Annotated in this window: 55 protein-coding genes (2 of these 55 running past the window's edge); 52 read left to right on the forward strand and 3 right to left on the reverse strand. The window is 75.4% G+C overall.

The features are described 5' to 3' along the window. From alaS to HH311_RS07590, 10 genes are all read left to right on the forward strand, one after another. A protein-coding gene (alaS, locus tag HH311_RS07545) for an alanine--tRNA ligase (protein WP_169182997.1) crosses the window boundary here: on the forward strand, positions 1-949 show its end. 1748 nt of this gene lie to the left of the window's left edge; only the last 949 of its 2697 coding nucleotides appear in the window; the start codon falls outside the window, past its left edge; it ends in the stop codon at positions 947-949. Next, positions 946-1458 (forward strand): Holliday junction resolvase RuvX, encoded by a 513-nt coding sequence (gene ruvX, locus HH311_RS07550; RefSeq protein WP_169183117.1) that lies wholly within the window; start codon positions 946-948, stop codon positions 1456-1458. The genes alaS and ruvX overlap by 4 nt, the downstream gene beginning before the upstream one ends. Continuing rightward, positions 1455-3254, forward strand: a complete 1800-nt coding sequence (locus HH311_RS30900; RefSeq protein WP_211189774.1) for an endolytic transglycosylase MltG — start codon at positions 1455-1457, stop codon at positions 3252-3254. Before ruvX ends, HH311_RS30900 begins: the two co-directional genes overlap by 4 nt. Continuing rightward, positions 3255-4139, forward strand: coding sequence for a shikimate dehydrogenase (locus tag HH311_RS07560; protein WP_169182998.1), 885 nt, complete (start codon positions 3255-3257; stop codon positions 4137-4139). It abuts the gene before it with no gap. A 95-nt stretch (positions 4140-4234) separates the two neighbouring features. Beyond that, positions 4235-4849: a prepilin peptidase gene (locus HH311_RS07565; protein WP_169182999.1), complete on the forward strand. Its 615-nt coding sequence runs from the start codon at positions 4235-4237 to the stop codon at positions 4847-4849. Between the two features lie 45 nt (positions 4850-4894). Continuing rightward, positions 4895-6091: a chorismate synthase gene (gene aroC / locus HH311_RS07570; RefSeq protein WP_312029990.1), complete on the forward strand. Its 1197-nt coding sequence runs from the start codon at positions 4895-4897 to the stop codon at positions 6089-6091. Beyond that, on the forward strand, positions 6088-6627 hold the full coding sequence (locus HH311_RS07575) for a shikimate kinase (protein WP_169183000.1): 540 nt from the start codon (positions 6088-6090) through the stop codon (positions 6625-6627). Before aroC ends, HH311_RS07575 begins: the two co-directional genes overlap by 4 nt. Then, on the forward strand, positions 6620-7714 hold the full coding sequence (aroB, locus tag HH311_RS07580; protein WP_169183001.1) for a 3-dehydroquinate synthase: 1095 nt from the start codon (positions 6620-6622) through the stop codon (positions 7712-7714). The genes HH311_RS07575 and aroB overlap by 8 nt, the downstream gene beginning before the upstream one ends. Positions 7715-7770: 56 nt before the next feature. After that, entirely contained in the window at positions 7771-8490 is a 720-nt protein-coding gene (locus HH311_RS07585; protein ID WP_169183002.1) for a DUF2267 domain-containing protein, read from the forward strand. 29 nt (positions 8491-8519) lie between these two features. Next, entirely contained in the window at positions 8520-8873 is a 354-nt protein-coding gene (locus tag HH311_RS07590) for a VOC family protein (RefSeq protein ID WP_169183003.1), read from the forward strand. Positions 8874-8965: 92 nt separating this feature from the next. Here the strand turns inward: HH311_RS07590 and HH311_RS07595 are convergent, their stop codons facing one another. Next, the gene (locus HH311_RS07595; RefSeq protein WP_169183004.1) at positions 8966-9874 is read right to left on the reverse strand and encodes a DMT family transporter; all 909 of its coding nucleotides are present in this window, start codon (positions 9872-9874) and stop codon (positions 8966-8968) included. Between the two features lie 65 nt (positions 9875-9939). Here HH311_RS07595 and HH311_RS07600 point away from each other — a divergent pair, with 65 nt between their 5' ends. Further along, a complete protein-coding gene (locus HH311_RS07600) occupies positions 9940-10857 on the forward strand; it encodes a LysR family transcriptional regulator (RefSeq protein WP_211189775.1) in 918 nt (305 codons plus the stop codon). 3 nt (positions 10858-10860) lie between these two features. Here the strand turns inward: HH311_RS07600 and HH311_RS07605 are convergent, their stop codons facing one another. Then, positions 10861-11769: a hypothetical protein gene (locus HH311_RS07605; protein WP_169183005.1), complete on the reverse strand. Its 909-nt coding sequence runs from the start codon at positions 11767-11769 to the stop codon at positions 10861-10863. Between the two features lie 63 nt (positions 11770-11832). Here HH311_RS07605 and HH311_RS07610 point away from each other — a divergent pair, with 63 nt between their 5' ends. The 3 genes from HH311_RS07610 to nusB are packed head-to-tail and all read left to right on the forward strand — an operon-like array spanning position 11833 to position 14160. Beyond that, positions 11833-12966 carry an aminopeptidase P family protein gene (locus tag HH311_RS07610; protein WP_169183006.1) on the forward strand — a complete coding sequence of 378 codons (1134 nt, stop codon included), beginning with the start codon at positions 11833-11835 and terminating at the stop codon, positions 12964-12966. Between the two features lie 55 nt (positions 12967-13021). Then, positions 13022-13585: an elongation factor P gene (gene efp / locus HH311_RS07615; RefSeq protein WP_169183007.1), complete on the forward strand. Its 564-nt coding sequence runs from the start codon at positions 13022-13024 to the stop codon at positions 13583-13585. After that, positions 13585-14160 (forward strand): transcription antitermination factor NusB, encoded by a 576-nt coding sequence (gene nusB / locus HH311_RS07620; protein WP_169183008.1) that lies wholly within the window; start codon positions 13585-13587, stop codon positions 14158-14160. Before efp ends, nusB begins: the two co-directional genes overlap by 1 nt. 104 nt (positions 14161-14264) lie before the next feature. Here the strand turns inward: nusB and HH311_RS07625 are convergent, their stop codons facing one another. Further along, complete coding sequence (locus HH311_RS07625; protein WP_169183009.1) at positions 14265-14753, reverse strand: transcriptional regulator; 489 nt, start codon at positions 14751-14753, stop codon at positions 14265-14267. A 344-nt stretch (positions 14754-15097) separates the two neighbouring features. Here HH311_RS07625 and pyrR point away from each other — a divergent pair, with 344 nt between their 5' ends. The 38 genes from pyrR to HH311_RS07815 form a co-directional block, all read left to right on the forward strand. Next, on the forward strand, positions 15098-15697 hold the full coding sequence (pyrR, locus tag HH311_RS07630; RefSeq protein ID WP_169183010.1) for a bifunctional pyr operon transcriptional regulator/uracil phosphoribosyltransferase PyrR: 600 nt from the start codon (positions 15098-15100) through the stop codon (positions 15695-15697). A gap of 47 nt (positions 15698-15744) precedes the next feature. Next, entirely contained in the window at positions 15745-16701 is a 957-nt protein-coding gene (locus HH311_RS07635) for an aspartate carbamoyltransferase catalytic subunit (protein ID WP_169183121.1), read from the forward strand. Next, entirely contained in the window at positions 16698-18062 is a 1365-nt protein-coding gene (locus HH311_RS07640) for a dihydroorotase (protein WP_169183011.1), read from the forward strand. The genes HH311_RS07635 and HH311_RS07640 overlap by 4 nt, the downstream gene beginning before the upstream one ends. Positions 18063-18118: 56 nt before the next feature. After that, complete coding sequence (carA, locus tag HH311_RS07645; protein WP_312030003.1) at positions 18119-19228, forward strand: glutamine-hydrolyzing carbamoyl-phosphate synthase small subunit; 1110 nt, start codon at positions 18119-18121, stop codon at positions 19226-19228. Positions 19229-19232: 4 nt separating this feature from the next. Continuing rightward, positions 19233-22637, forward strand: a complete 3405-nt coding sequence (gene carB / locus HH311_RS07650; protein ID WP_169183013.1) for a carbamoyl-phosphate synthase large subunit — start codon at positions 19233-19235, stop codon at positions 22635-22637. Beyond that, a complete protein-coding gene (gene pyrF / locus HH311_RS07655) occupies positions 22634-23551 on the forward strand; it encodes an orotidine-5'-phosphate decarboxylase (protein WP_169183014.1) in 918 nt (305 codons plus the stop codon). The genes carB and pyrF overlap by 4 nt, the downstream gene beginning before the upstream one ends. A 276-nt stretch (positions 23552-23827) precedes the next feature. After that, on the forward strand, positions 23828-24145 hold the full coding sequence (mihF, locus tag HH311_RS07660; protein WP_169183015.1) for an integration host factor, actinobacterial type: 318 nt from the start codon (positions 23828-23830) through the stop codon (positions 24143-24145). 4 nt (positions 24146-24149) lie between these two features. Beyond that, on the forward strand, positions 24150-24809 hold the full coding sequence (gene gmk / locus HH311_RS07665; protein ID WP_169183016.1) for a guanylate kinase: 660 nt from the start codon (positions 24150-24152) through the stop codon (positions 24807-24809). Beyond that, positions 24806-25090: a DNA-directed RNA polymerase subunit omega gene (gene rpoZ, locus HH311_RS07670; protein ID WP_169183017.1), complete on the forward strand. Its 285-nt coding sequence runs from the start codon at positions 24806-24808 to the stop codon at positions 25088-25090. Before gmk ends, rpoZ begins: the two co-directional genes overlap by 4 nt. Positions 25091-25095: 5 nt before the next feature. Further along, positions 25096-26343 carry a bifunctional phosphopantothenoylcysteine decarboxylase/phosphopantothenate--cysteine ligase CoaBC gene (gene coaBC / locus HH311_RS07675; RefSeq protein WP_169183018.1) on the forward strand — a complete coding sequence of 416 codons (1248 nt, stop codon included), beginning with the start codon at positions 25096-25098 and terminating at the stop codon, positions 26341-26343. Between the two features lie 196 nt (positions 26344-26539). Further along, positions 26540-27718, forward strand: a complete 1179-nt coding sequence (metK, locus tag HH311_RS07680; RefSeq protein WP_211189776.1) for a methionine adenosyltransferase — start codon at positions 26540-26542, stop codon at positions 27716-27718. Positions 27719-28221: 503 nt separating this feature from the next. Further along, on the forward strand, positions 28222-30426 hold the full coding sequence (locus HH311_RS07685; RefSeq protein WP_169183123.1) for a primosomal protein N': 2205 nt from the start codon (positions 28222-28224) through the stop codon (positions 30424-30426). A gap of 61 nt (positions 30427-30487) precedes the next feature. After that, the gene (def, locus tag HH311_RS07690) at positions 30488-31063 is read left to right on the forward strand and encodes a peptide deformylase (RefSeq protein WP_169183019.1); all 576 of its coding nucleotides are present in this window, start codon (positions 30488-30490) and stop codon (positions 31061-31063) included. Positions 31064-31065: 2 nt separating this feature from the next. Continuing rightward, positions 31066-31992 carry a methionyl-tRNA formyltransferase gene (gene fmt, locus HH311_RS07695; protein WP_169183020.1) on the forward strand — a complete coding sequence of 309 codons (927 nt, stop codon included), beginning with the start codon at positions 31066-31068 and terminating at the stop codon, positions 31990-31992. A gap of 28 nt (positions 31993-32020) precedes the next feature. Beyond that, positions 32021-33508, forward strand: coding sequence for an RsmB/NOP family class I SAM-dependent RNA methyltransferase (locus tag HH311_RS07700; RefSeq protein WP_169183021.1), 1488 nt, complete (start codon positions 32021-32023; stop codon positions 33506-33508). A gap of 29 nt (positions 33509-33537) precedes the next feature. Beyond that, positions 33538-34236, forward strand: coding sequence for a ribulose-phosphate 3-epimerase (rpe, locus tag HH311_RS07705; RefSeq protein ID WP_169183022.1), 699 nt, complete (start codon positions 33538-33540; stop codon positions 34234-34236). Between the two features lie 112 nt (positions 34237-34348). Continuing rightward, the gene (locus tag HH311_RS07710) at positions 34349-34996 is read left to right on the forward strand and encodes a riboflavin synthase (RefSeq protein ID WP_312029991.1); all 648 of its coding nucleotides are present in this window, start codon (positions 34349-34351) and stop codon (positions 34994-34996) included. Beyond that, positions 34993-36267: a bifunctional 3,4-dihydroxy-2-butanone-4-phosphate synthase/GTP cyclohydrolase II gene (locus tag HH311_RS07715; RefSeq protein WP_312029992.1), complete on the forward strand. Its 1275-nt coding sequence runs from the start codon at positions 34993-34995 to the stop codon at positions 36265-36267. The genes HH311_RS07710 and HH311_RS07715 overlap by 4 nt, the downstream gene beginning before the upstream one ends. After that, a complete protein-coding gene (gene ribH / locus HH311_RS07720) occupies positions 36264-36770 on the forward strand; it encodes a 6,7-dimethyl-8-ribityllumazine synthase (RefSeq protein ID WP_169183023.1) in 507 nt (168 codons plus the stop codon). Before HH311_RS07715 ends, ribH begins: the two co-directional genes overlap by 4 nt. Beyond that, complete coding sequence (locus tag HH311_RS07725) at positions 36767-37273, forward strand: PH domain-containing protein (protein ID WP_312029993.1); 507 nt, start codon at positions 36767-36769, stop codon at positions 37271-37273. The genes ribH and HH311_RS07725 overlap by 4 nt, the downstream gene beginning before the upstream one ends. Positions 37274-37286: 13 nt before the next feature. Next, a complete protein-coding gene (locus HH311_RS07730; protein ID WP_169183024.1) occupies positions 37287-38303 on the forward strand; it encodes a quinone-dependent dihydroorotate dehydrogenase in 1017 nt (338 codons plus the stop codon). A 105-nt stretch (positions 38304-38408) separates the two neighbouring features. Beyond that, the gene (locus HH311_RS07735; RefSeq protein WP_169183025.1) at positions 38409-39101 is read left to right on the forward strand and encodes an HAD family hydrolase; all 693 of its coding nucleotides are present in this window, start codon (positions 38409-38411) and stop codon (positions 39099-39101) included. A 99-nt stretch (positions 39102-39200) separates the two neighbouring features. Continuing rightward, the gene (locus tag HH311_RS07740) at positions 39201-39656 is read left to right on the forward strand and encodes a Rieske (2Fe-2S) protein (RefSeq protein WP_169183026.1); all 456 of its coding nucleotides are present in this window, start codon (positions 39201-39203) and stop codon (positions 39654-39656) included. Between the two features lie 2 nt (positions 39657-39658). Next, entirely contained in the window at positions 39659-42841 is a 3183-nt protein-coding gene (locus HH311_RS07745) for a DEAD/DEAH box helicase (protein WP_169183027.1), read from the forward strand. Further along, positions 42831-43712 (forward strand): SWIM zinc finger family protein, encoded by an 882-nt coding sequence (locus tag HH311_RS07750; RefSeq protein ID WP_169183028.1) that lies wholly within the window; start codon positions 42831-42833, stop codon positions 43710-43712. Before HH311_RS07745 ends, HH311_RS07750 begins: the two co-directional genes overlap by 11 nt. Positions 43713-43722: 10 nt before the next feature. Next, the gene (locus HH311_RS07755) at positions 43723-44448 is read left to right on the forward strand and encodes a PIG-L deacetylase family protein (protein WP_312029994.1); all 726 of its coding nucleotides are present in this window, start codon (positions 43723-43725) and stop codon (positions 44446-44448) included. Between the two features lie 1466 nt (positions 44449-45914). After that, positions 45915-46460 (forward strand): MarR family winged helix-turn-helix transcriptional regulator, encoded by a 546-nt coding sequence (locus HH311_RS33175; protein WP_169183029.1) that lies wholly within the window; start codon positions 45915-45917, stop codon positions 46458-46460. Between the two features lie 124 nt (positions 46461-46584). Then, positions 46585-48618: an excinuclease ABC subunit UvrC gene (uvrC, locus tag HH311_RS07765; protein WP_169183030.1), complete on the forward strand. Its 2034-nt coding sequence runs from the start codon at positions 46585-46587 to the stop codon at positions 48616-48618. Positions 48619-48643: 25 nt separating this feature from the next. Continuing rightward, entirely contained in the window at positions 48644-49543 is a 900-nt protein-coding gene (gene rapZ / locus HH311_RS07770) for an RNase adapter RapZ (protein WP_169183031.1), read from the forward strand. Beyond that, positions 49540-50832, forward strand: a complete 1293-nt coding sequence (yvcK, locus tag HH311_RS07775) for a uridine diphosphate-N-acetylglucosamine-binding protein YvcK (protein WP_312029995.1) — start codon at positions 49540-49542, stop codon at positions 50830-50832. The genes rapZ and yvcK overlap by 4 nt, the downstream gene beginning before the upstream one ends. Continuing rightward, entirely contained in the window at positions 50823-51827 is a 1005-nt protein-coding gene (gene whiA / locus HH311_RS07780) for a DNA-binding protein WhiA (protein ID WP_169183032.1), read from the forward strand. Before yvcK ends, whiA begins: the two co-directional genes overlap by 10 nt. A gap of 174 nt (positions 51828-52001) precedes the next feature. Beyond that, positions 52002-53021, forward strand: coding sequence for a type I glyceraldehyde-3-phosphate dehydrogenase (gap, locus tag HH311_RS07785; protein ID WP_169183033.1), 1020 nt, complete (start codon positions 52002-52004; stop codon positions 53019-53021). Then, positions 53018-54238: a phosphoglycerate kinase gene (locus HH311_RS07790; RefSeq protein WP_169183034.1), complete on the forward strand. Its 1221-nt coding sequence runs from the start codon at positions 53018-53020 to the stop codon at positions 54236-54238. The genes gap and HH311_RS07790 overlap by 4 nt, the downstream gene beginning before the upstream one ends. Continuing rightward, positions 54238-55020, forward strand: a complete 783-nt coding sequence (gene tpiA, locus HH311_RS07795; protein WP_169183035.1) for a triose-phosphate isomerase — start codon at positions 54238-54240, stop codon at positions 55018-55020. Before HH311_RS07790 ends, tpiA begins: the two co-directional genes overlap by 1 nt. Before the next feature lie 362 nt (positions 55021-55382). Next, positions 55383-55619: a preprotein translocase subunit SecG gene (secG, locus tag HH311_RS07800; protein WP_169183036.1), complete on the forward strand. Its 237-nt coding sequence runs from the start codon at positions 55383-55385 to the stop codon at positions 55617-55619. 52 nt (positions 55620-55671) lie between these two features. After that, positions 55672-56016, forward strand: a complete 345-nt coding sequence (locus HH311_RS07805) for an RNA polymerase-binding protein RbpA (protein WP_169183037.1) — start codon at positions 55672-55674, stop codon at positions 56014-56016. A gap of 38 nt (positions 56017-56054) precedes the next feature. Next, positions 56055-57344 (forward strand): TrpB-like pyridoxal phosphate-dependent enzyme, encoded by a 1290-nt coding sequence (locus HH311_RS07810; RefSeq protein ID WP_169183038.1) that lies wholly within the window; start codon positions 56055-56057, stop codon positions 57342-57344. A gap of 152 nt (positions 57345-57496) precedes the next feature. Then, a protein-coding gene (locus HH311_RS07815; protein WP_169183039.1) for an acyl-CoA thioesterase/BAAT N-terminal domain-containing protein crosses the window boundary here: on the forward strand, positions 57497-57671 show its 5' end (the start). The gene runs 1799 nt beyond the window's last position; 175 of the gene's 1974 nt are visible here — the first part of the coding sequence; it begins with the start codon at positions 57497-57499; its stop codon lies off the right edge, out of view.

Consider the following 57671-nt stretch of genomic DNA (forward strand, 5'->3'; position numbering starts at 1 on the left):
GCGCAAGGCCCTGGGCGATTCCGCCGCCCAGGCCGGGTCGCTCAACGCCCCGGGGCGGCTGCGGTTCGACTTCACCTCGCCCGAGGGCGCCGTCCCCACGACGGTGCTCGCGGACGTCGAGGACGAGGTCAACGCGGTGCTCCTCGGCGACGACGAGGTCCGCGCCTTCGTCACGAGCATGGACGAGGCCCGCAAGCTCGGCGCCATCGCGCTGTTCGGCGAGAAGTACGGCGACGCGGTGCGCATCGTCGAGGTCGGCGACTACTCCCGCGAGCTCTGCGGCGGCACCCACGTGGGCCGGGCCGGGCAGCTCGGGCTGGTGAAGCTCCTCTCCGAGGGCTCCATCGGGTCGGGGGTGCGGCGCGTCGAGGCGCTCGTCGGGATGGACGCCTTCCGGTTCCTGGCCCGCGAGCACGTGCTGGTCAACCAGCTCGCCGAGCAGTTCCGCGCCCAGCCCGAGGAGCTGCCCGAGCGCATCGCCGGGGTCGTGGACCGGCTGCGCGCCGCGGAGAAGGAGCTCGAGAACGTGCGGGCCCGCGAGGTGCTCGCCTCGGCCGGGGCGCTCGCCGAGGGCGCCGACGACGTCGCCGGGATCGCCCTGGTGGCCTCCCGCACCCCTGACGGCGTCGGCGGCGGCGACCTGCGCACGCTCGCCTCCGACGTCCGCGGCCGGCTCGGTGACCGGCCGGGTGTGGTCGCGCTGTTCGCCCCGGACGGCGACAAGCTCTCGTTCGTCGTCGCGACCACCGCCGCGGCCCGCGACCGGGGCCTCGCCGCCGGCGACCTCGTCAAGGCCTTCGCGCCGGCCGTGGGCGGCCGGGGCGGCGGCAAGGCCGACCTCGCGCAGGGCGGCGGCTCGCCCGCGGGTGGGCCGGCCGGGATGGACGTCGGGATCGGTGCCGCCATCGACGCCCTGCGCGCGCAGGTCGCCGGGACGGCGGGCGCCTGACCGTGGGGTCCGGCCCGGAGGCCGGCCGGGCCCCGTCGGGCCGGGTCCTGGGGGTCGACGTCGGCGCGGTGCGCGTCGGCGTCGCCCTCTCCGATCCCGCGGGGACCCTCGCGACCCCCCTCGTTACCCTCGATCGCGACGAGACGACGTGGTCCGACCTGGACCGGCTGGTGGAGCTCGTCACCGAGCACGAGGTGGTCGAGGTGGTCGTGGGACTACCCCGCACCCTCGCCGGGCGCGAGGGGCCGGCGGCCCAGGCGGCGCGGGCCTACGTCGAGGACCTGCGCGAGGTGCTCGCCGAGCACTCCGAGCCCTCGCTGGCCGCCCTGCCGGTCACCCTGGCCGACGAGCGGCTCTCCACCGTCACCGCCACCCGCATGCTCTCCGACCGCGGGGTGAAGGGCCGGGCGCAGCGCCGCGTCATCGACCAGGCCGCCGCCGTCGAGATCCTCCAGACGTGGCTCGACGCCCGCCGCGGCCCTGCCCCCGACCCCCTGGCGGGCCCGTGACGGGGACCGACCGCCGCGACGGCGGCAGGCGCCTCGTGCCGATGGCGACGGTCGCGGTGCGCAAGGGGTCCGGTGGGGCCGCCCAGCGCTCGGGGGACCAGCACCCGGGGGCCCAGCACCCGGCCGAGGGCGAGCGGTCCGCCGCCGTCCCCCGCCGGACCCGGGGCCTGCGGCGCCCGCCCGGCGACGGGGACCGCCCGACGACGACCGCGGGCGGCCGGGGACGGACCGGCGTCGCCGGGCACGAGGACGCGGTCACCGACACCCTGCACCGCGGCGACGCCGTCACCGACACGATGCACCGCGACGCCGCGGTCACCGGCCTGCCCACCACGCCGTCCCGCATCCCCCTGCCCGAGCCCGCGGCGCGCTCGGCGTCCCGCCCCGGCGACGGCGCACGGCCGGAGTCCAGGCCGGTGGCGAGGCCGGAGTCGAGGCCGGAGTCGAGGCCGGAGTCGAGGCCGGACGCGGGGCCGCCGCCCCCGCGCCGTCCCGACCCGCAGCCCGCCCCGCCGACCACCCCCACCTCGGCCGCGCGGACGGCTGCGGAGCCGGCGCGCCCGCCGTCGTCGGGACCCGCACCGGAGGAACCGGAGGACCCCGACGACGGGGCGCTCGGTGGGCTCCTGCCCGTCGGGTCGGGCGAGCCGGCGGCCGCCGGGGAGGACACCCGCCGCCGTCGCCGCCTGGTGTGGCCCGTCGTGGCCGGCGTGCTGGTGCTCGCCCTGGCCGGCGGGGCGTTCTTCGCCCGCGACCTCTGGGGCGTGTTCTTCCCGCCGGACTTCGCGGGGCCGGCCTCCGGTCACGTCGTCGTCCAGGTCGCCGACGGCGACTCGACCCGCGACATCGGCGAGACGCTGGCCGCCGACGGCGTGGTCGCCTCGGCGCGCGGGTTCGGCGACGCGGCCGAGGACGACCCGCGCGGCCGCGGCATCCAGCCGGGCTTCTACGACATGCAGCGCGGGATGCCGGCGGCCGACGCGGTGACCCGGATGCTCGACCCGGCGAACCGTCTCGGGCGCCTCGACGTCCGCGGCGGCACCCAGCTCGACGACACCGCGGGCGCCGGCACGGCCCGCGTCCCCGGTGTGCTCAGCCTCGTCGCGCAGGCCACCTGCGTGGTGGGGGACTCCGGGCAGCGACGGTGCATCTCGGTCGACGACCTGCGCCGCACCATGGCGACGACCGACCCGGCCCAGCTCGGCGTCCCCGACTGGGCGCTCGCCGACGTCCGCAAGGCCGCGCCCGAGCGGCGGCTCGAGGGCCTGATCGCCCCCGGCACCTACGACATCACCCCCGGCACCGACGCCCGGACGGCGCTGGCCACCGTGGTGCGGACCTCGACGGGGCGGCTGGAGGCGACCGGGCTGGTCAGCGGCGCCGCGGCGAACAACGTGAGCCCGTACCAGGCGCTCGTCGTGGGGTCGCTGGCCGAGCGGGAGGGCGTCGAGCAGGACTTCGGGAAGATCGCGCGGGTCGTCTACAACCGGCTCCCGATCCCGATGCGCCTCCAGCTCGACTCGACGATCAACTACCCGCTCGACCGGCAGACGCTGCTCACCACGCCCGCCGACCGCGCGGCACCCGGGCCGTACAACACCTACCTCGACTTCGGGCTGCCGCCGACGCCGATCGGCGCGGTGTCGACGCCGGCGCTGCAGGCCGCGCTGTCGCCGACGCCCGGGGGCTGGGTCTACTTCGTCAAGTGCGAGCCGGACGGCGCCTCGTGCTTCGCGGTGACCCCCGAGGAGCACGACGCGAACCGGCGGCTCGCCCAGCAGCGCGGGGTCTACTGAGTGGGCGGTGACGGGGCGGGCGGTGACGGGCCACGCCGGGCCGCCGTGCTCGGGTCGCCGGTCGCCCACTCGCTCTCGCCGGTGCTGCACGGCGCGGCGTACGCCGCGCTCGGGCTCGACGGCTGGACCTACGAGCGGGTGGAGTGCGACGCCGACGCGCTGCCCGGGCTCGTCGGGGGCCTCGGCGAGGAGTGGGTCGGGCTGTCGGTGACGATGCCGGGGAAGCGCGCGGCGCTGGCGGTGGCGTCGTCGGCCTCGGAGCGGGCGCGGCGCCTCGGCGTGGCGAACACGCTGGTCCGGGCCGGCGGCGGGTGGCGCGCCGACTGCACCGACGTCGACGGCGTCGCGGGGGCCCTGCGAGCGGCGGGGGTGCGGTCGGTCCCGGGCGGGACGGCCGACGCCGTCCTGCTCGGCGCGGGCGGTACCGCCTCGGCGGCCGTGGGGGCGCTCCACGACCTCGGCAGCGAGGCGGTGACCGTGGTCGTCCGGGACCCGGCCCGGGCCGCGGCCACGCTCGAGGTGGCCGGGTCGTACGGGATGGCGCATCGGGCGGTCCGTTTCGACGAGGTGCGCGAGGAGGACCTCGCGCGAGCGGGTGCGCTGGTGAACACCACCCCCTCGGGGTCGGTGGACGGGGAGCTCGCGGCGCGCCTGGTCGGGGCGCTGCCGCCGTGGGCGGTGGTGCTGGACGCGGTTTACCACCCGTGGCCGACACCGTTGGCCGCCGCGGCAGCGGAGCGGGTCCTCGCCGTCGCGACCGGGCTGGACATGCTGCTCCACCAGGCGTTCGGGCAGGTCGAACAGTTCACCGGCCGGTCGGCCCCGCGGGCGGCGATGCACGCGGCGCTGGTCCGCGCGACCGGGTTCGAGGTCCGTTCGCCGTAGCGCCCTGTCCACACCGGCAGCGCGGCACCGGGTCGTCCCCAGGGCCGCGACGTGGTCGGTGACGGGGTGGGGGCGGGCCGCGCAGGCTCGGCGTCGTGACCGGAGACCTCCCGCTCGGTGTCCTGCTGGGCGTCCTGCTGCCGCTGGCCGGCGGAGCCCTGCTCGGGGCGGGCGTGCGGGCCGGGCTCGCCCGGGGGCGGCGCCCGGTGCTCCTCCCGTGGGCCTGGTGCGTGGTGGGGACCGCCTGCGGGTGCGGCATGGTGGCGACGGCGGCCGTGGTCGGCGGGGCGGCGGCGTCCCGGGTGCCGGTGCTGCTGGTGGTCACGGTGCTCGCGGTGGCGGGGTCGGCCACCGACGCCGTGGCGGGCCGGCTGCCCGACGTCCTCACCGTCCCGGCGCTCGTGCTCGGCCTGGCGGCGCTGGTGCCGTCGGGGGCCCTGCCCGCGGGGCTGGCGGGGGCGGTGGTGCTCGGCGGGCTGCACGCGGGGGTGGCGTTCGCCGCGCCGGCGGCCCTCGGCGGCGGGGACGTCAAGCTCGCCGCGGCGCTCGGTGGGCCGCTCGCCGCGGCCGGGTGGTGGGCCCTGGCGGCGGCGCCCGCCCTGGCCGCGGCGGTGCTGGTGGCCGTGGCGTGGCGGCTGCGGCGGCGGGCCGTGCCGCTGGGTCCGGCGCTGCTGGGGGTGACCTGGATCCTGCTGCTGGTGCCGACCTGAGCCGTCTGCACGAGGGCCGCGCGGGCGACGTGGAACGATGGCGGGGTGCTGCGGTGGTTGACGGCGGGTGAGTCGCACGGTCCGGCCCTGATGGCGGTGCTCGAGGGCATGGTCGCGGGGGTGTCGGTGTCCTCGAAGGAGGTCTCCGCCGAGCTCGCGCGCCGGCGCCTCGGGTACGGGCGCGGTGCCCGCATGAGCTTCGAGGCGGACGAGCTCGAGATCCTCGGCGGTGTCCGGCACGGCCTGACCCAGGGCGGGCCGGTGGCGATGCGCATCGGCAACTCCGAGTGGCCGAAGTGGGAGACCGTGATGGCCGCGGACCCCGTCGACCCGGAGCTGATCGAGGGGCGCGCCCGCAACGCCCCGCTGACCCGGCCCCGGCCCGGGCACGCCGACCTGGCGGGGATGACGAAGTACGGGTTCGAGGAGTCCCGGCCCGTGCTCGAGCGGGCGTCGGCCCGCGAGACCGCCGCCAAGGTGGCCCTCGGCGCGGTCGCGAAGGCGTTCCTGGCGCAGGCCCTGGGGGTGGAGGTGCTCTCCCACGTGGTCTCGCTGGGCACCGCGGACGCCACCGAGGGCGCGATCCCGCTGCCGGGCGACGGCGAGCGCATCGACGCCTCCCCGGTGCGCGCGGTCGATGAGGCCTCGACCGCGGCGATGGTCGCCGAGGTCGACGCCGCCAAGGACGACGGCGACACCCTCGGCGGGGTGGTGGAGGTCGTGGCCCACGGCCTCCCGGTCGGGCTCGGCTCCTACGTGCAGGCCGACCGGCGCCTCGACGCCCGCCTCGCCGGGGCGCTCATGGGCATCCAGGCGATGAAGGGCGTCGAGATCGGCGACGGCTTCACGACCGCCCGCCGCCGCGGGTCGGCCGCGCACGACGAGATCGACCCGGGCGACCCCACCGGCATCGAGCGGGCGTCCAACCGCGCCGGCGGCATCGAGGGCGGCATGACCAACGGCGAGCCGCTGCGGGCCCGGGTGGCCATGAAGCCGATCTCGACGGTGCCGAAGGCGCTGCGCACCGTCGACCTCGCGACCGGCGAGGCCGCGACCGCCCACCACCAGCGCTCCGACGTCTGCGCGGTCCCCGCGGCCGGGGTCGTGGCCGAGGCGCTGGTCGCGCTCGTGCTCGCGGACGCCGCACTGGAGAAGTTCGGCGGGGACTCGCTCGCCGAGACCCGCCGCAACGCCGACGCCTACCGCGCCGCGATCGACCCGTTGCGGACGGTGGACCGGTGAGCCCCGCCGCCGTGCTGATCGGCCCGCCGGGGGCGGGCAAGACGACCGTCGGGACGCTGCTCGCGGCGCGGCTCGGGGTGGACTTCGCCGACACCGACGACCTCGTGGAGGCCCGCGCGGGCCGGGTGATCGCCGACATCTTCACCAGCGACGGCGAGCCCGCGTTCCGGGCCCTCGAGCGCGCCGCGGTGGCGGAGGCGCTCGGGTCGCACACCGGGGTGCTGGCCCTCGGTGGGGGCGCGGTGCTGGCCGAGGAGACCCAGGCGGTCCTGCGGGGCCACCCGGTCGTGCTCCTGACCGTGGGGCTCGCCGCGGGCGTCCGGCGCACCGGGCTGTCGACGGCGCGGCCGCTGCTGGCCGGGGTCAACCCGCGGGCGACGTTCGCCGCGCTGCTCGCCGAGCGGCTCCCGATCTACCGCGCGGTCGCCGTGCACGAGGTCGCGACGGACGACCGCACCGCCGAGGAGGTCACCGACGCGGTGCACGCCGCCCTGACCGCCGACGTCCCCGCCGGCTCGGCAGGCCGGCGTGGCTGAGACGACCACGGTCCGCGTCGCCTCGGGGAGCCCCTACGACGTCGTCGTCGGGCGCGGCATCACCGGCGCGGTCGCGGCGTCGCTGGGCGACGGCGGGGCGCTCGCGGGGGCGTCCCGGGTCGCGGTGCTGCACCAGCCGGCCGTGGAGCCGGTCGCCCGCGCGGTCACCGAGGGCCTCCAGGCCGCCGGCACCGACGTGCACCGGGTGGAGCTGCCCGACGGCGAGGACGGCAAGAACCTCGCCACCGCCGGGTTCTGCTGGGAGGTGCTCGGGCGGATCGGGCTCACCCGCTCCGACGCGGTCGTCGCGGTCGGCGGGGGAGCGGCCACCGACCTCGGCGGGTTCGTCGCGGCCGGCTGGATGCGCGGCGTCCGCGTGGTCCACGTCCCGACGACGCTGCTCGCGATGGTGGACGCCGCGGTCGGCGGCAAGACCGGGATCAACACGGGGGCAGGCAAGAACCTCGTCGGCGCCTTCCACGAGCCGGCCGCGGTGATCGCCGACCTCGACAGCCTCACCACGGTCGGCGGCGAGGAGATCGCCGCGGGCATGGCCGAGGTCGTCAAGACCGGCTTCATCGCCGACCCCGAGATCCTCACACTCGTCGAGGCCGACCCGAAGGCGGCGCTCGACCCGTCCGGGCCGGTGCTCGCCGAGCTCGTGGTCCGCTCCGTGCGGGTCAAGGCCGAGGTCGTGGCCGCCGACCTCCGTGAATCGCACCTCCGGGAGATCCTCAACTACGGGCACACCCTCGGCCACGCCGTGGAGCGCCGGGAGGACTACCGGTGGCGCCACGGCGAGGCGGTCGCCGTCGGGCTGGTCTTCGCGGCCGAGCTGGCCCGCCGCGCCGGGCGGCTGGACGACGCCACCGCCGACCGGCACCGCGACGTCCTCGCCGCGGTCGGGCTGCCGACCCGCTACGAGCCCGGCGTCCTGCCCGAGCTGGTCGAGTACATGAAGGTCGACAAGAAGAGCCGGGGGGCGCTGCTGCGGTTCGTCGTCCTCGACGGGCTCGCGCGGCCGGGCCGGCTCGAGGGGCCGAGCGGGGACGACCTCGCCGCGGCCTACGCCGCCCTCTCCGGCTGAGGCTGTAGGCCGACGGGACGCGTGGCGGCGGCCGATGATCGGGTAGGCCGTCGACCATGCGACACCAGGAGTTCCTCCGCGGGGTGGCCACCCGCGCCGGCCTCGAGCACACCGACGACGCCCGGCTCGGCGCCACCGCCGCGCTGGCGGCCCTCGCCGAGCACCTGCCCGCCGACGACCGCGAGGCCCTCGCCGCGGCGCTCCCCACCCTGCTCGAGCACGAGTCGGGACTCGACGGCGGCTCCGGCGGGACCTCGGCCGCGGCCGGTCCGGGCGGGCTCATCGACGGTGTCGTCCGCCGCACCGGGTGGGCCCCGGAGCGCGCCCGCTACGTGCTCGCCGCGGTCGCGAACCAGCTCGCGGCCGAGGACGAGGACCTGGCCCGCCGCATCCGCGCCGCCCTGCCGTCCGACGTCGCCGTGAGCGGCGGGCCCGCCCTGCCGCCCGACGCCGCCTCGGAGGGGGCCCAGGGCCGCCCGCAACCGCTGGGGGCCGAGGGTGTCGACCGCGCCCTGTCGCGCCTCACCGACTGGAGCGGCGACGTCACCGGCATCGAGCGCACGATCGCCCTCCCGCCCGAACGGATCGACCTCGTGCTCGACCGGGTGCACGGCGCCGAGCGCGAGCTCGCCCACCGGGTGCACGTCGTCGACCGCACGCCCACCTCGCTGACGGTGCGCGCCCGCACCGAGAGCCTCCAGGTGGTCACCGAGCTCGACATCGCGCTCGCCGAGCGGTTCGACGACGCCGTCGCCGCGGTGGGCGCCGGCGGCTGAGCCCCGCCGGTCGGTGCGATGCTGACCGGATGCGGGTCTCGGTGGTGTCCGTGCCGGTGAGCGACCAGGAACGCGCCCGGGCGTTCTACGTCGACGTGCTCGGGTTCGAGACCGTCGCCGACGCGACCTTCGGGCCGGGTATGCGGTGGGTGCAGGTCGCACCGCCCGGGTCGACGACGACGTTCGCGCTGGTCACGTGGTTCGAGGAGATGCCCGCGGGCAGCCTGCGCGGCCTGGTCCTCGACACCGACGACCTCGACGCCACCCGCCGCGCCCTCCTCGCCCGCGGCGCCGAGGTCTCCGAGCCGTCCGACCAGCCGGGCGGCCGCTTCTGCTTCCTCGCCGACCCGGACGGCAACGTCGTCTCGCTGCACCAGGCATAGGACGGCCGGACCGGCCCCGCGGTGATCACGGGCACAGAGCGCACTGCCATGGGCTCGATGGGCTGCCTGCTGTGCCCGTCGCGGGACGCCGGTCAGGACGATGCCCGGCCCGCCCCGGCCGCGACCCCGGCATCCAGCGGCGCGTCCGGCGTCTCCTCGCGACCACCGGTCCGGGCCGCGCCGATGCCCGCCGTCACCACCAGCACGATCCCGACGATGCCGAGGACCTTCGGCAGCTGGCCGAGCACCACGGCGCCGACGATCAGCGCGATGGCCGGCTCGAGCGCCATCAGCGTGCCGAACGCACCGGTGTTCAACCGCCGCAGCGCCAGCATCTCCAGGGCGAAGGGCACCACCGGCAGCAGCAGCCCGAGCCCGAGCCCCGCGAGCAGCACCGTCGGGGTCAGCGCCGGCACCAGACCGGGCACCGTCACGCCCGCCACCAGCGCGCTGACCAGCCCCGCCACCGGCATCGACACTGCGAGCCCCTGCAGGCCGGTGACCTGGTCGCCGACCCGCTGGGTCAGCAGGATGTAGCCCGCCCAGCACCCGGCCGCGGCGAGCGCGAAGCCCAGCCCGAGCGGGTCCACCCCGGCCTGCCACGGTTCGGTCAGCAGCACCACCCCGCCTGCCGCGAGGACCGGCCACACCAGGCCCCGGCCCCGCCCGCGGACCACGGCCACCCCCAACGGACCCAGGAACTCGACCGCGCTCGCCGTGCCCAGCGGGATCCGGGCTACGGCGGCCATGAACAGCATCGTCAGGCCCGCGGTCACCACGCCGAGCACCGCGGCGGCGCCGAGGCTCGACCGCGTGAACGACGACGGCCGGGGTCGGACGATCACCAGCAGGATCAGGCCCGCCCACACCAGCCGCAGGGCCGCCACGCCCTCGGCCGGGAGGCGGGTGAACAGGTCGACCGACGCGGCGAGACCGAGCTGGACGCAGGACATGGACCCGAGGGCGAGCGCCGCACCGGTGCGGGCACGAGGGATGGACACGCCCGGCAGTCAACGCCGCCGGACCGTCCGCGTCCACGTGTGAATCATGGACACACCGTCCACGGATGCCGGACGATGCCGAGGTGGACACCCGCCGCCTGCTCTACCTCGTCGAGCTCGCGCGGCTGGGCTCGATGCGGGCGGTCGCCGACCGCCTGCACACCTCGACGTCGTCGGTGTCCCAGCAGATCGCGACGCTGGCCCGCGAGGCCGGGGCCCCGCTCGTCGAGCCCGACGGCCGGCGGGTCCGCCTGACCCCGGCCGGCCGGCGCCTCGCCGAGCACGCCCAGGAGATCCTCGCGGCCGTCGACGCGGCGCGGCACGACCTCGACCCCCACGGCGAGCCGGCGGGCACGGTCCGGGTCGCGGGCTTCGCGACGGCCGTGCGGCGCTCGCTCATGCCGGTCGTCGCGGCCTTCGCCGACGAGCACCCCCACGTCCGGCTCACCATCCGCGAGCACGAGCCGACCGAGGCGCTGGGCCTGCTCGCCGACGACGCCGTCGACCTCGCGCTGGTCTACGACTACGACCTCGCGCCGGCAGCGATCCCGGTGCCCGCGGTCGCCCTCACCGAGGCCCCGCTGTGGGAGGCGCGCTGGGGTCTCGGGGTGCCCGACGACGACCGCGCGCGGGCGGTCGCGGACGCGGCGGGCCCGGCGGCCGCCGTCGTCGGCGCCTACGCCGGGGCCGACTGGATCGGGAACTCGCGCAACCGTGCCGACGAGGACGTGGTGCGCCTGCTCGCGTCGACCGCGGGCTTCGGCCCGCGGATGACCCACGAGGCCGACAGCCTCGACCTGGTCGAGGACCTGGTGGTCGGCGGCCTCGGGGTCGGGCTGCTGCCCGTCGAACGCGCGCTGCGCGCGGGGGTCCGCCTGCTGGAGCTGCGCGATCCGCAGGTCCGGCTGCGGTGCCGGTGGGTCGCGCGCCGCGGGCGGACCTCGTGGCCGCCGCTCGCGCTGGTGCTCGGCGTGCTGCGCTGATTCTCAGCGCTCGGCGTCGGACTCCCCGGAGGCGTCGGGCCCGGGGGAGGGGCGGCGGAGGCCGAACCGCCGCCTGCTCCCGCGGTGGTGGTCGTCGGCCTCGGCGTCGTCGGCGCCGGAGCCGGTCGCCTGCTCGCCCGGGGTGGGGAGCGGCGCCACGGGCGGCAGCACGGCGACGACGGGGGAGGCGTACCCGGAGCCGGTGGCGGGTGCGGCCGGGGTGGGCGAAGACGGCGGGTCGCCGAAGGGGCCGCCGCCGAACGGGACCCGGACCGGGTCGTCGTCGGGGGAGGCGGATCGGGCCGCCGGGGCCGGTGACGGGGACGGCGCGTGGCCCGACTCGCGGGCCTCGCGCTCGGAGAGGCGCCGGGCGCGCCGCGCGGCCACCCGCTCGGCCGTCGAGGCCGGGAGCACCGGGGCCTCCGCGGGCTCGCCGGCCCGCGTCGTCGGGAGGGCCAGCGCGTCCTCGCCCGGGGCGTCGACGTCGGCGCCCGGGTCGCGCTCGGCCCGCGGGTCGCCCGAGCGGCGCAGGGAGAGCCACCCGAACCACGAGCCCAGCGACACCGACGTGAGCACGAGCAGCACCGTGAACGCCGCCCGCCCCACGAGCGCGGAGCCGAGGTCCTCGACGCCGACCGAGTCCACGAAAACGGTCAGCAGGATCCAGTTGAGCAGGCCGGCGGCCGGTCCGGTGGTGAGCGAGGCCTTGACCCAGGTCCACTCGGGCGGGACCCGGTCGGCGATCACCTCGGCACCGCCCCAGACGAGACCGACGAGCAGCAGGAGGCCGAGCAGCAGGACCGTCCACCACAGGGTCTGGTCGACGAACCGCGACGAGAGCGCGACGAACGCCGTCTGCCCCACCCCGTAGAGCAGCGTCATGACCAGAGCCCGCAGCACCCAGGGACGCACGGCGCCCACCGTACGGTGCGCCTCGTCACCACCCGTCGGCACCGTCGGTCCTAGGCTCGCCGGGTGACCCCGCGCAGCTCCCTCACCCCCACCGCGCACCCGGCCGGGGCCCGCCGTCGGGAAGCGCTGCGGGCGGCCCTGCGCGCGGCCGACCTCGACGCGCTCCTGGTCACCGACCTGGTGAACGTGCGCTACCTGGCGGGGTTCACCGGGTCGAACGCGGCGCTGCTCGTGGACGCCGCCGACGCGCCGGGCGACGAGGGCCGCACGGTGCTCGCCACCGACGGCCGCTACACCACCCAGGCGTCCGCCGAGACCCCCGAGCTGCCGCTGCTCGTGGAGCGCGAGTGCGGGCCGGCCCTGCTGCACGCGCTCGCGTCGGGGGTGGTCGGGTTCGACAGCGCGCAGGTCACCGTCGACGCCCTGGACACCCTCACCGCGGCCACCGGGGCGGAGCTGCGGCGGGCCCCCGGGCTCGTGGAGCGGCTGCGTGCGGTCAAGGACGACGACGAGGTCGACGCGCTGCGCCTGGCCTGCGCGGCCGCCGACGCGGCGCTGGCGGGGGCGATCGCCGCCGGGGTGCTCGCGCCCGGGCGGACCGAACGGGACGTGGCGCGCGAGCTGGAGGAGCGCATGGTCGCCCACGGCGCGTCCGGACCGAGCTTCGAGACGATCGTGGCCGCGGGCGGCAACTCGGCCATCCCGCACCACCGGCCCTCCGACGCGCCGCTCGCGGCCGGCGACCTGGTCACCATGGACTTCGGCGCGCTCGTCGACGGCTACCACTCGGACATGACGCGCACCGTGCTCCTCGGGCCGGCGGGCGCCGTCGCCGACTGGCAGCGCGAGATCTACGCCCTGGTCGACGCGGCGGCGGCGGCCGGGCGGGCGGCCCTGCGGCCCGGCGTCGCGACCAGCGAGGTCGACGGCGCGGCTCGCGAGGTCATCACCGCCGCGGGGTACGGCGAGCAGTTCGTGCACCCGGTCGGGCACGGCGTCGGGCTCGTCATCCACGAGGCTCCGGCGATGGGCGCGACGGCGACCGCTACCCTGGAGGCGGGCATGACGGTCACCGTCGAGCCGGGCGTGTACCTCCCCGGTCGCGGCGGCGTGCGGATCGAGGACACCCTGGTCGTGACCGGGTCCGGGGCCGAACCGCTGACCGCGTCGCCGCGGGATCTGCTGGTCCTGGGCTGACACGGGGACCGACCGGCATCCGGCGACGACATCGAGCACAGGAGACGACGCGGCAGTGGCGACGACGAACGACCTGAAGAACGGCATGGTGCTGCGGATCGACGGCAACCTCTGGTCCGTCACCGAGTTCCAGCACGTCAAGCCGGGCAAGGGCGGCGCCTTCGTCCGGACGACGCTGAAGAACGTGATGACCGGCAAGGTCGTCGACAAGACCTTCAACGCGGGCACGAAGGTGGAGACGGCCAACGTCGACCGCCGGGACATGACCTACCTGTACCGCGACGGCGACGACTTCGTGTTCATGGACGCGAACGACTACGAGCAGATCCCGGTGCCGGGGGCGACCGTGGGCGACACGGCGCGCTTCCTCCTGGAGAACCAGGAGGTGCAGGTGTCCTTCAACGACGGCGTGCCGCTGTTCGTCGAGATGCCGGCCTCGGTCGAGCTGGAGATCACCCACACCGACCCGGGCGTGCAGGGCGACCGGTCGACCGGCGGCACCAAGCCGGCGACGGTGTCGACGGGCGCGGAGATCCAGGTCCCGCTGTTCCTGGAGACCGGCACCAAGGTCAAGGTCGACACCCGGGACGGCCGCTACCTCGGCCGCGTCTCCTCCTAGTGGGAGACGCAGCGCAGCGGAGCTCGACCCGTCCGGGGAAGCCGTCGAGGGAGGCTCCGGTCCGGAAGGGCTCGCGGTCGAAGGCCCGCAAGCGCGCGCTGGACATCCTCTTCGAGTCCGAGGCCCGCGGCGAGGACCCCCTCGACGTGCTGCGGCGACGGATCGCGGGGGCGGACGCGCCGCCGGTCTCGGACTTCGCGCAGACCCTGGTCGAGGGCGTCGTCGCCCACCGCGACCACATCGATGCCTCGCTGGGCGAGATGGCCCGCGGGTGGTCGGTGGAGCGGATGGCGGCCGTCGACCGCGCGATCCTGCGGATCGGGGCGTTCGAGGTGCTCTTCACCGACGACGTCGACGACGCGGTCGCCATCGACGAGGCGATCCTGCTGGCGCGCGAGCTCTCGACCGACGACTCGCCGCGCTTCGTCAACGGGGTGCTGGCCGGCCTGGCCTCGGGGCGGCGCGAACCGGTGACCGCCCCCGAGCGGGAGCGCGTGGAGGTGCCGGCGGACGCGGAGCTCGCTGCGCCCTCGGCGGCCGATGAACCGGCGCCAGGGGACCCCTCGGCCGACTAGAACGACGCGATCCTCCCCTCGCGGGCCGACCCGTCGGGGCGTGAGGGGAGGATCCGGTCGCTCTACCCGCACGGGGGTTCCCCTCGCGCGGGTGGGACGACGGGTCAGTCCTCGCGGACGACCCGCGCCTCGGGCGGCAGCACGCCCCACTCGACGAGCTGCTCGGACAGGTCGCCCGGCGTCATGTCGTAGATGATCGCGAGCGAGCGCAGGTCCTCGTTGCGGATCGAGAGGACCTTGCCGTTGTAGTCGCCGCGCTGGCTCTGGATGGCGGCGGCGTAGCGGGCGAGCGGGCCCGCCTTGTCGGCCGGCAGCGCCTGCAGGCGCTCCAGGTTGATGACGATCTTGGCGGCCGGCTCGGAGCCCGAGGGGATGCGGCCCTCCGGGAGCAGCTCGGCCACCGGGACCCCGTAGAAGTCCGCGAGCTCGGCGAGCTTCTGGACGGTCACGGCGCGGTCACCACGTTCGTAGGACCCGACGACGACGGCCTTCCAGCGTCCGCCCGACTTCTGCTCGACCCCGTGCAGCGAGAGCCCCTGCTGCTGCCGGATCCCCCGAAGCTTGGCGCCCAGCGCCTTCGCGTAGTCGCCCATGTGACGGCACCCCGTTCCCGACGCGTCGGTCGGACGACCGACCGACGCTCCCTGCTGAAGTCGATACGGAGAGTGATGATGACCCTCCGCGATCACGAGGTCAAGCCGGGGTCCGAACGCTGGTCGTCCGGTGTGTCGCGCGGCACGCCGATCCGGTCGGGTGGTCCGCGTCTCCGTTGCTCCGACGCCCACCGTGATCGTCCGCCTGCGGAGCGCCCGCCGTCCGGGGTCGGCGGTGGCGCGGGCGGCTCGGACGATCGCGTTCCGTGGCTGATAACCTCGACATCGAACCCCACCGACGTCCTTTAAGAGCCGTCCCGCGAGGCGGAGAAGGAGGTCCCCGAGTGCCCACGCGGCGCCGGGGTGGTCCCGAACCGGGTGGAGCGACGAACGCCGAGGGTGAGCGCGAGCTGCTCTCCTCGGCGGACCTCGCCCGCACGGTGGCCCGGATCGCCCACGAGATCCTCGAGAAGACCGCGGACTCCGGAGCACGGGTCGTGCTCCTCGGACTCCCCACCCGCGGTGTCCACCTCGCGAACCGCCTCGCAGAACGGATCCGCGCGATCGGCGGAGCCGGCGACGGCGGGTCGACCACGGTCGACGTCGGGACCCTGGATCCCACGCTCTACCGCGACGACCTGCGCCGCCAGCCGACGCGGCCGCTCGCCGAGACCGACATCCCCGCCGCCGGGATCGACGACGTCACCGTGGTGCTCGTCGACGACGTGCTGATGTCGGGCCGCACCGTGCGGGCGGCCCTCGACGCGCTGCGCGACCACGGCCGGCCCCGCGCGGTGCAGCTCGCCGTCCTCGTCGACCGCGGGCACCGCGAGCTGCCGATCCGCGCCGACTACGTCGGGAAGAACGTCCCGACCAACCGCGGGGAGGACGTGGCGGTGTCGCTGGTCGAGTCCGACGGCCACGACGGGGTGACGCTGCGGTGAGCGCCCCCCACGACGACGGGCAGGGCCCCGACGGGTCCCCGATCGGCCTGCGCCACCTGCTCTCCACCGAGCACCTGCGCCGCGACCAGGCGGACGCCCTGCTCGCGACGGCGGCGAACATGGAGCAGGCCCTCACCGGGCGGGCGGTGCGCAAGCTCCCGACGCTGCGCGGGCGGACCGTCGTGACCCTGTTCTACGAGAACTCGACGCGCACGCGGGTGTCGTTCGAGGTCGCCGGCAAGTGGATGAGCGCGGACACCATCAACGTCAGCGCCTCCGGCTCGAGCGTCGGCAAGGGCGAGTCGCTGCGGGACACCGCCGCGACCCTCGCCGCCGCCGGCGCCGACGCGATCGTCGTCCGGCACCCGGCCTCCGGGGCGCCGCACCGGATCGCGGGGTGGCTCGACGAGGTGGGCCACTCCCACACCGACGGGCACGTCGCGGTGGTCAACGCGGGCGACGGCACCCACGAGCACCCCACCCAGGCCCTGCTCGACGCCGCGACCCTGCGCCGGCGCCTCGGCCCGGACCTCGACGGGCGCCGGGTCGCGATCGTCGGGGACGTCCTGCACAGCCGGGTGGCGCGCTCCAACGCCCACCTGCTCGCGACCCTCGGTGCCGAGGTGACGCTGGTGTCCCCGCCGACGCTGCTGCCCCCGGGCGTCGAGGCCTGGCCGGTGTCGATCACCCACGACCTCGACGCCCACCTCGCCACGGGGCCCGACGCGGTGATGATGCTGCGGGTCCAGGCCGAGCGGATGCACGGCGCCTTCTTCCCGTCGGCCCGCGAGTACGCGGTGCGCTTCGGGCTCTCGCAGCGCCGCGCCGACACGCTGCCCGACCACACCGTCGTCCTGCACCCCGGCCCGGCGGTGCGCGGCATGGAGATCGCCAGCTCGGTGGCCGACTCCGACCGCGCCGCGATCGCCGAGCAGGTCACCGCCGGGGTGCACGTGCGGATGGCGGTCCTGTACCACCTGCTCGCGGGGGAGGACGTGGCATGACGGGAGACGCAGCGCAGCGGAGCTCGACCCGGGGACGCAGCACGCTGATCAGGAACGTCCGGCCCTACGGCGAGGACCCGACGGACCTCCACGTCGCCGACGGCCGGCTCGTCGATCACCTCGACGACCCCGACGAGACCGTCGACGCCGACGGCCTGATCGCCCTCCCGGGCCTGGTCGACCTCCACACCCACCTGCGCGAACCCGGTGGGGAGGAGGCCGAGACGATCGCCACGGGCTCGGCCGCGGCCGCGCTCGGCGGCTACACCGCGGTGTTCGCGATGCCGAACACCGACCCCACCCAGGACTCGCCCGTCGTCGTCGAGCACGTGTGGCGCCGCGGCCGCGAGGTCGGGCTGGTCGACGTCCACCCGGTCGGCGCGGTCACCGTCGGGCTCGGCGGGGAGCGCCTCGCCGAGATGGGGATGATGGCCGCCTCGGCCGCCGGGGTGCGGGTGTTCTCCGACGACGGCCGGTGCGTGAACGACCCGCTGGTCATGCGGCGGGCGCTCGAGTACGCCCGCTCGCTGGACGCCGTGGTCGCCCAGCACGCCGAGGACCACCGGCTGACCGTCGGCGCGCAGGCCCACGAGGGCCCGGTCGCCGCCCGGCTGGGCCTGACCGGCTGGCCCGCGACCGCGGAGGAGTCGATCGTCGCCCGCGACGCGATGCTCGCCGCCGCGGCGGGCGCGCGCCTGCACGTCTGCCACCTCTCGACGGCGGGCTCGGTGGAGGTCCTGCGGTGGGCGCGGGCGAGTCTCGGTGCGCGGGCGGGAGACGGAGCGGAGCGGAGCTCGACCCAGCGACGCGGCTTCGTGCTCTCCGCCGAGGTGACGCCGCACCACCTGCTGCTCACCGACACCGCGGCCGAGGACTACGACCCGGTGCACAAGGTCAACCCGCCGCTGCGCCCGGAGGCCGACACCCGGGCGCTGCGCCGGGCGCTGGCCGAGGGCGTCGTGGACTGCGTCGCCACCGACCACGCCCCCCACGCCGTCGAGGCCAAGGACTGCGAGTGGTCGAACGCACGCCCCGGGATGCTCGGTCTGCAGACCGCGTTGTCGGTCGTCGGGGCCACCATGGTCGAGGGGGGTCTCCTGGACTGGCGCGGGGTCGCGCGCGTGTGCAGCGAGGCGCCCGCACGGATCGCGGGCCTGCCCGACCAGGGCCGGCCGATCGCGCCCGGGGAGCCGGCGAACCTGGTGCTCGTCGACCCCGCGGCGCGGTGGACGGTGCGCGGCGCGGGGCTCGCGAGCATCGCGGACAACACCCCGTACGAGGGCATGGAGCTGCCGGTGTCGGTGGTCCACACCATGCTGCGGGGACGATGGACGGTTCGAGACGGGAAGGTCGGGCAGTGAACGGGCGCGACACGAAGCATCCAGGGGCGCACGCCGACAGCGGAGCGGGCGCCGGGGTGGGCGAGGCGTTGCTGGTGCTGGAGGACGGGACGGTCCACCGCGGCGAGCCGTTCGGGGCGCGCGGGCGCACGCTCGGGGAGGCCGTGTTCACCACCGGGATGACCGGTTATCAGGAGACCCTCACCGACCCGAGCTACCACCGCCAGATCGTCGTCTCCACCGCGCCGCACATCGGCAACACCGGCTGGAACGACGAGGACGACGAGTCCGCGCGCATCCAGGTCGCCGGGTACGTGGTGCGCGACCCGGCGCGGCTGCCCTCCAACTGGCGCTCCCGCCGCGGTCTGGGCGAGGAGCTCGAGCGCCAGGGCGTCGTCGGGGTGTCCGGCGTCGACACCCGCGCGATCACCCGGCGGCTGCGCGAGTCGGGCTCGATGCGCGCGGGCCTTTTCTCCGGCGACGCGCTGGGCACCGCGGCCGAGATGCTCGACGCGGTCCGCGCCAGCCCGCCGATGACGGGGGCCGACCTCGCCGGGGCCGTCACCACCCGCGAGCCCTACGTGGTGCCCGCCGACGGGGAGCGGCGCTTCTCGGTCGCCGCGCTGGACCTCGGGATCAAGGCGAACACGCCCCGGATGCTCGCCGCCCGCGGCATCGAGACCCGGGTGCTGCCCAGCACCGCGACGATCGACGAACTGCTCGACGGCTCGCCCGACGGGGTGTTCCTCTCCAACGGCCCCGGGGACCCGGCCACCGCCGAGCACGCGGTGGCGCTGACCGCCGAGGTCCTGCGCCGCGGCGTGCCGCTGTTCGGCATCTGCTTCGGCAACCAGATCCTCGGCCGTGCCCTCGGGCTCGGCACCTTCAAGCTGCGCTACGGGCACCGGGGCCTCAACGTCCCGGTCGTCGACCACACCACGGGCACGGTGGCGATCACGAGCCAGAACCACGGGTTCGCGGTCGCGGGGACGCCGGGCGAGCACGTCGACTCCCCGCACGGCGACGTCCACCTCTCGCACGGCTGCCCCAACGACGACGTCGTCGAGGGCCTGACCTGCAGCGACGTCCCGGCGTTCTCCGTGCAGTACCACCCCGAGGCGGCCGCCGGACCCCACGACGCCGCCGACCTGTTCGACCGCTTCGCCACCCTGATGGGAGGGCGCTGAGCAGATGCCGCGCCGCGACGACATCCACCACGTCCTGGTCATCGGCTCCGGCCCGATCGTCATCGGGCAGGCCGCGGAGTTCGACTACTCCGGCACCCAGGCCTGCCGGGTGCTGCGCGAGGAGGGCCTGCGGGTCAGCCTCGTCAATTCCAACCCGGCGACGATCATGACCGACCCGGAGTACGCCGACGCGACCTACGTCGAGCCGATCACCGTCGAGCACGTCACGAAGGTCATCGAGGCCGAGCGCCCGGACGCGCTGCTCGCCACCCTCGGCGGCCAGACCGCGCTGAACACCGCGATCGCGCTGCACGACGCGGGTGTCCTCGAGCGCTACGGCGTCGAGCTGATCGGCGCCGACGTCGACGCCATCCAGCGCGGCGAGGACCGGTTGAAGTTCAAGGAGATCGTCCGCTCGCTCGGCGGCGACGTCCCCCGCTCCGAGGTCTGCCACTCGATGGCCGAGGTGAAGGCCACGGTCGCCGAGGTCGGGCTGCCCGTCGTCATCCGGCCGAGCTTCACCATGGGCGGCCTGGGCTCCGGACTGGCCTACACCGACGAGGAGCTCGAGCGCCTCGCCGGCACCGGGCTCGCCGCCAGCCCCGTGCACGAGGTGCTCATCGAGGAGTCGGTGCTCGGCTGGAAGGAGTACGAGCTCGAGCTGATGCGCGACGGCAAGGACAACGTCGTCGTGGTCTGCTCGATCGAGAACGTCGACCCGATGGGCGTCCACACCGGCGACTCGGTGACCGTCGCCCCGGCGATGACGCTGACCGACCGCGAGTACCAGGTCATGCGCGACACCGGCATCGCCGTGCTGCGCGAGGTCGGCGTCGAGACCGGCGGCTGCAACATCCAGTTCGCGGTGCACCCGGAGAGCGGCCGCCTGGTCGTCATCGAGATGAACCCGCGGGTCTCCCGGTCGAGCGCGCTGGCCTCGAAGGCCACCGGTTTCCCGATCGCGAAGATCGCCGCCCGGCTCGCCGTCGGCTACACCCTCGACGAGATCTCCAACGACATCACCGGCGAGACCCCGGCGAGCTTCGAGCCGACGCTGGACTACGTCGTGGTCAAGGTCCCGCGGTTCGCGTTCGAGAAGTTCCCGGGCGCCGACCCCACGCTGACGACGACGATGAAGTCGGTCGGCGAGGCGATGGCGCTCGGCCGCTCGTTCCCGGAGGCGCTGAACAAGGCGCTGCGCTCCACCGAGACGGCGGACGCGTCCTTCGGCACCCGGCCGGACCCGGAGGGCCTGACGGCGGCCGACGCGCTGCACCTCGCGTCGCTACCGCGCGACGGCCGGCTGTACGCCGTCGAGCGGGCGCTGCGGTGCGGCAACACTGTCGCCCAGGTCAGCGAGGCCTCGGGGATCGACCCCTGGTTCGTCGAGCAGATCGAAGGCCTCGTCGAGCTGCGCCGCGAGATCGCCGACGCGCCGGTGCTCGACGCGCTGCTGCTGCGCCGGGCCAAGCGGGCCGGCCTCTCGGACCTCCAGATCGCCGGCGTCCGCCCGGAGCTCGCCGGTGAGGCGGGGGTGCGCGCGCTGCGCCACCGCCTCGGCGTCCGGCCGGTCTACAAGACCGTCGACACCTGCGCCGCCGAGTTCGAGGCGCGCACGCCCTACCACTACTCGGCCTACGAGTCGGACCCCGCGGCGGAGTCCGAGATCGCCCCGCAGACCGAGCGGCCCAAGGTCATCATCCTGGGCTCCGGGCCGAACCGGATCGGGCAGGGCATCGAGTTCGACTACTCCTGCGTCCACGCGGCCCGGAGCCTGCGCGCCGCCGGGTTCGAGTCCGTGATGCTCAACTGCAACCCCGAGACGGTGTCCACCGACTACGACACCGCCGACCGGCTGTACTTCGAGCCGCTCACCGAGGAGGACGTGCTCGAGGTGGTCCACGCGGAGCGGCTGTCCGGGGGAGGCGACAGCGTCCGGCACCCGGACGGCACCCGCACCGCGGGCCTCGCGGGCGTGGTGGTCCAGCTCGGCGGCCAGACCCCGCTCAAGCTCGCCGCCGCGCTCGAGGCCGCCGGGGTCCCCATCGTCGGCACCCCGCCCGCCGCGATCGACCTCGCCGAGGAGCGGGGCGCCTTCGGGCAGGTCCTGGCCGACGCCGGGCTGCCCGCGCCGCCCTACGGCACGGCCACCAGCTTCGACGGGGCCCGCGAGATCGCCGCGACGGTCGGCTACCCGGTGCTCGTCCGGCCCTCCTACGTGCTCGGCGGGCGCGGCATGGAGATCGTCTACGACGACGAGACGCTCGCGGACTACATCGCGCGCGCCACCGAGGTCACCCCGGACCACCCGGTCCTCGTCGACCGCTTCCTCGACGACGCGATCGAGATCGACGTCGACGCGCTGTGCGACGCCACCGGCGAGGTCTACCTCGGCGGGATCATGGAGCACATCGAGGAGGCCGGCGTCCACTCCGGCGACTCGTCGTGCACGCTGCCGCCGATCACCCTCGGGCTCTCCGAGATCGAGACGGTGCGCGCGTCGACCGTGGCGCTGGCCCGCCGCCTCGGGGTGCTGGGGCTGATGAACGTGCAGTACGCGCTCAAGGACGACGTGCTCTACGTCCTCGAGGCCAACCCGCGCGCCAGCCGCACCGTCCCGTTCGTCGCGAAGGCCACCGGGGTCCCGTTGGCCTCCGCGGCCGCCCGCGTGATGCTCGGCGCGACGATCTCCGGCCTGCGTCGCGAGGGCATCCTGCCGGCGGCGGGCGACGGCGGGCACCTGCCCGCCGAGCACCCCGTGGCGGTCAAGGAGGCCGTGCTGCCCTTCCACCGGTTCCGCCGGCCGGACGGGCGCGGGGTGGACTCGCTGCTCGGCCCGGAGATGAAGTCCACCGGCGAGGTCATGGGCATCGACGTGGCTTTCTCGACGGCGTTCGCGAAGGCCCAGGCGGCCGCGTCCGGCCCGCTGCCGACCTCGGGCAAGGTGTTCGTGTCGGTGGCCAACCGGGACAAGCGGTCGCTGATCTTCCCGGTGAAGCGGCTCGCCGACCTCGGGTTCGAGATCCTCGCGACGGCCGGCACCGCGAGCGTCCTCGAGCGCAACGGCATCCCCTGTCGCGTGGTCCGCAAGCACTTCGAGGGCCCCGACAACATCGTCGACGCGATCCAGGCCGGCGGGGTCGACCTCATCGTCAACACCCCGGTCGGCCACGCCGGTCCCCGCGTCGACGGCTACGAGATCCGGGCGGCGGCGCTCAACGTCGGCGTCCCGTGCGTGACGACGGTGCAGGGCGCGGCCGCGGCCGTGCAGGCGATCGAGTCGGTGATCGGCGGGCACGTCGCGGTCACCCCGCTGCAGGTGCTGCACGAGCGCCTGGCCAAGGCCCGCGCCGAGACGGCGGGGGCGGAGACGTCGGGCGTCGAGCCGGCGGGAGCGGTCCCGGCGTGAGCGGGGTCCAGGCCCGGGCGCCCTTCCGTGACCGCCTCACCGCGGCCGTCGCCGACCACGGCCCGCTGTGCGTGGGCATCGACCCGCACCCGGGGCTGCTGGCGCGGTGGGGGCACGAGGACGACGCCGCGGGCGTGGAGCGCTTCGGGCGCGACGCGGTCGCGGCGCTCGCCGGCCACGTCGCGGTGGTCAAGCCCCAGGTGGCGCTCTTCGAGGTCCACGGCAGCGGCGGGGTGCGGGCGCTCGAGCGGGTGCTCGCCGACGCCCGGGCCGCGGGCCTGCTCACGATCGCCGACGCGAAGCGGGGCGACATCGGCTCGACGATGACCGCCTACGCGTCGGCCTGGCTCGCGGACACCTCCCCGCTCGCCGCGGACGCGGTGACGCTCTCGCCCTACCTCGGGGTCGGCTCGCTCACCCCGGCGATCGACCTCGCCGCGGCCACCGGGCGCGGGGTGTTCGTCCTGGCCCGCACCTCGAACCCCGAGGCCCCGGCCGTGCAGTCCGCCCAGGCCTGGACCCTCGACCCGTCGGCGCTCGCGGACGGCGGGGGGTACCGCGGGATGCGGGAGGTCGCCCAGAGCGTCGTCGACTCCTGCGCCGCGGTGAACGCCCGGCACCCGGGCGTGGCGGGCGTCGTCGTTGGGGCCACCGCCGGGACCACCGGGCGGGCGCACGGGCTCGACCTGTCCCGGCTCGACGGCGCCGTGCTCGTGCCGGGCCTCGGGGCCCAGGGCGCCACCCCGGCCGATCTCGCGGAGGCCTTCGCGAGCGGTGCCGGGCCGGTGATCCCGTCGAGCTCCCGCGAGGTCCTCGCCGCGGGCCCCGACCCGGATGCGCTGCACGAGGCCTGTGCGGCGCTGAACGGCTCGCTGCGGGATCTGCACCTGCCGGCCGGACCGGTCGGCGCATGACATGCGACGCGGGGCGCATCGGCCCGCCGGGCGCCGCGCATCCGGGCCGACGAGGTGGGCCGTCCGCGCGACGGACGCCGGCCTCGTCGTCGACCCGGCGCCGGACGACCGCCCGCCCGGGCGACGGCGTTCACACGCCGGACACCCGCGGACTGTGTCCCGGCCCCGCAGACGGTACGTTCGCCTGCGACGAGGTCCGCCCGACCAGCTCCCCGTGGGCCGGTCGAGGACGGCTCGGCGAGACCTCACCACCGACCGCGTGAACCGGAGGAGATCGTGGCACTTCCCGAGCTGACCGAGGAGCAGCGGGCGGCCGCGCTGGAGAAGGCAGCCGCCGCCCGTCGCGCCCGGGCCGAGCTCAAGGAGCGGCTCAAGCGGGGCGGCACCACCCTCGGTGACGTCCTCGACCAGGCCGATTCCGACGAGGTGCTGGGCAAGATGAAGGTCTCGGCGCTGCTCGAGGCACTGCCCGGCGTCGGCAAGGTCCGGGCCCAGCAGATCATGGAGCGGCTGGAGATCGCCCCCAGCCGCCGCCTGCGCGGCCTGGGGGAGCGCCAGCGCAAGGCCCTGCTCGCGGAGTTCGACGGCGAGTGATGGTGTGAGCCCCGAGCCCGCCTCTCGCCGCGGTCGGCTGATCGTCCTCGCCGGGCCCTCCGGGGTGGGGAAGAGCACCGTCGTGGCCGAGCTGCGGCGCACGGACGCCCCGCTCTGGTTCAGCGTCTCGGCGACCACCCGGGCCGCCCGCCCGGGCGAGGTCGACGGCCGCGAGTACCGCTTCGTCTCCGACGAGGAGTTCGACCGCATGGTGGCGGCGGGGGACATGCTCGAGTGGGCCTCGATCCATCGGGGCCTGCACCGCTCGGGCACCCCGGCCGCCCCCGTCGAGGACCACCTCGCGGCGGGTGAGCCGGTCCTGCTGGAGCTCGACCTCGCGGGGGCCCGGGCGGTGCGCGAGCGCCGGCCGGACGCGCTGCTGGTCTTCCTGGAGCCGCCGTCGTGGGAGGAGCTGGTCTCCCGGCTGACCGGACGGGGCACCGAGCCGGCGGAGGTCGTCGAGCGCCGGCTGGCCACGGCCCGCGTCGAACTGGCGGCCCGCCGCGAGTTCGACGTGGCGCTGGTGAACCACGACGTCCGGGAGACCGCGCGGCGATTGGTAGACTTGGCCCATCCCTCCGACGCCTCTGCCTGCGGTGATGCACACGCCGGCGCCGTCGGACCCAGAGGCGCCGGTTCCCCAGGAAGAGGAATAGCTGAATGAGCATCTCCACCAGTCGCGTCACCGGTGGCTTCCACGACGTGCCCGAGGGCATCACCAACCCGCCGATCGACGAGCTGCTGGAGACCGTCAGCTCGAAGTACGCGCTGGTGATCTACGCGGCCAAGCGGGCGCGGCAGATCAACGACTACTACGCGCAGCTCGGTGAGGGCCTGCTCGAGTACGTCGGCCCGCTCGTCGAGCCCGGTCCGCGCGAGAAGCCGCTCTCGATCGCCATGCGCGAGATCCACGGCCGGATGCTCGAGCACACCGAGGGCGAATAGCCCCCGTGTCCGAGGGTGGCCCTGCGGCCCCGAAGGAGATCGTCCTCGGGGTCTCCGGCGGCATCGCCGCCTACAAGGCCTGCGAGCTGCTGCGGCGGCTGCGCGAGGCCGGCAACCACGTCCAGGTGGTGGCCACCCCCAACGCGCTGACCTTCGTCGGCGCTGCGACCTTCGAGGCGCTCTCCGGGCGTGAGGTGCTGTCCGGCGTGTTCGAGCACGTCCCCGACGTCACCCACGTCGCGCTCGGCCGCCGGGCCGACCTCGTCGTCTGCGCCCCGGCGACGGCGGACCTGCTCGCGCGGATGGCCGCCGGCCGGGCCGACGACCTGCTCACCTCGACGCTGCTCACGGCGCGATGTCCGGTGCTCGTCGTCCCCGCGATGCACACCGAGATGTGGGACCACCCGGCCACCCGGGACAACGTCGCCACCCTGCGCCGCCGCGGCACCGTCGTCCTCGAGCCCGCCTCCGGGCGCCTGACCGGCGCCGACTCCGGGCCCGGCCGCCTCCCCGAGCCCGTCGAGATCGCCGAGTTCGCCCGCCTGCTGCTCGAGGACACGAGCGCGCTGCCCCGCGACCTCGAGGGCCGCCACGTCGTCGTCTCCGCCGGGGGCACCGCCGAGCCGCTGGACCCCGTGCGCACCCTCGGCAACCGCTCGTCCGGGCGGCAGGGCTTCGCGCTCGCCCGGGTCGCCGTGCAGCGCGGCGCGCACGTCACCCTCGTCGCCGGCACCACCGCCGACCTCGAGCCGCCCGCGGCCGTGGAGGTCGTGCACGTGCGGACCACGGAGGAGATGCGCCGGGCCGTCGTCGACGCCGGCAAGGACGCCGACGCGGTCGTCATGGCCGCCGCCGTCGCCGACTTCCGGCCCGCCGCCGTGTCCGGTTTCAAGATCAAGAAGGGCGATACGGAGCCGAACGCGATCCCTCTCACACGCAACCCCGACATCCTCGCCGAGCTCGTGGCCGAGCAGGTCCCCGGACGCCTCGTCGTGGGCTTCGCCGCGGAGACCGGGGACGAGACGCACGACGTGCTCTCGTTCGGCCGGGAGAAGCTCGCCCGCAAGGGGTGCGACATGCTTGTCGTCAACGCCGTCGGTGCAGGCGGGAGCGGGGGCCACTCCGCGTTCGAGGGGGCGGACAACGAGGGCTGGCTGCTCGGCTCCGACGGGTCCTCGGTGCAGCTGCCGATGGGGTCGAAGGCCGCGCTCGCGGCCCGCGTCTGGGACGCGATCGCCGCCCGGCTCTCCTGAACGCAGCGTGGTCGTGCGGCCACGGACCGTGGTCGGGCGCCGTCGAAACGCCCTTCCCACACGACGTCGCCGAGCGCAACAGCCATGTGACCGGCTGCGCAAAAGGGCCGGTCAGGGCCCTGCCAGGGGCGCCGGGAGCCGTTAGGGTTGCCAGGTCCCACTGTCGAGGCAGGGAGAGATTGTGCCCGCTAGGCGTTTGTTCACCTCCGAGTCCGTCACCGAGGGCCACCCGGACAAGATCTGTGACGCCATCTCCGACGGGATTCTGGACGCCCTGCTGGCGCAGGACCCGAAGAGCCGCGTCGCCGTCGAGTCGATGGTGACCACCGGACAGGTGCACGTGGCCGGCGAGGTGACCACCAACGCGTGGGTCAACTACGTCGACGTCGTCCGCAAGACCATCCTGGACATCGGCTACGACTCGTCCGCCAAGGGCTTCGACGGCGAGAGCTGCGGCGTCTCGATCTCCATCGGCGCGCAGTCCAAGGACATCGCGCAGGGTGTCGACACCGCCCACGAGGCACGCGTCGAGGGCTCCGAGGACGAGATCGCGAAGCAGGGCGCCGGCGACCAGGGCCTCATGTTCGGCTACGCCGACGCCGACACCCCCGAGCTCATGCCGCTGCCGATCGGCCTCGCGCACCGCCTGGCCCGCAAGCTGACCGCGGTCCGCCGCGACGGCACGCTGCCCTACCTGCGCCCGGACGGGAAGACGCAGGTCACCATCGCGTACGAGGACGACAAGCCGGTCGCGGTCGACACCGTGGTCCTGTCCACCCAGCACGCGGCGGACATCGACCTGGACAACATGCTGGCCCCCGACATCCGGTCGAAGGTCATCGAGCCCACGCTCGAGGGCATCGACCTGGACTCGTCGAACACCCGCGTCCTGGTCAACCCGACCGGCCGCTTCGTCACCGGCGGCCCCATGGGCGACGCCGGCCTGACCGGCCGCAAGATCATCGTCGACACCTACGGCGGCTACGCCCGCCACGGCGGCGGCGCCTTCTCGGGCAAGGACCCGTCGAAGGTCGACCGCTCGGCCGCCTACGCCGGCCGCTGGGTGGCGAAGAACGTCGTCGCCGCCGGGCTCGCCAAGCGCGCCGAGGTCCAGCTCGCCTACGCGATCGGCAAGGCCGAGCCCGTGGGTGTCTTCCTGGAGACCTTCGGCACCGCCAACGTCGACCCGGCCAAGATCGAGAAGGCCATGCGCGAGGTGTTCGACCTGCGCCCCGGCGCGATCGTGCGCGACCTCGAGCTGCTGCGCCCGATCTACCAGCCGACGGCCGCCTACGGCCACTTCGGCCGGGACGACCTCGACCTGCCCTGGGAGCGCACCAACCGCGCCGACCAGCTGAAGTCGATCGCCAGCTGACGCTCCCCGGCGTCCCTCGACCGCGGCCCGGCCGCCTCCGGTGTGGAGGTGGTCGGGCCGTCGTCGTCCCCGGCGTTGGGTGCAAGCGAAGCGTCGTTGCTGGCGTCCAGTGGCAGAAAAGCCCCGTCGTGAGGTCAGCCGTGGTCCCCTATCGGCGTGCTCGATCGGATGCTCACACCTGACGTCAGGGTGGCGCCGTCCTGACATCCCGGCGGCCCGCCCGCCCGACGACGGCGAGGGGCACGTCCGGCAGGTCCGTCCGGCCCGCGGCGTGGCTGGTGTGCTCGTGATCATGTGGCCGGGGTGGGCCGCCGGTGCCGCGCCCGGCGAGGGGCACGTCCGGCAGGTCCCGGTGCCGATTCGGCTGCCGGGTGTGCTCGTGATCATGACGGGCCGCGGGTGATCCCCGGACCGCGCCCGGGGTGTCCGCGCCCTCTGGTAGACCGGCGACCGTGACGGGGAGGGCCGGGACCGGCGGGCACGAGGCGCTCGCACTGCCCGGCATGCCCGAGGACCCGCCCCCCGCGAAGGCCCCACCCGCACCGAAGAGGCCCAAGCACAACGAGCGGCTGCCCGCGCCGAGCCGATCGGTCGCGAAGGTCGCCGTCGACGTCTCGCTGCCCCACCTCGACCGGACCTTCGACTACCGGGTGCCGGTCCAGCTCGACGAGAGCGCGGTCGTCGGGGCCCGGGTCCGGGTGCGGTTCGCCGGGCGCACCGTCGACGGCTTCGTCCTGGAGCGCGCCGACACCTCCGACCACGACGGCCGCCTCGGCTGGCTGGACAAGGTCGTCTCACCCGAGCCGGTGCTCTCCCCGGAGCTCGCGGCGCTCTGCCGGACGGTGGCCGACCGCTACGCCGGCACGCTCGCCGACGTGCTCCGGCTGGCCGTCCCGCCGCGGCACGCGCGGGTCGAGCAGGAGACCCCGCCAGGCCGCCCCGACCAGCCCGCGCCCGACGAGGCCGCTCCCGACGAGGCCGCGCCCCCCGCCGAGCCCGCTCCCGACGACGAGGCCGTTCCCGACGAGGCCGTTCCCGACGAGGCCGTTCCCGACGAGGCCGCTCCTGCCGGCGGGACCCGGGACGACGACCCCGGCTGGTCGGTCTACCCCCGCGGGCCCGCCTTCCTCGACGCCCTCGCCCGCCGCCAGGGGGCCCACGCGGTGTGGCAGGCCCTGCCGGGGGAGGACTGGGCCCGCCGCCTGGCCGAGGCCGCCCGTGCCGCGATCGGCGCCGGCCACGGGGCGGTGATCGTCGTCCCCGACCGGCGCGACCTCGACCGGCTCCACGCGGCCTGCGTCGACGTCCTCGGCGAGCACGAGGTGGCCGCGCTCGCCGCCGACCTCGGCCCCGCCGAGCGCTACCGGCGCTGGCTGGCCGTCGCCCGCGGCCACAAGCGCCTCGCGATCGGCACCCGCGCGGCCGCGTTCGCCCCGGTCCACGACCCCGGGCTGCTCGCGATCTGGGACGACGGCGACGACAGCCACGCCGAGCCCCGCGCGCCCTACCCGCACGCCCGCGACGTCCTGCTCGACCGCGCCCACGCCACCGGCGCCGCGCTCCTCGTCGCCGGCACCACCCGCACGGCCGAGGCCGAGGTGCTCGTCCGGACCCGGTGGGCCCACCCGGTCGTCGCCGAACGGGCCACCGTCCGGGCGCGGGCCCCGCGGGTCACCGCCATCGGCGAGGACGACCGCCAGCTCCTGCGCGACCCGACCGCCCGCGCGGCCCGCGTCCCCGGCGTCGCGTTCGAGGCCGCCCGCCAGGCGCTCGCGGCCCACCGGCCCGTGCTCGTGCAGGTCCCGCGTCGCGGCTACCTGCCCGCCGTCGCCTGCGCCCGGTGCCGCGAGCCGGCCCGCTGCCGGCACTGCCACGGCCCCCTCGGCATCCCGGCCGGCACCGAGGACACCCCCAGCCCGCCCACCTGCCGCTGGTGCGGGCGCCCCGACCCCACCTACCGGTGCCCGGCGTGCGCGTCGCCGCGGCTGCGGGCCACCGTCGTCGGCAGCGGCCGGACCTCCGAGGAGCTCGGACGCGCCTTCCCGCAGACGGTCGTGCGCACCTCCGGCGGCGGCGCCCCGATCCTCGACGACGTCCCGGCGGCGCCGGCCCTCGTCGTCGCCACCCCGGGGGCCGAGCCGGTCGCCGAGGGCGGCTACGGCGCGGCGCTGCTCCTCGACGGCGCCGCGCTGCTCGCCCGCCCCGAGCTGCGCGCCGCGGAGGAGACGGTCCGGCGGTGGTTCGCGGCGGCGGCGCTGGTGCGCCCGGCTCCCGACGGCGGGCGGGTCGTCGTGGTCGCGGAGTCCGGCGTCCCGGCGGTGCAGGCGCTGGTGCGCTGGGACCCCGCCGCCCACGCCGGCGCCGAGCTCGACGCCCGCACCGAGCTGGGCCTGCCGCCCGCGGTGCGGATGGCCGCCCTCGACGGCGACCCGGACGCGCTGCACGGGCTGCTCGACGTCCTGCACCTGCCCGACACCGGCGAGGGCGAGCCGGACGCCGAGGTGCTCGGGCCGGTCGAGCTCCCGCCCGGCACGCGGCTGCCGGGCGGCGACGAGCGCACCGAGCGCGCGGAACGCTGCCTCGTTCGGGTGCCCCGCCGGGCCGGCCGGGCGCTCGCCGCCGCCCTCGCGGCCGCCGTCGCCACCCGCTCCGCGCGGCGCGACACCGACCCGGTGCGGGTGGTGCTCGACCCCGCGGACCCGCTGTGACGCCTCACCGGATCCCCACGGTCGAGCTCCGCTCCGCTCCGTCTCCGTAGACTCGACGATCGTGACCGTCCAGCCCGTCCGCTTCTTCGGAGATCCCGTCCTGCGCGAGCGCGCCACCGAGGTGACGACGTTCGACAAGGAGCTGCGCACCCTGGTCGACGACCTGCACGAGACGATGCTCGAGCAGGGCGGCGCCGGGCTCGCCGCACCCCAGATCGGTGTCGGGCTGCGCGTGTTCGTCTTCCGCGCCGACGGCGTCGAGGGCCACCTGGTCAACCCGGAGTGGACGGTGCTCGACGAGACCGAGCAGGTCGGGCCCGAGGGCTGCCTGTCGATCCCCGGGTTCCGCTGGGACTGCCGCCGCTGGGACCACGTGGTGGCGCGCGGGTGGGACCTGCACGGCGAGCCGCAGGAGATCGAGGGCACCGCGATGCTCGCGCGCGCCATCCAGCACGAGACCGACCACCTCGACGGCGTGCTCTTCCTCGACAAGCTCGATCCGGCCACCCGCAAGCAGGCGATGGCCGAGATCCGGCAGGCCGAGTGGTTCGACCCGGCCGCGCCCCCGCGGGTCAAGGTGAGCCCGCACGCCCCCACCCACGGCCCGGTCAACCCGCTCTTCGGGGGAGTCCGCTAGCGATGCGGCTGGTCTTCGCCGGTACCCCCGAGCCCGCCGTCGTGTCGCTGCGGCGGCTCCTCGAGGCGGACGCGCACGAGGTGGTCGCCGTCGTGACCCGCCCCGACGCACCCGCCGGACGCCGCCGCACGCTGCAGCGCTCGCCGGTCGGGGCGCTCGCCGACGAGGCCGGGATCGAGGTGCTCACCCCGGCGAAGGCGTCCGACCCGGAGTTCCTCGACCGGCTGCGCGCGATCGGCCCGGACTGCTGCCCCGTCGTCGCCTACGGCAACCTGCTGCGCCCGGCCGCCCTCGCGATCCCCGAGCACGGCTGGGTCAACCTGCACTTCTCGCTGCTGCCGGCCTGGCGGGGCGCCGCGCCGGTGCAGGCCGCGATCCGCGCCGGCGACGAGATCACCGGGGCCACCACGTTCCGGCTCGAGGAAGGCATGGACACCGGGCCGGTGTTCGGCACCGTCACCGAGAAGATCGCCGACGACGACACGGCGGGCTCGCTGCTCGAGCGGCTCGCCACGTCGGGCGCGGGCCTGCTCGCGGCGACCCTCGACGGCATCGCCGACGGGACCCTCGGTGCGGTGCCGCAGCCGTCCGAGGGCGTCTCGATCGCCCCGAAGGTGACCGTGGACGACGCCCGGGTCCGGTGGACCGACCCGGCCCTCGCGGTCGACCGGCTGGTCCGGTCGGTGACCCCCGCGCCGGGGGCCTGGACCGAGTTCCGCGGGCAACGCGTGAAGATCGGGCCCGTGACGACGACCGGGTTCGACGACCTGCCACCCGGGGAGCTGCGCGTCGAGAAGCGTCGGGTGCTGGTGGGGACCGCGGGCGCGCCGGTCGCGCTCGGCACCGTCCAGCCCGCGGGCAAGCCGGCGATGCCCGCCGTCGACTGGACCCGCGGCGCCCAGCCCAAGCCGGGGGAGCGGTTCGCGTGACCGGGGCGAGCGGAGCGACGGGGGCCGCATGACCGACAGCTCCGTCCCGCCCGGCGGCCACCGCTCGGGGCGCGGCCCGCGCCGCCGCCCGGGCCGCCCGCACCGCACCGGCCCGCCCCGCGGCCGCTCCGGGCCCGACCGGCCGCCGCAGGGCGACCCGGCCCGCGAGGCCGCGCTCGACACCCTGCGGGCGGTCCGCGAGGACGACGCCTACGCCAACCTGACGCTGCCGCGCCTCCTGCGCGAACGCCGCATCTCCGGCCGCGACGCCGCCCTGGCCACCGACCTCGCCTACGGCGCCTGCCGCGCCCAGGGCCTGCTCGACGCCGTGCTCGGCGCCTGCGTCGACCGCCCCCTCGACCGGCTCGACGGGGTCGTGCTCGACGCGCTGCGGCTGGGGACCCAGCAGCTGCTGCGCACCCGCATCCCGGCCCACGCCGCCGTCGGGGCCACCGTCGAGCTCGTCCGCTCCCGCGCCGGGTCGAAGCCGACCGGCTTCGTCAACGCCGTCCTGCGCCGGGTGGGCGAGCGCGACGAGGCCGCCTGGGTGGCCGAGCTCGCCCCCGACGCCGCGCAGGACCCGCTCGGGCACCTCGCCTTCGTCCACGCCCACCCCCGGTGGATCGCCGAGGTGTTCCGCGACGCCCTGGGCCCGGCGGCCGAGGCCGAGCTCGACGCCGCCCTCGCCGCCGACGACGCCCGGCCGGCGGTCCACCTGGCCGCCCGCCCCGGCGAGATCAGCGCCGAGGAGCTCGCCGCGGTCACCGGCGGCGACGAGGCACCGTGGTCGCCCTACGGGGTGCACCTCACCGAGGGCGGCGACCCCGGCGAGCTGGAGCCGGTCCGCGAGGGACTGGCCGTCGTGCAGGACGAGGGCAGCCAGCTCGTCGCCCTCGCCGCGTCGCGCGCGGAGCTGCGCGGCGACGACGGGCCCGGCCGCGACGAGCTCTGGCTCGACCTGTGCGCCGGCCCCGGCGGGAAGGCCGTGATGCTCGGCGCCCTCGCGGCGATCGAGGGCGCCACGCTCGACGCCGTCGACCGCGCCCCGCACCGCGCGGCCCTCGTCGAGAAGGCCGTCGAGGGCCTGCCGGTGCGGGTCCACACCGGTGACGCCCGCGAGGTGGCGCTCCCGGAGGCCGCGTACGACCGGGTGCTCGTCGACGCCCCCTGCACCGGGCTGGGCGCGCTGCGACGCCGCCCCGAAGCCCGCTGGCGGCGCCGCGCCGAGGACGTCGAGGAGCTCACCGAGCTGCAGCGCAGCCTGCTGCTCAACGGGCTCGAGCGGGTGCGCCCGGGCGGCGTCGTCACCTACGCGACCTGCTCGCCGCACCCCGCCGAGACGGTGGAGGTGGTGCGGGCGGTCGTCGAGAAGACCGGCGCGGAGCTGCTGGACACCGCGGCGCTGCTGCCGGGCCTGCCCGACGCCGCCGTCCCGGACGGGCCCGGCGTCCAGCTCTGGCCGCACCGCCACGGCACCGACGCCATGTACTGCGCGACGCTGCGCCGGGTGCGCTAGGCGACGCACCCCGGAGGCCGTGCGCCACAATGGCCGGCGTGCCCGCCCCGCTGATCGCGCCCAGCATCCTCTCGGCCGACTTCTCCCGGCTGGCCGACGAGGCGGCGGCCGTCGAGGGTTCGGACTGGTTGCACGTCGACGTCATGGACGCCCACTTCGTGCCCAACCTGACGATCGGGCTCCCCGTCGTCGAGAGCCTCCTGCAGGCCACCGACATCCCCCTCGACTGCCACCTGATGATCGAGGACCCGGACCGGTGGGCCCCGCCCTACGCCGAGGCCGGCGCCCACAACGTCACCGTCCACGCGGAGGCCGCGCGCGACCCGCGCCGGATCGCGAAGGACCTGCGGGCCGCCGGCGCGCGGGCGGGGCTGTCGGTGAAGCCGAACACGCCGCTCGAGGACTGGCTCGAGGTCCTGCGGGACTACGACACGCTGCTCGTCATGAGCGTCGAGCCGGGCTTCGGCGGGCAGAGCTTCATGCCCGAGGTGCTCGACAAGGTCCGCACCGCCCGCCGGCTCGTCGACACCGGGCACCTCACCGTGCTCGTGGAGATCGACGGCGGGATCGGGACCGACACCGTCGAGCAGGCCGCCGAGGCGGGCGTGGACTGCTTCGTCGCGGGCAGCGCGGTCTACGGCGCCGAGGACCCCGGCCGGGCCGTCGAGGCGCTGCGCGGGCAGGCCGCCCACGCGTCGCCCCACCGCCGGGAGACGACGAGGGAGTAGTGGCCGGTCTCACCGCGCGTGCCGCCCGGGGCAGCGGCACGGGTGGGGGAGGTCGAGGATGATGCAGGCATCGACCGTCGTTGTGCGTGGTAGTCGATCAGGCAGGAGCGCCGTGTTCACCGGGATCGTGGAAGAGGTCGGCGAGATCGTCGACGTCACCCCGCAGGAGGACGCCGCACGCCTGCGCATCCGCGGTCCGCTGGTGACCTCCGACGCCCGCCCCGGCGACTCGATCGCCGTCAACGGCGTCTGCCTCACGGTGGTCGACCCGTCCGACGGCAGCTTCGGCGTCGACGTCATGGGGGAGACGCTGCGGCGCTCCAGCCTCGCCGGCGCGTCACCCGGCACGACGGTGAACCTGGAGCGCGCCCTGTCCGCGTCCGCCCGGCTGGGCGGGCACATCGTGCAGGGCCACGTCGACGGGACCGCCACGCTCGCCGGGCTCGAGCCCTCGGAGCACTGGACGGCGGTGCGGTTCAGCACGCCGCGGGAGCCCGACGGCGGCGTCGGGCTGGCCCGCTACATCGTGGAGAAGGGGTCGATCGCGGTCGACGGCGTGAGCCTCACCGTCACCGGGGTCGACGACGACGGATTCTCGGTCGGGCTCATCCCGACCACGCTGGCGGAGACCACACTGGGGTCCCGGCAGGTCGGGGCGACGGTGAACCTCGAGGTGGACGTCCTGGCGAAGTACGTCGAGCGCCTCCTCAGCGCGAACGCCGCGGGAGCGGGAGCAGGCATGGAGGGGTCGGGAGCGTGAAGCACGTGGACGGCTTCGAGCACATCGAACGTGCGGTCGCGGACATCGCGGCGGGCAAGGCCGTCGTCGTCGTCGACGACGAGGACCGCGAGAACGAGGGCGACCTGGTCTTCGCCGCCGAGAAGGCGACGCCGGAGCTCGTCTCCTTCATGGTCCGGTACACGTCCGGATACATCTGTGTGCCGCTGACCGGCGAGTCCTGCGACCGGCTGGACCTGCCCCCGGCGCACTCGATCAACCAGGACCGCCACGGCACCGCCTACACGGTCTCGGTCGACGCCCGCGAGGGCATCGGCACCGGGATCTCGGGCACCGACCGGGCGCGCACCATCCGCGTGCTCTCGGACCCGGCCTCGACCGCCACCGACCTGTCGCGCCCCGGCCACGTCGTGCCCCTGCGGGCCCGCGAGGGTGGCGTGCTGCGCCGGCCCGGCCACACCGAGGCGGCGGTCGACCTGGCCCGCCTCGCCGGGCTGTCCCCGGCCGGCGCGATCTGCGAGATCGTCTCGCAGAAGGACGACGGCGACATGGCCCGCTACGACGAGCTCGCCGTCTTCGCCGACGAGCACGACCTCGCGATCATCACCATCAAGGACCTCATCGCGTACCGGCGCCGCTCGGAGAAGCAGGTCGCCCAGGTCGCCCACGCCCGGATCCCCACCGACCACGGCGTGTTCACCGCCTACGGCTACGACTCGCTCCTCGACGGCATCGAGCACATCGCGCTCGTGTACGGCGACCTCGGCGACGGCGACGACGTCCTGGTCCGCGTGCACTCCGAGTGCCTCACCGGCGACGTGCTCCGGTCCCGCCGCTGCGACTGCGGGCCGCAGCTCGACGCCGCCATGGCCGCGGTCGCCGAGGAGGGCCGCGGCGTGGTGCTCTACGTGCGCGGGCACGAGGGCCGAGGGATCGGGCTGATCCACAAGCTGCAGGCCTACCAGCTGCAGGACGCGGGGGCGGACACCGTCGACGCCAACCTCGCGCTCGGCATGCCCGCCGACGCGCGCGACTACGGCACCGGTGCCCAGATCCTCGCCGACCTCGGCATCCGCTCGATGCGCCTGCTCACCAACAACCCGGAGAAGCGCGCCGGGCTCGAGGGCTACGGTCTGGAGATCCTAGGCCGGGTGGCGCTGCCGGCCCGGGCCACGCCCGAGAACCTGCGCTACCTGCGCACCAAGCGCGACCGCATGGGCCACGATCTCGAGGGCCTCGACGCCTACGAGGACGGGCTGGTCAACAGCGAGGGGACGAGGTCGGGCGCATGAGCACCCAGGGACGGCCCGAGATCGAGACACCCGACGCCACCGGCCTGCGCCTCGGCATCGCCGCCACGCGGTGGAACGCCGACATCGTCGACACCCTCCTCGAGCGCGCCCGGCTCGCCGCCGACCGCGCCGGGGTCGTGGAGCCGACGGTCGTCCGCGTGGCCGGCGCGATGGAGCTCCCGGTCGTCTGCCAGGGCCTCGCGGCGGGGCACGACGCGGTGGTCGGGCTCGGCGTCGTGATCCGGGGCGCCACCCCGCACTTCGACTACGTCTGCGACGCGGTCACCGCCGGGCTGCTGCGCGTCGGGCTCGACGAGCGCACCCCGGTCGGCAACGGCGTGCTCACCGTCGAGACCGTCGAGCAGGCCTGGGAGCGCGCCGGCACCCCGGAGTCGAGCGAGGACAAGGGCTTCGAGGCCGTCGTCGCGGCCCTCGACTCCGCGCTCACCCTCGGGGTGCTCCGGGACGGCGCCCGCCGCACGCCGGTGGGGTTCGCGCGGTGAGCACGCCCGGGGGCGAGGCGCTGCGCTCCGTCGTCGTGCCGCCGGAGGACCTCGACCTCGGGCCCGTCGAGCTCGAGATCCGGCCCCGCCGCATCCGGTGGGTGGCGTGGATCGTCGCGGTGCTGGTCTTCGCGTTCTTCACCACCGGCGCGCTGCTGGTCTACGTCAAGTCGGCCGGCTTCAACTTCCGCCCGGCCGACCAGGTCGCGATGGTCGTCCTCGGGCTGCTCCTGGCGGGTGCGACGCTGCTGCTCACCCGGCCGCGGCTGCGCGCCGGCCGCGGCGGCGTCGAGGTGCGCGCCACGATCCTGACCCGCCGGGTCGCGTGGGCCGACGTCGTCGCGGTGAGCTTCCCCGACGGCGCCCAGTTCGCCCGGCTCGACATCCCCGACGACGAGTACCTCGTGGTCTCCGCGATCCAGGCCGTCGACAAAGAGCACGCCGCGCGGGACATCGGCCGGCTGCGGGAGCTGCACGCGCGGTACGGGACGCCGCTGTCGTGATCCCCTCCCGGCCGTGACGCTGTACGACGCGCTGTTCCGCCACGTGGCCGTCCGGGTCCCCGCCGAGCGGACCCACCGGATCGGGCTGCGGGCCCTGCGGGCGGCGACGCCCGTCCTGCCGCACCGTGTGCCGGGGCCCGCGCTCGCGGTGTCCGCGATGGGCCTCGAGTTCGCCTCGCCGCTCGGGGTCGCGGCCGGCTACGACAAGGACGCCGAGGGGGTCCGCGGGCTGGCCCGGCTGGGCTTCGGCGCCGTCGAGATCGGCACGGTCACCGCCCGGCCGCAGCCCGGCAACCCCCGCCCACGGCTCTTCCGGCTGCCCGCCGACCGGGCGCTGGTGAACCGCATGGGCTTCAACAACGCCGGGGCCGACGCGGTCGCGGCCCGGCTCGCCGCCCTGCGTCGTGAGGGGCCCCTGGGCACCGTGCTCGGCGTCAACATCGGCAAGTCGAAGGCCGCGACCGGGCCCGACGAGACCCTCGCCGACTACCGCTGGTCCGCCCGCACGCTCGGGCCGTACGCCGACTACGTCGTCGTCAACGTCTCCTCCCCGAACACCCCCGGCCTGCGCGACCTGCAGGGCGTCGACGCCCTCGAGCCGCTGCTCGCCGCGGTGCGCGAGGAGATCGGCCCGACGCCGCTGCTGGTCAAGATCACCGCGGATCTCGACGACGACGGCGTGGACGCGGTCGCCGACCTCGCCGTCGGCTCCGGCCTCGACGGCATCGTCGCGACGAACACGACGGTCTCGCGGGCCGGGCTCGCGTCCCCGGCCGAGGTGGTCGACGCCGCCGGTGCCGGGGGGCTGTCCGGCGCGCCGCTCGTCGAGCCCGCGCGGGCGGTGCTGGCGCGGCTCGTGGAGCGGGTCGGCGGGCGGCTGTGCCTGGTGTCGGTCGGCGGGATCGACTCGGCGGCCGAGGCCCGGCGCCGGCTCGAGGCGGGGGCGACGCTCGTGCAGTCCTACACCGGCTTCGTCTACGGCGGCCCCGCGTGGCCGGGGCGGGTCAACGCGGAGCTCGCCGCGGGCTGAGTCGTGCGGCCGGGGCCGGGTGTGTGCGTCCCGCGGTCAGGTCCCGCGGTCGGCACGCGGCCGCCGACGCGCCGCCGGGCCCCACGCCCGGCACGATGGGCAACCGTGACCGCGCCCCAGATCGCCCCGGCCCGGCGTCCGAAGGTCGTGCTCTTCGACCTGTTCGAGACCTGCCTGCAGCTCGAGGGCCTGCGCCCCCGCTTCACCGCGCTCGGGCGTCCCGGGACCGACCTCGAGCTGTTCTTCGCCCGGCTGCTGCACCAGGGGATGGCGATGACGCTGGCGGGGGAGGCGCCGCCGTTCCGGACCGTCGCCACCGACATGCTCCGGCGCACCAGCGGTCGCGACCTCACCGACGACCAGGTCGGCTCCGTGCTCGACGGGTTCCGCGAGCTGCCGGCGCACGACGACGTCCGGGACGCGTTCACGCTGCTGCGCGACGCCGGCGTGCCCGCCTACGGCTTCACCCACGGCTCGGCCGCGACCGCGTCGGCCGCGCTCGAGGGCGCCGGCGTCCGGGACCTGCTCGTCGACGTGTTCTCGTGCGAGGAGATCGCGTCGTTCAAGCCGCCGCGAAGGGTGTACGACTTCGCGGTCCAGCGGGTCGGCGGCGAACCGGCCCGGACCGCGCTCGTGGCGGTGCACTCCTGGGACGTGCACGGCGCGCTCGCGGCGGGGCTGCTCGGCGGGTTCTGCGAGCGGCTCGAGGGCCGGGTCCCCGCCGCCGTGCTCCGCCCGCACGTCGTGGCCCCGGCGCTCGACGACGTCGTCGCGGGCCTGCTCGCCCTGCCGGAGTAGCGTCGGGAGCCTCTCGGGTGCCTGACCGGCGCCCCATGCCCGTCGAGGACGATCGGCGGGGTCCGTCACGCCCCGCCCGAACCACGGAGGTCCCTCCCCGTGACCCGTGAGACCCCGTCCAGCCCCGCCCCCGCCCCGGACGTCGCGGCCGGGCCCGGCCTGACCCGTCGTCGGGCGCTGTGCGGCCTCGTCGTCGCGCTCGCGGCGCCGGGCGTGCTCGCCGCGTGCTCGTCCGACGGCGGCGCCTCGGCGCCCGCGCCGCCCCCCGGCGGGACGCCGGTGTCGTCGATCCCGGTCGGCGGCGGCACCGTCGTGCAGGGCCCGAACGGCCCGGTCCTGCTCGTGCAGCCCACGGCGGGCACCGTCAAGGCCTACAGCGCGGTGTGCCCGCACCAGGGCGTCACCGTCGACCCGCCCGTCGACGGCACGATCACCTGCCCAGGCCACGGCAGCCAGTTCGCGGCGGCCACCGGCGCGCTCGAGAAGGGCCCGGCCGAGACCGGGCTGACCCCGGTGTCGACGCGGGTGGTCAACGGCGCGGTGCAGTTCGCCTGACCATGCTCGCTCTGCACGCCGCGTGGTCGCCGGGCCGGGGGATCTGCCTCTGGGCCGAGGACCCGGCGCGCGGCGTGCGAGGCACGAGCCGGGCCCGGGGAGCGCGGCCGCACCCGTTCGCGGCCGACCACGGGCAGCTGCACGGGGTCGCGGCGGCGCTCGGGGCGACCGGGGCGGAGGGCCAGGCGGTCCTGCACCTGCCCTCGACCGGCGGTCCCGACGCGGCCGATCGGGCGCCACGGCCCTCGGCCGCGCTGGTCGACGACGCGGATTTCCTGCCACTGGATGCAAGCAACGACGCTTCGCTGGCAACGGGACCGGCATCCAGCCCGGCGGCCCTCGCCCCGTGGACCGTCCCCGTCCTCGAGCTCGACGCCAGGGCGCTCCTGCGCGCCGAGCCGCTCCCCGGTGAGGGCGCGGAGCTCGAGGTGCTGCGCGCGCTCGGCCGGTTCGCCGCCGACCTCGTCACCCGCGGCCGCGTCCTGCCCGCCCCCGACCCCGACCACCCCGACGACCCCCTCGGCTGGCGACCCGTTCTGCAGGGCCGCGACCTCGTCGCCGCCGACGCCTTCGCCGCCGCCCTCCCCCCGGCGGTCCGCGCCGAGGCCCTCGACGGTCGCCCGCTGCGGGACGGGGCCGGGCCCGACCCCGTCGAGGTCGTCACCGAGGCGCTCACCGCGTTCGTCGACGCCGAGGCCCGCCACCGCGCGGCCGGCATCGACGTGCCCGCCGACCTGCGCGACGCCGCCGCCGGCGGGGCGCTCGACGCCGGGCTGGCCCGCTGGGAGGTCGTCGGCGCCCCGCACGCGGGACCGGCGCGGGGGACGTTCCGGCTCACCGAGATCGTCGTCGACCACCTGGGCCACGCGGTCGAGGGCGAGGCCCGCTTCTGGCTGGAGTTCTCGCTGCAGTCCACCCAGGACCCGAGCCTGCGCGTGACCGCCGAGTCGATCTGGCGCGACGCCGGGGCGCTGCGCCGCTGGCTCGAGGACCCCAGCGAGCTGCTGCTCGCGGAGCTGGGCCGGGCGGCGAGCCTGTACCCCGAGCTCACCGACGCGCTGCGCGTCCCGCGCCCCACCGGCATGGAGCTCGACCGCGAGGGCACCCACCGCTTCCTGCTCGACGTCGCCGCCGACCTCGACCGCGCCGGGTTCGGGGTGCTGCTGCCGAGCTGGTGGTCGAGGCCCGCCCGGCTCGGTCTCACCGCGAACGCCGAGGGCACCGCGACGCCCGACGGGGTCGTCGCCACCCCGGGCCGGCTGCGCCGCGAGGAGCTCGTCGGGTTCTCGTGGCGGCTCGCGGTGGACGGCGAGCCCCTCTCCGACGAGGAGATGCGCGCCCTCGTGCACGCGAAGGCCCCGCTGGTGCACCTGCGCGGGCAGTGGGTGGCGGTCGACCGGGAGCGGCTGCGCGCCGGTCTGGAGTTCCTCGACCGGGCGCCCGCCGAGGCCACCGTCGGCGACGTCCTGGCTCTCCACTCGACCTATCACGACGACCTGCCCCCCGAGTGGGCCGCGCCGCTGCCGGTCGAGGACGTCACCGCCGGGGGCGCGCTGGGCGAGCTGCTCTCCGGCGCCGCCGAGTCGCACCTCGCGCTGCTCGACGACCCGCCCTCCCTCGAGGCCACGCTGCGCCCCTACCAGCGGCGCGGGGTGTCGTGGCTGGCGTTCCTGGCCGGGCTGCGCGTCGGCGGGGTGCTCGCCGACGACATGGGGCTCGGCAAGACGCTGCAGGTGCTGGCCCTGGAGGCGCACGAGCGGGGTCCCGACGGTGCCGCGGCCCACCCGCCGCCCGACCGCCCGACGCTGCTCGTCGCGCCCACGTCCGTCGTCGGGACCTGGCAGCGGGAGGCCGCGCGGTTCGCCCCCGGGCTGCGGGTCACGGTGCACCACGGCGCGGGGCGCGCGAAGGGCGACCTGACCGAGCTCCTCGCCGACGCCGACCTCGTCGTCACCTCCTACGGCACCCTGACCCGCGACATCGCGGCGCTGTCGGGCTCGCGGTACCACCGCCTCGTGCTCGACGAGGCCCAGCTGGTCAAGAACAACCGCTCCCGGGCCGCGCGGGCGGTGCGGGCGATCGACGCCGAGCACCGGCTCGCCCTGACCGGCACGCCCGTCGAGAACCGGCTGGCCGAGCTCTGGTCGATCATGGACGCCGTCAACCCGGGCCTGCTGGGCACCGTCACCGCGTTCCGCGACCGGTACGCCGTCCCCATCGAGCGCCACGGTCGCACCGACGTCGCGCTGCGCCTGCAGACAGCGGTGCGGCCGTTCCTGCTGCGCCGGGTCAAGACCGACCCCGCCGTCGTCGACGACCTCCCGGACAAGATCGAGACGATCGAGCGCTGCCCGCTGACCGCGGAGCAGGCGTCGCTCTACCAGGTCGTCGTCGACGAGATGACCGAGACGCTGCACGGCATGGAGACCGCGGGGAAGGACATCGAGCGACGCGGCAAGGTCCTCGCGGCGCTGACGAAGCTCAAGCAGGTCTGCGACCACCCCGCCCTGCTGCTGCACGACGGGTCCCCGCTCGCCCGCCGCTCCGGCAAGCTCGCCCGGGTCGAGGAGATCGTCGCCGAGATCCTCGCGGCCGGCGAGAAGGCACTGCTGTTCACGCAGTTCACCGAGTTCGGGGACATGCTGGCGCCGCACCTCGCCGCACGGTTCGGGGTCGAGGTGCTCTGGCTGCACGGCGGCACGTCGCGGCGCGCCCGGGACCGGATGGTCGAGGCGTTCCAGGACCCGTCGGGCGGCCCGGACGGCGGTGGGGGCCCGCCGCTCTTCCTGCTCTCGCTCAAGGCGGGCGGGACGGGCCTCACGCTCACGGCGGCCCAGCACGTCGTGCACCTGGACCGCTGGTGGAACCCGGCCGTCGAGGACCAGGCCACCGACCGCGCGTTCCGCATCGGCCAGAAGCGCACCGTGAACGTCCGCAAGCTGATGTGCGGCGGCACCGTCGAGGAGCGCATCGACGACCTCATCGCCGGCAAGCGCGTGCTCGCCGGCCAGGTCATCGGCTCGGGCGGCGACGACCCGGACTGGCTCACCGGCCTGTCCACCGACGAGCTCCGCCGCATGGTCGCCCTCGACGACCCCGCCGGGGAATCCGAGGACGAGGCGGACGACGAGGCCGACGAGGCCGGGGCCGACCTCGACGGGGAGGAGGATCCCGGTGCCGCTTGAGCCCCCACCGCGGCGGCAGCCGTTCCGGGAGAAGTTCGCCGACCCCGACGACGGCCCGCGCGACTTCTCCGAGTACGGCAAGCGCATCGCCGTCGAGGGCGGGCTGGCCGCGAAGAGCCGGCGCGGGGCGATCGGGGAGTCGTGGTGGTCGGGCCGCTTCCTGGCGGTGCTCGAGAAGCTCGGGGTCGGCGGCCGCCTCACTCGCGGGAAGACCTACGCGCGGGCCGGCCAGGTCATCGACCTCGCGATCGATCCCGGCGAGATCGTCGCGACGGTGCAGGGCAGCCGGGCCGAGCCCTACCGCGCGCGGATCGGGCTCAAGCGCTTCGCCGACGAGGCCTGGCAGGCGGTGGAGGAGGCCTTCGCCCGCGACTCCTGGTACGCCGCCTCCCTGCTCGGCGGCACCGTGCCCGACGACCTCGAGGACGTCTTCGCCTCCGTCGGCCTCTCGCTCTTCCCGACGGGGGCCCGCGAGATGCCGATGGACTGCTCCTGCCCCGACTGGTCCGTGCCCTGCAAGCACCTCGCGGCGGTCGCCTACCTGGTCGCGGAGCGGTTCGACGACGACCCGTTCCTCATCCTGCGCTGGCGGGGCCGGGACCGGGCGACGCTGCTCGCGGGTATCCGGTCCCACCGCGACGACGTCGAGCCCACGGTGACCCCGCTCGCCGGGGTCCTCGACCGGTACTTCGCCACGGCCGGGCCCCTGCCCGACACGGTCACCGCCGCCGCCGACCCCGGCCGTTCCGAGGCGCTGCTCGACGAGATGCCGCCGCTCGGGGTCCTGGTCGCCGAGGACGGCGCCGACGGGATCGACGCCCGCGAGGCGCTCCGGCCGATCTACCGCCGGTTCGGCGCGACGAACGGGTAGAAACGACCCCGTGGCCCGCATCCTCATGATCGCCGCGCACCCGGACGACATCGACTTCGCCAGCGGCGGCTCGGTGGCCCGGTGGGTGTCCGAGGGCGACACCGTCGACTACTGCATCTGCACCGACGGCGACGCCGGCGGGTACGACGAGTCCGTCGGGCGCGTCGAGATGGCGGAGCTGCGGCACAAGGAGCAGCGGGACGCGGCCGACGTCTACGGCGTCTCCGAGATCGACTGGCTCGGCCACCCCGACGGCCGGCTCTACGTCACCCACGAGCTCCGCCGCGACATCAGCCGCTCGATCCGGAAGCACCGCCCGGACCGCGTCGTCATCCCCTCGCCGACCCGCCAGCTGCGCAACCTCTACGGCAGCCACCCCGACCACATCGCCGCCGGCGAGGCGGCCATGTGCGCGGTCTACCCCGACGCCCGCAACCCGTTCGCCCACCCCGAGCTCCTCGCCGAGGAGGGCCTCGAGGCGTGGACGGTCCCCGAGACGTGGATCTCCAGCCCGGGCGAGGGCGCGGACACCTACGTCGACATCACCGACTTCATCGACGCCAAGGTCCGCGCGCTCAAGGCCCACGTCAGCCAGACCGCGCACATGGCCGACCTCGCCGAGCGCATGCAGATGTGGGGATACGCGCAGGCGAAGGCGGCCGGCTGGTGCGAGGACGGGACCCCGGAGGACGAGCGCCGCTTCGCCGAGGGGTTCATCGTCCTCGACACGAAGTAGGTCGACCTCGCGGGTGAGTGCGGCGGCCGCACGCGACCTGCGCGCACTCCACCCTGGCCCCGGCCTTCGGTCCCGCCGGAACCTGCGCGCGGCGCACACATTGCGACCGCAGCCGCGCGTGGCGCGCACACGGCCTCGACTCGGGGGCACGGTGCGCGCAGGTGCTCGAGCGCGATGCGGTAGAGGCGGCGAGGTGCGGGACGTCGTCGAAGCCCAGGGCGGGCCCGGGTCGATGACGATCAGTGTCCACGTCGGCTGGTGGACGTCGGGCATCCGCGAGGGTCAGGGGTCGGCCGGCACCTGCGCGCGGCGGGCACGGTGCGCGGGCCGTCTCCTGGGTCCGCCGAGCCCCACGGGTCGCTCGGCGCCCCCCTCGCGAGCCGCTGCCGTGCGAGGGAGTCGCTGCGCGTCGAGCGGATCTCCGTGCGGCGGATGAGGACTCCTTGGTCATCGTCGGGCTCCACCCGCCGGCCTCGGTGCGCGGGCCGTCTCCCGGGTCCGCCGAGCCCCACGGGTCGCTCGGCGCCCCCCTCGCGAGCCGCTCCCGGGCGTGGGAGTCGCTGCGCGTCGAGCGGATCTCCGTGCGGCGGATGAGGACTCCTTGGTCATCGTCGGGCTCCACCCGCCGGCCTCGGTGCGCGGGCCGTCTCCTGAGTCGGCCGAGTTTCCGAGGGTCGCTCGGCGCCCCCTCGCGGGCCGTTCCCGTGTGGGAGTCGCTGCGCGTCGAGCGGATCTCCCTGAGGCGTGTGGCGGCTCCCTGATCATCGTCGGGGCCCCACTCGACGGGCACGATGCGGGGGCCGTCTCCTGAGTCGGCCGAGTTTCCGAGGGTCGCTCGGCGCCCCCCTCGCGAGCCGCTGCCGTGCGAGGGAGTCGCTGCGTGTCGAGCGGATCTCCATGAGGCGTGTGACGACTCCCTGATCATCGTCGGGCCCCCACGCGCCGGCCACGTCCAGCACCAGCTCCGAATTCGAGGACCCGGCGTCGGTAGTCCCCCAACAGCCGACCCACCGGGCGCTGGCTGCCGGCGGTGGACGTCGTGCGGGGCTGGTCGGGTGTGTTCGACGGCCGGCCCGGTGTGTGCGTGGCGCGCGGGTCCCCCGGGGACCGTGCTCCCGCGGCGGCGGAGTGTGTGCGCGCTGCGTCGGTGTGCTGGAGGGCTTGCTCGTCGCCTGGCCGAGTGTGTGCGTGGCGCGCGGGTCCCCTGGGGGCGGTGCGCGGCCGGCGGCGGAGTGTGTGCGCGGCGCGTCGGTGTGCTGGAGGGCTTGCTCGGCGGCCGGCCCGGTGTGTGCGTGGCGCGCTGGTCTCCTGGGGGCGGTGCCCGGCCGGCGGCGGAGTGTGTGCGCGCCGCGTCGGTGCGCCCGGGACCGAGCCCGACGAGTGACGGGTGCGTTCCACGGACCCCGTCCACGCGGAAATCCCCGAACCGCGCACGACGACCCTTGTCGATCTCTACCGTCGCGGGTGTGGGAGAGGTCGACGCGGAGCGGCAGGCCGCGAAGGACCGCGCGGAGAACGCGGAGTTCGCGACCGCCGTGGTGGACCGGCTGCTGGGGCTGGTCGGGGAGTTCCTGCGGGCGGATGCGGCGGAGCTCGGGCTGGACCCCTCGATGCTCGCGGTCCTGGACGTCCTCGGGATCGTCTCGCCGGTGTCGGTCGCGACGCTGGCGGGCCGGTGTTCCCTGAGCCACGCGGCGACGGCGCGGGCGGTGGCGCGGCTCGTCGAGCAGGGGTACGCCGAGCGGGTCACCGACGAGGGCGACGGACGCAGCACCTGGTGGGTCGGGCGCACCGCCCGGGGCGACGAGACCCTCAGGTCCGGCCGGGCGCGGCTGCGCAGTGATCTCGAGTACCTGGCGGCACAGCTCCCGTCCGCCGACCGGCTCGCGGTCCTGCACGCCCTGCCGCTGATCGAGGCCGTGCTGGTCCGGCACACACACCGTCGGCAGGAGTCGCGGTGGCGCGAGACGCAGTACCGGCGATGGCAGGAGCGCCGGCGCGAGCGGGCGTGAGATGTCGAGCCGACACGCCGTGATGCAAGTGTTTCCGCACGAGACACGCCGAACGACACGCCGATACCACTCGCATGGGTGCACGCCGACACGCTGAGCGGACACGCCTACGCTGGGCCTCGCCATGGCCGATCCGAGTACCTACCGCCCCGCCCCGGGAACCATCCCGGAGGCGCCTGGTGTCTACCGGTTCTCCGACGCGGACGGCCGCGTGATCTACGTCGGCAAGGCCAAGAACCTCCGCTCGCGCCTGAACTCCTACTTCGCCGACCTCGCCGGGCTCCACCCGCGGACGCGGCGCATGGTGACGAGTGCGTCGGCGGTGCAGTGGACGGTCGTCGGCACCGAGGTCGAGGCCCTCCAGCTCGAGTACAACTGGATCAAGGAGTACGACCCGCGGTTCAACGTCCGCTACCGCGACGACAAGACCTACCCGGTGCTCGCGGTGACCCTCAACGAGGAGTACCCGCAGCTCAAGGTCTACCGCGGCCCGCGTCGCAAGGGGGTCCGGTACTTCGGCCCCTACGCCCACGCCTGGGCGATCCGCGAGACGCTGAAGCTGCTCACCCGGGTGTTCCCGGCCCGCGTGTGCTCGCCCGGCGTGTTCAAGCGGCACGGGCAGATCGGCCGGCCGTGCATGTTCGGCTACATCGGCAAGTGCGCCGCACCGTGCGTCGGCCGGGTGTCCGCCGAGGAGCACCGCGCGATCGTCAACGACTTCTGCGACTTCCTCGCCGGCCACACCGACCAGCTCATCGACCGCATCGAGAAAGAGATGCAGGCCGCATCGGCCGACATGGACTTCGAGCGGGCGGCGCGGCTGCGGGACGACGCCGGGGCGCTCAAGCGGGTCGTCGAGAAGCAGGCGGTGGTGCTCGGCGACGGGACCGACGCCGACGTCGTCGCCTTCGCGCTCGACCCGCTCGAGGCCGCCGTCCAGGTCTTCCACGTGCGCGGCGGCCGCGTGCGCGGGCAGCGCGGCTGGGTGGTCGAGCGGGGCGAGGAGGACGACCTCCAGGTCCTCGTGGGGCAGTTCCTCTCGCAGTTCTACGGCGAGCAGGCGGCCCTGGCGGGCTCGGCCGACGACGCGGTGCAGCCGGTGCCCCGCGAGGTGCTGGTCCCCGCACTGCCCGAGGACCACGCGGCGCTGACGCAGTGGCTGTCCGGGCTGCGGGGGAGCCGGGTCAGCGTCCGGGTCGCACAGCGCGGCGACAAGCGCACCCTCGCCGAGACCGTCGAGCGCAACGCCAAGGAGGCGCTCACCCAGCACAAGCTCAAGCGCGCCGGGGACCTCACCGCCCGCAGCGCCGCCCTCGAGGAGATCCAGGAGTACCTGGAGCTGGACTCGGCGCCGCTGCGCATCGAGTGCACCGACGTCAGCCACGTCCAGGGCTCCGACGTCGTCGCGAGCCTCGTGGTGTTCGAGGACGGCCTGCCGAAGAAGTCGGACTACCGGCGGTTCGCGATCCGCGGCGGGGCCGAGGGCGGCGACGTCGCGGCGATCGCGGAGGTCGTCCGCCGACGGTTCGCGCGCTACCTGCGGGAGACCGCGGAGGAGGACGCGCACGACCCGACCGAGACGTCCTGCGCGGGGGAGACGGCCGATGGCTCGCCGGCCTCGGGCGAGCTCGACCCGGCGCAGATCGACGGCCCGCTCCCGGGCATCGACCCGACGACCGGGCGCCCCCGCAAGTTCGCGTACGCGCCGAACCTCCTCGTCGTCGACGGCGGGGCGCCGCAGGTCGCGGCGGCGCAGGAGGTGCTGTCGGAGCTCGGGATCACCGACGTCGCGGTGTGCGGTCTCGCGAAGCGGCTCGAGGAGGTGTGGCTGCCCGGGGAGGAGGCCCCCGCGATCCTGCCGCGCACCTCGGAGGCGCTCTACCTGCTGCAGCGCGTGCGCGACGAGGCCCACCGCTTCGCGATCACCTACCACCGCCAGAAGCGGTCGACGCGGATGACGGCGTCCGCGCTCGACGGCGTCCCCGGGCTCGGCGAGACCCGGCGCACGGCGCTGCTCAAGCACTTCGGGTCGGTGAAGAAGCTGCGGGCGGCGTCGGTCGAACAGATCACCGAGGTGCCGGGCGTCGGCCGGCGCACCGCCGAAGCGGTGCTCGCGGCGCTGGGCGAGGAGACGACGAGCCAGGGAGAGGCATCGTGAGCGCTGCGAGGCGGGGGGCCCGCGGATGAGCGCACCCGACGAGACCGAGGGGCCGGAGGGGGGCGTCGAGGTCGCGATCGTCACCGGCGTGTCCGGGGCGGGTCGCAGCACCGCGGCGAAGGTGCTCGAGGACCTCGGCTGGTTCGTCGTGGACAACCTGCCCCCGGAACTGCTGGAGACCGTCGTCGACCTCGGTGCCCGTTCGAAGGGGCAGGTGACCCGGATCGCGGTCGTCATGGACGTCCGCAGCCGGGCCTTCACCGCCGACCTGGGCGCCGCGCTCAAGGAGCTCGACACCCGGGGCGCCCGCCCGCGGGTGGTCTTCCTCGACGCCGACGACGCCGTGCTCATCCGCCGCTTCGAGTCCAACCGCCGCTCGCACCCGCTGCAGGGCGACGGCCGGCTCGTCGACGGCATCGACGCCGAGCGGGAGCTGCTGGCCCCGCTGCGCGACCTCGCCGACCTCGTCGTCGACACCTCGAACCGCTCGGTGCACGAGCTGCGCAAGGCCGTCGAGGAGGCGTTCCACGAGAGCGCCGCCGCGGTCGGCTCCACGGTCACGGTGCTCTCGTTCGGGTACAAGCACGGGCTGCCCGCCGACGCCGACCTCGTCGTCGACGTGCGCTTCCTGCCCAACCCGCACTGGATCCCCGAGCTGCGCGAGCACGACGGGCGCGAGGCCGTCGTCAGCGACTACGTGCTCTCCCAGGAGGGCGCCGAGGAGTTCCTGGAGGCCTACCTCGCCCTGCTGCGCCTGGTCGGGGTCGGGTACCGCCGCGAGGGCAAGCGCTACCTCACCGTCGCCGTCGGCTGCACCGGCGGCAAGCACCGCAGCGTCGCGATCGCCGAGGAGCTGGCGCGGCGGATGGCCGGCGAGGACGGGGTGCGGGTGACGGTGTCGCACCGGGACGTGGGGCGCGAGTGACGGGGGGAGACGAAGCGGAGCGGAGCTCGGCCGGTCGAAGGGGAGACGAAGCGGAGCGGAGCTCGACCGGTCGACGGGGAGACGAAGCGGAGCGGAGCTCGACCCGTCGGCCGTCGAACGGGGCCAACGGCTCCGCCGTCCCGGAGGACCCCGGCTCGCCGTTCCGGGCGACCGCGCTCGGCGGCGGCCACGGCCTGCACGCCACCCTGCGGGCCCTGCGCCGGCTCACCGACGACGTCACCGCCGTGGTGACCGTCGGCGACGACGGCGGGTCGTCCGGCCGGATCCGCCGCGAGCTGGACATCCTGCCGCTCGGGGACCTGCGGATGGCGCTGGATGCCCTCGCCGAGCGCGAGCACCCGGGCCCGACCGACCCGTCGAGGTGGCGGAAGGCCTTCGAGCACCGCTTCGGCGGCACCGGGGCGCTCGCGGGGCACGCCGTCGGCAACCTCGTGCTGGCCGGCCTGCTCGACGTCCTCGGCGACCCGGTCGCCGCCCTCGACGAGGCCTGCCGGCTGCTGGGGCTACGGGGACGGGTGCTGCCGATGAGCCCGGTGCCGGTCGACATCGAGGCCGACGTCACCGGGCTGGGCATCTCGGCGAGCGCGGGCGGGAGCGGCGGCGACGCCGACGGCGACGTCGCGCACCGGATCCGCGGCCAGGTGGCCGTCGCGACGACGCCGGGGCGGGTGCGGCAGGTGCGCCTCGTCCCGCGCCGGCCGAAGGCGTGCCCCGAGGCCGTGGCGGCGATCCGCACGGCCGACGTCGTCACCCTGGGGCCCGGCTCGTGGTTCACCAGCGTGATGCCGCACCTGCTGGTGCCGGAGCTGTTCACGGCGCTGACCGAGACCGAGGCGCGCCGGGTGCTGGTGCTCAACCTCGCGCCGCAGCCCGGCGAGACGGCGGGCTTCTCGCCCGAGCAGCACCTCGACGCGCTGGCCGAGCACGCGCCGCGGCTGCGCCTGGACCTCGTGGTCGCCGACCCGGAGGCCACCCCCGAGCCGGACCGCCTGCGCCGCGGCGCCGAGGCGTTCGGCGCCGAGATCTTGTTCACCGCCGTCGGCGAGCCCGGCGGCGCCCCGCGCCACGACCCCGTGGCCCTGGCCGGGGCACTGCGCGAGGCGGCGGGCAGTGCCGCCTCGCGTGACCGCGTTCCACCGGACGAGTGGGACGCGCGTGTCGACGAGTGGGGGAGCGGCGCCCGGCGCCGCTTCGGGGCCGGAGACGTGTTCTTCACCCCGACCGGCGACGCGCGACGCTACGAGGAGGAGGATCTCCGGTGGCCATGACCGCTGCGGTGAAGGACGAGCTGAGTCGGCTGTCCGTCACCAAGACCTGCTGCCGGCGGGCCGAGGTGTCGGCCCTGCTGCGCTTCGGGGGTGGGCTGCACATCGTCAACGGGCGGGTCGTCGTCGAGGCGGAGCTCGACACCGGCAACGCGGCCCGGCGGCTCCGTCGGGAGATCCACGAGCTGTACGGGCACCAGCCCGAGGTCCACGTGCTCTCCCAGGGCAACCTGCGCAAGGGCACGCGGTACGTCGTGCGGGTGGCCACCGACGGTGACTCGCTGGCCCGCCAGACGGGCCTCCTCGACCCGCGGGGCCGCCCGGTGCGCGGGCTGCCACCGCAGGTCGTGTCCGGCGGCGTGTGCGACGCCGAGGCGGCGTGGCGCGGCGCGTTCCTCGCGCACGGCTCGCTGACCGAGCCCGGTCGCTCGTCGGCGCTGGAGATCACCTGCCCGGGCATGGAGGCGGCGATGGCGCTGGTCGGCGCCGCCCGGCGTCTCGGGGTGGCCGCGAAGGCGCGGGAGGTGCGCGGGGCCGACCGGGTGGTGGTCCGCGACGGCGACGCCATCGGTGCGCTCCTCACCCGCATCGGCGCCCACTCGTCGGTGCTGCAGTGGGAGGAGCGCCGGATGCGGCGCGAGGTCCGCGCGACCGCGAACCGCCTGGCCAACTTCGACGACGCCAACCTGCGCCGGTCGGTGAAGGCCGCCGTGACCGCGTCCGCCCGGGTCAACCGGGCCCTGGAGCTGCTCGGCGACGAGGTGCCCGACCACCTCATCACCGCCGGCCGGCTGCGGGTGCAGCACGAGCAGGCGTCCCTCGAGGAGCTCGGCCAGCTCGCCGACCCGCCGATGACGAAGGACGCGGTCGCCGGGCGGATCCGCCGCCTGCTCGCGATGGCCGACAAGAAGGCCAAGGACATGCGCGTCCCCGACACCTCCAGCGCCGTGACCGCGGAGATGGAGGAGATGGTCGAGGTCCCGGCCGGACGGGAGTAACGCGGCTCACGGTCACGGTCCAGACGCCGGGAGCGGTGCCGCACACCACCCGTCGTCGCCTCGGCGAGGGACGTCCGCTTCGTTAGGGTCGCGTCGCCGGTGGGAACGTGGCTGCACGAGGCGCAGCCCCGATGCCGCGGCGGCGAAGCAGACCACGAGAGAAGGACGCGCCCTGTGACCATCAAGATCGGGATCAACGGCTTCGGGCGGATCGGCCGGAACGTGTTCCGCGCGCTGGAGAAGCAGCGGGCGGAGGGCACCGCCGACATCGAGGTGCTCGCGGTCAACGACATCACCGACAACGCCACCCTCGCGCACCTGCTGCGCTACGACTCGGTGCTGGGCCGGTTCGACGGCACCGTCGAGGTGGGTGACGACGAGCTCATCGTCAACGGCAAGCACGTCAAGGCCCTCGAGGAGCGCGACCCGGCGAACCTGCCGTGGGGCGACCTCGGCGTCGACGTCGTCATCGAGTCCTCGGGGATCTTCACCGACGCCGACTCGGCCGGGAAGCACCTCAAGGCGGGCGCCAAGAAGGTCGTCATCTCCGCCCCGGCCAAGGGCGAGGACCTCACGGTCGTCATGGGGATCAACGACTCGTCCTACGACGGCACCCAGAGCATCCTGTCCAACGCCTCCTGCACCACGAACTGCGTCGCCCCCATGGCGAAGGTGCTGCACGACGCGTTCGGCCTGCAGACCGGCTTCATGACCACGGTGCACGCCTACACCGGCGACCAGCGCGTCCACGACGCCCCGCACAAGGACCTGCGCCGGGCCCGCGCCGCCGCCGTCAATATCATCCCGACGACGACGGGTGCGGCCCAGGCGACCGCCCTGGCGCTGCCCGCGCTCGAGGGCAAGCTCAACGGCGTCGCGATGCGCGTGCCGGTGCCCGACGGCTCCGTCACCGACCTCACCGCGACGCTCGAGCAGGACGTCACCGTCGAGCAGGTCAACGAGGCGTTCAAGAAGGCCGCCGAGGGCGAGCTGAAGAACGTGCTCGTCTACACCGAGGACCCGATCGTCTCCACCGACATCGTCGGCTCGCCCGCGTCGTGCACCTTCGACGCCGGCATGACGAAGGTGCTGAACGGCAACACCGTGAAGATCATCGGCTGGTACGACAACGAGTGGGGCTACTCGAACCGCGTCGTGGACCTGACGACGCTGGTGGGTTCGAAGCTCTCGTGAAGACCGTCGACGACCTGCTGGCCGAGGGCGTGCAGGACCGGTTCGTGCTCCTGCGGGCCGACTTCAACGTGCCGCTCGACGGCTACACGATCACCGACGACGGCCGCATCCGCGCGGCGCTGCCGACGATCACCAAGCTCGTCGGCGGCGGCGCGAAGCTGCTGATCCTGGCGCACCTCGGCCGGCCGAAGGAGACCGAGCAGTTCGGGCGGGACCCGAAGGCGACGCTCTCGCCGGTGGCGGCCCGGCTGGGCCAGCTGCTCGACCAGCGGGTCTCGCTGGCCGAGGACGTGGTGGGGCAGTCGGCGCACAGCATCGCCGGGGCGCTGCTGCCCGGCGGGGTCGGCCTGCTGGCCAACGTGCGCTGCGACGCCCGCGAGACCGGGACGCCCGCGGAGCGAGACGCGCTGGCGACCGAGCTCGTCGACCTCGTCACCGGCGGCGACGGGCCGCCCGCGGCGTTCGTGTCCGATGGCTTCGGGGTGGTGCACCGCGAGCAGGCCTCGGTGGTCGAGATCGCCCGCAAGCTCCCGGCCTACGGTGGCGACCTCGTCGCCCGCGAGACCGAGGTGCTGCGGCGCCTGACCGGCGACCCGGCCCGGCCGTACGTCGTGATCCTCGGCGGGTCGAAGGTCTCCGACAAGCTCGCCGTGCTGACCAACCTGCTGCCGAAGGTCGACACGCTGCTGGTCGGCGGCGCGATGTGCTTCACCTTCCTCGCCGCGCAGGGTCACGACGTGGGCGGCTCCAAGCTGGAGTCCGACCAGGTCGAGACGTGCCGCGACCTCCTCGGGAAGTACGCCGACACGCTCGTGCTGCCGACCGACGTCGTCGTGGCCTCGGAGTTCTCCGCCGACGCCGAGACGCGCACGGTGTCGGTGGGGGAGATTCCCGAGGGCTGGATGGGCCTCGACGTCGGGCCGGAGACGGTGTCGCTCTTCGCGTCGAAGCTCGGCGACGCGGCCACGGTCTTCTGGAACGGGCCGATGGGCGTGTTCGAGCTGGCGCCGTTCGCGGCCGGCACCACCGGGGTCGCCGAGGCCGTCGCAGACAGCCCGGCGTTCAGCGTCATCGGCGGCGGCGACTCGGCGTCGGCGATCCGCGCGGCGGGCCTCGACGAGGAGCGGTTCGGCCACATCTCCACGGGCGGGGGAGCGTCGTTGGAGTTCCTCGAGGGCAAGGAACTTCCCGGCATCGCCGTTCTCGAGGAGGCCTAGTGGCGCGCAAGCCGCTCATCGCCGGCAACTGGAAGATGAACCTGAACCACCTCGAGGCCATCGGGGTCGTCCAGAAGCTCTACTTCGCGCTGCCGAGCAAGTACTACGACCACGTCGACGTCGCCGTGTGCCCCCCGTTCACCGACCTGCGCAGCGTGCAGACGGTGATCGACGCCGACTCGATGCCCATCACCTACGGCGGGCAGGACCTCTCGCCGGAGGAGTCGGGCGCGTTCACCGGGGACGTCTCGGGGGCGATGCTCGCGAAGCTCGGGTGCACCTACGTCATCGCCGGGCACTCCGAGCGGCGCACGATCCACGGCGAGGACGACGCGCTGGTCGCGCGGAAGGTGTCGGCCGCCCTGAGGAACGGGCTGACGGCGATCCTGTGCCTCGGCGAGGGGGAGGACGTCCGGGAGGCCGGCGCCCACGTCGGGCACTGCACCGGGCAGCTCGACGGCTCGCTCGCCGGGCTCTCCGCCGACGACGTCGCGAAGGTCGTCGTCGCCTACGAGCCGGTGTGGGCCATCGGCACCGGGAAGACCGCGACCACGCAGGACGCGCAGGAGGTCTGCCACGCGCTGCGCGAGCGGCTGCGCGAGGTCCACGGGCCCGCGGTGGCCGAGGCCGTGCGGATCCTCTACGGCGGGTCGGTGAAGTCGAACAACGTCAAGGAGCTCGTCGGGGAGGCCGACATCGACGGCGCCCTGGTGGGCGGGGCGTCGCTCGACCCCGAGGGGTTCGCGGAGCTGTGCGCGCTCGCGGCGGGCGGGCCGCTGTAGGGCCCTGCTCGTGTGCTGACCGAGGGGCCCCTTCGCGCGACTAGATCGAGCGAGGGGGCCCTTCGCTCGTTCCAGGTCCCGGCCGGCTGGCAGCCGACAATGGGGCTTTTCTGCCACTGGATCTGCACGCGATCAAGACGAGCACGCCGATAGGGACGCTTCGCTTCCACCGAGCCGGAGATCCGTCGTCACCCGGGAGTGACCTGCGGCGCGGGTGATCGTTGAGTCCGACGAGGCCCGCGCCCGCCAGGGTGTGACCCGGGGCCCTCCCGCCGGGAGCGCCGGGTAGTGTGACGCATGGACGCCCGCCCCGCAGGCCGGAGAGCCGCGGGGCACGGAATACGGAGGTCACGGAGCCCGAGATGCGACTGTTCCTCGACATCCTGCTCATCGTCTCCAGCGTGCTGCTGGTGCTGCTGGTGCTGTTGCACCGCGGACGGGGCGGTGGTCTCTCGTCGCTGTTCGGCGGCGGGGTGCAGTCGAGCCTCGCGGGCTCCAGCGTGGTCGAGAAGAACCTCGACCGCCTCACCCTGTTCGTCGGCGCGATCTGGCTGATCGCGATCGTCGGGACGGGCCTGCTCATCAAGATCGAGGGTTGACGGCCGGCCCGGACCGCCGCGCCGGGCCTGACGATGCGGAGGTAGCACCGACATGGCCACTGGCAACGCGATCCGGGGAACCCGAGTCGGATCAGGCCCGATGGGCGAGTCCGAGCGCGGGGAGAGCGCGGCCCGCATCGTGGTCTCGTTCTGGTGCTCGAACGGCCACGAGACCACTCCGTCGTTCGCCCACGACGCCGAGCTCCCCACCACCTGGGACTGCCCGCGCTGCGGCCTGCCCGCGAACACCGACATGAAGAACCCGCCGCCGGCGCGGCGCACCGAGCCGTACAAGACGCACCTGGCCTACGTGAAGGAGCGCCGCTCGGACGCCGACGGCGAGGCGCTCCTCGAGGAGGCCCTCGCCAAGCTCCGGGCCCGCCGCGGCGAGAACTGAGCGTTCCCACGCGGCCGCCCGGGTGACAAGGTGTCGCCGTGGCCGCACCGACCGATCCGCGGGGAACCGCCGACACCCGCTTCTCCCTGAGCCAGGCCGACATCCCGACCGCCTGGTTCAACGTCGCTCCGCACCTCGCGAGCCCGCTCGACCCGCCGTTGCACCCGGCGACGCGCGAGCCCGTGGGCCCCGACGACCTCGCCCCGCTCTTCGCGGCCGAGCTCATCGGCCAGGAGATGTCGGCGGACCCGTGGATCGACATCCCGGGCGAGGTCCTCGACGTGCTGCGCCTGTGGCGCCCCACGCCGCTGATCCGCGCCCGTCGCCTGGAGCAGGCGCTGGGCACGACGGCGAGGATCTACTTCAAGGACGAGTCCGTCTCGCCCGCCGGGTCCCACAAGCCGAACTCCGCGGTCCCGCAGGCGTTCTACAACGCCCGCGAGGGGATCACCCGCCTCGCCACGGAGACCGGCGCCGGCCAGTGGGGGACCGCGCTGGCGTTCGCGTGCGCGCAGTACGACCTCGAGTGCGCGGTCTACATGGTCCGCAAGAGCTTCGAGCAGAAGCCCTACCGCAAGGTGATCATGGAGACGTGGGGCGGCAGCGTCGTCGCGTCCCCCATCGACGACCCGGACAACGCCGGCTCCCTCGGCGCCGCGATCTCCGACGCGGTGCGTGACGCCGTCGGGCGGGAGGACACCCACTACGCCCTCGGCTCGGTGCTCAACCACGTGCTGCTGCACCAGACCGTCATCGGGCTCGAGGCCCAGCAGCAGCTCGCGCTCGCCGGCGAGACCCGGCCCGACGTCGTCATCGCGCCGTGCGGCGGCGGCTCGAACCTCGGCGGGGTGGCCCTGCCGTTCCTGCCCGACCCGACGGTGCGCCTGCTCGCGGCCGAGCCCGCCTCGTGCCCGACGCTGACCCAGGGCACCTACGAGTACGACTTCGGCGACACCGCCGGTCTCACGCCGCTGATGAACATGTACACGCTGGGCCACGACTTCATGCCGCCCGGCATCCACGCCGGCGGGCTGCGCTACCACGGCGACTCGCCGATCATCTCCAAGCTGGTCCACGAGGGCCGCATGGAGGCGGTCGCGCACCGCCAGCGCACGGTCTTCGAGGCCAACGTGCTGTTCGCCCGCGTCGAGGGGAAGCTTCCCGCGCCGGAGGCGGGCCACGGGATCGCGTCGGTCATCGCCGAGGCGAACGACGCGACCGCCAAGGGCGAGGACCGGGTCATCCTCTTCAACTACTGCGGCCACGGCCTGCTCGACCTCTCGGCCTACTCCGACCACCTGGCCGGGACCTTGCCCGACGAGCCCTAGCCCGAGGAGCCCTGGCCCGGGGAGCCCTGGCCCGAGGAGCCCTGGATCACCCGTCCGAGGGCACCTGCGCCGACCGCCCTGGTGCGGGTGCCGCCGGACGACGCAGCATCCGGAGCGCGCCGTCGTCGTCCCCGGCGCCGAGGGGTGGGTCGGTGGCCGTCGTCCTGGGCTTCGTCCCGTGGATCCTCTACTGGGTCCTCGTCGGCAACGCGCCGTTCCGGGTCGCGGTGCTCGCCGCGCTCGGGGTGGCCGCGCTCGGTGTCGCGGTCGGCGCCGCGCGGGGCACCCGCCCGACGGCGTTCGACCTCGGCAACGTCGGGGTGTTCG

The sequence above is a fragment of the Actinomycetospora sp. TBRC 11914 genome, from assembly GCF_012933465.1.
GTDB lineage: Bacteria > Actinomycetota > Actinomycetes > Mycobacteriales > Pseudonocardiaceae > Actinomycetospora.

What these genes read in the sequence shown, in the direction of transcription:
- HH311_RS07585 (WP_169183002.1), top strand. Translation starts at nt 7,771, where the DNA reads ATGCGACACCAGGAGTTCCTCCGCGGGGTGGCCACCCGCGCCGGCCTC.
- HH311_RS07590 (WP_169183003.1), top strand. Translation starts at nt 8,520, where the DNA reads ATGCGGGTCTCGGTGGTGTCCGTGCCGGTGAGCGACCAGGAACGCGCC.
- HH311_RS07600 (WP_211189775.1), top strand. Translation starts at nt 9,940, where the DNA reads ATGCCGGACGATGCCGAGGTGGACACCCGCCGCCTGCTCTACCTCGTC.
- HH311_RS07625 (WP_169183009.1), bottom strand. Translation starts at nt 14,753, where the DNA reads ATGGGCGACTACGCGAAGGCGCTGGGCGCCAAGCTTCGGGGGATCCGG.
- HH311_RS07640 (WP_169183011.1), top strand. Translation starts at nt 16,698, where the DNA reads ATGACGGGAGACGCAGCGCAGCGGAGCTCGACCCGGGGACGCAGCACG.
- carB (WP_169183013.1), top strand. Translation starts at nt 19,233, where the DNA reads ATGCCGCGCCGCGACGACATCCACCACGTCCTGGTCATCGGCTCCGGC.
- rpoZ (WP_169183017.1), top strand. Translation starts at nt 24,806, where the DNA reads ATGAGCATCTCCACCAGTCGCGTCACCGGTGGCTTCCACGACGTGCCC.
- HH311_RS07685 (WP_169183123.1), top strand. Translation starts at nt 28,222, where the DNA reads ATGCCCGAGGACCCGCCCCCCGCGAAGGCCCCACCCGCACCGAAGAGG.
- fmt (WP_169183020.1), top strand. Translation starts at nt 31,066, where the DNA reads ATGCGGCTGGTCTTCGCCGGTACCCCCGAGCCCGCCGTCGTGTCGCTG.
- HH311_RS07700 (WP_169183021.1), top strand. Translation starts at nt 32,021, where the DNA reads ATGACCGACAGCTCCGTCCCGCCCGGCGGCCACCGCTCGGGGCGCGGC.
- rpe (WP_169183022.1), top strand. Translation starts at nt 33,538, where the DNA reads ATGGCCGGCGTGCCCGCCCCGCTGATCGCGCCCAGCATCCTCTCGGCC.
- ribH (WP_169183023.1), top strand. Translation starts at nt 36,264, where the DNA reads ATGAGCACCCAGGGACGGCCCGAGATCGAGACACCCGACGCCACCGGC.
- HH311_RS07745 (WP_169183027.1), top strand. Translation starts at nt 39,659, where the DNA reads ATGCTCGCTCTGCACGCCGCGTGGTCGCCGGGCCGGGGGATCTGCCTC.
- uvrC (WP_169183030.1), top strand. Translation starts at nt 46,585, where the DNA reads ATGGCCGATCCGAGTACCTACCGCCCCGCCCCGGGAACCATCCCGGAG.
- rapZ (WP_169183031.1), top strand. Translation starts at nt 48,644, where the DNA reads ATGAGCGCACCCGACGAGACCGAGGGGCCGGAGGGGGGCGTCGAGGTC.
- secG (WP_169183036.1), top strand. Translation starts at nt 55,383, where the DNA reads ATGCGACTGTTCCTCGACATCCTGCTCATCGTCTCCAGCGTGCTGCTG.
- HH311_RS07805 (WP_169183037.1), top strand. Translation starts at nt 55,672, where the DNA reads ATGGCCACTGGCAACGCGATCCGGGGAACCCGAGTCGGATCAGGCCCG.